Consider the following 43489-nt stretch of genomic DNA (forward strand, 5'->3'; position numbering starts at 1 on the left):
ACGAGGACGGGCTTCGAGTCCAGTTCATGGAATAACTTCGTCGGCCCCTTTTTCCCTTGGGCCTTGGAGAAGCGGCTGCCGGTTCCGCCGGCAGCCACGATGAGTGAAATGCGCATGACTACCTCGCGGGCGCCTGATCTCCGTTCGTGACGGGCTTCTTCATCTCGGGCGCGGCCGTCTGGGGAACGCGCGCGGGACGCGCGGCGCCGCGGCTGCGGTCGAAATCGCGTTCGGAATCCTCGGAAAGCTTGGCGAAGATCATGCGGCCGGCCTGGGTCTGGAGCACGCTGGTGATCGAGACGTTCAGCGTCTGGCCGATGCGGCGGCGGCCGTTGTCCACGACGACCATCGTTCCGTCGTCGAGATACGCCACGCCCTGGTCGTGTTCCTTGCCTTCCTTCAGAATTTTCACCTGCATGAGTTCGCCCGGCATCACGATGGGCTTCAGCGCGTTGGCCAGCTCGTTGATGTTGAGCACTTTCACGCCCTGCAGCTCGGCCACTTTGTTGAGGTTGAAGTCATTGGTGAAGACCTTCGCGTTCACGACCTGCGCCATTTTCACGAGCTTGGCATCGACGGTGTTGAATTCCGGGAAGTCCATCTCGTTGATCTGGACGCGCACGTTGGGGTTGCCCTTGATGCGGTTCAGGATGTCGAGCCCGCGGCGGCCGCGGTTGCGCTTCAGCGGGTCGGAGGAATCGGAAATGAGCTGCAGTTCTTTCAGGACAAAGCGCGGCAGGATGAGCTTGCCGGAAAGAAAGTGCGTTTCGCAGATGTCCGCGATGCGGCCGTCGATGATGACGCTGGTGTCGATCAGGATAAGCTCTTCGCCCGAGCCCTTGGTGTCCAGCTTCACGAACGGGATCATGAGCGTGAATTCGTCCTGGCCCCGGAGGATGGTGATGACGCCGAGGTAGGTGAAGACGATCGCGGTGGAAATCCCGAACTGGCGCATGGCTTCGGGCGTGAAGCCCATGTAGGCCACAACCATCATGGTAAGCCGGTGGACGAGCAGGCCGAGCGCGGCGCCGATCAGGACGGACAGGATGTTGCGGACGGTGAAGCGCTTGAAGAAGACGTCAATCGAGACGACGAGAAGGCCGGTAAGAAATCCGATGCCGGCTTTCACGAGAGGAAGGTCCGAGAGATGGAATGCCGCAAACCAGGAATTGTCCGCGTAGTACATGAAGAGGCTGCAAAGCAGAATGAAAAGAAAACGAATGAAGAGGATCATGCGGTGTGCTCCTTACGTTAGACAAACGGAAGAATGAAATGAGATGAAAAATCATGCTCCATACTGTATTGACTGTATTAACCGTAGCAGCTTTACGAAACAGACTCACGAAGTACCTCTAGTAAATTTAGTAAGGATCGAACAAGGAACGCCTCCGCACCTGGAAGCGCCGCCTTTTATTAAAAAATGCCTAAAAACTTACCGCCCCCGTCCTTTTTCATCAGCCTCCAGGGGTGGGTCTTGATTTCCTTCACGAAAGCGTCGAGCTCTTTGTACAGGTCGTCCTTCATCAGAAGCTGGCCGGCCGTGCCTTCGCCGTTCTTCATGTGTTCGAGAATCTGGCTGAGCGAATCCGCGGACGACTGGATGTTCTGAATGGTGGTCTTATTGTTCTGGCCCGTTCCGCTCATCAGGGTGTTCAAAGAGTCGGTCAGGTTGCCCAGGTTGATCACGATCTTCTTGAAGGACTCGCGGCCTTCGTCTGTCGCAAGCGCGCCCTCGAAGCTGGACAGGATGTTGTCGAGGCGCGTCGCGATGTCGTTGGCTTTTTGGACGAGGGTTTCCACGGCAACCGGGTTTTCCCCGTTCACGATGGCGCCGGGCTTGATCGCGGGCGCGTTGCCGGGTTTGGGCGTGACTTCGATGTGCGGCTCGCTGAGGACGTGCGTGCCGCGGATGAAGAAGCCGTAGTTCTCGCGGATCTCGGTTCCTTTTTCGATAAAGAGCTTCACGTGGACTTTCGTGTCCCCGGTCGCGGGATCGAGGACCAGCTTCACGCCGTCCACTTCGCCGATGCGCACGCCGGCCATGCGGACGGGCGCGCCTTTGTCGAGGATGCTCACGTACTCGTAAACCACGTCGAACTTGTAGCCCGGACGGAAGAGGTAAACGCCGCTGACGAAAAACACGAGGACGGTCAGGATGATGAATCCGATGATGACGAACATGCCGACGACGACTTCATTGCGGTTCTTTTTCATAAGTGCCTTTCGTTATTCAACATAACACCTTAGGAAGCCATTTTCATCCATCCGGGGCTTTGTTTCAAGAACTTTTATCCTGCGTGATCGGGCCTTTGGCCGAACCGCTGATAAACTGCCGGATGACCGGATCCTGCGTATTCTTGAATTCCTCGGGCGTCCCGAGGCCGATGATCTGGCCCTTGTAAAGCATGGCCATCCGGTCTCCGACCTTGAACGCGCTCGTCATGTCGTGGGTGACCACAATCGACGTGACCTTGAGCTTGTCCGACATCCGCAGGATGAGATCATTGATCACGTCCGAATTGATCGGGTCCAGGCCCGTCGTGGGCTCGTCGTACATGATGATTTTCGGGTCGTTGCAGATGGCGCGCGCAAGGCCTACGCGCTTTTTCATGCCGCCCGACAGCGCGGCCGGCATGTATTCCTCGATGTCGTGCAGTCCCACCAGTTCCAGCTTTTCGCGGACTCTCTCGCGGATCACGTCCTCGGTGAGATGGGTATGCTCGTAAAGCGAGAAGCCGACGTTTTCACGCACGTTCAGGGAATCGAAGAGCGCCGCGCCCTGGAACAGCATCGAGAGCTTCGGACGGAATTCGTCCAGCTCGGCCGGTGACAGCGTGAAGATGTCTACGCCGTCGATCAGCACGGTCCCCTGATCCGGTTCGAGAAGCGCCAGGATGTGCTTGATGAGCACGCTTTTCCCGCAGCCCGACTGCCCCATGATCACCATGGTTTCGCCGTCTTTGATCGTGAGGTTCACGCCTTTCAAAACGTGATGGCTGCCGAACCACTTGTGCAAATTTTTGATCTCGATCATCGCGAATCCTAGAAAAAGTAAAAAACGGCGGTGAAAAGGGCGTCGGAGGCAATGATCAGCACGAGCGCGCAGACGACGGCCATGGTCGTGGCGCGTCCCACGCCTTCGGCGCCGCCCGAAGCCCGGAACCCGAAATAGCAGCCGACCGTCGAAATAATGCCGCCGAAAAAGAACGCTTTAAGAAGCCCGGTCATCACGTCTTTGACGACCATGACGTCCACGCTGCGCTTCAGGTACTGGTGCGAGCTGATGCCGAGCTTGAAGACGGCGATGAGATAGCCGCCCATCATGCCGACAATGTCCGAATAAATCGCCAGCATGAACAGCATGAAGAACGCGGCGATGAAGCGCGGGACCACGAGGTAGCGCACCGGGTCCACCGCGAGCGCTTTCAGCGCATCGATCTGTTCCGTGACTTTCATGGTGCCGAGTTCCGCGGCAATGGAAGCGCCGACGCGGCCGGCCACGACCATGGCCGTCAGCACGGGTCCCAGCTCGCGGCAGATGGAAAGCGCGACAAGGTCTGAGATGAACTGCTGCGCGGCAAAAAGTTTCAGCTGGTAAGCGGACTGCAGCGCGAGCACCATGCCGGTGAAAAGGGCCGTGAGAAAAACGAGCGGCAGCGAAGTCACGCCGATCTTCTGCATCTGGTTCACGGTCAGCTTCCACTTGATGGGCGTCTGCGTCATGGATTTGATCGTGTCGACGAAGAGAAGGCTGAGGCCGCCCGCGTGATAGGCGAGCTGCATGGACAGGACTCCCACCGTGCGGAAATAATGATGGATGGGCAAAAATTTGCGCAGCGTTTTCAGATTTTCGTTCACGTGCATAAGTCGCTTCTTTCCATTGCCCCCTCACCCTTCCCTCTCCCCTTAGGGGAGAGGATTAAGGAGAGGGGCGGTTAAAATTTGATCTTGGGCCCCACGGCCGCGTAATTTTCTTCCGTCAGCGGGTCCGACTCGCCGAGCCGCGTCCCCTTGTTTTCGTTTTTCAAATCCAGGTTGAGCGTGGACAGGCGCGAGAGCACGTCCAGCTCCAGATTGCTGTCCGCCTCGTTGGCGCTCAGCGACATTCCCTTCCACAAAATGAGCTTGTCCGCGGTCTCGACGCGCACGCCCGCGAGGATGTTGTCCAGCGAGAGATCGAACGCGCCGACCAGATGCAGCGTGGTCCTGCCCTTGAAGATGCGCGAGTCATCCAGCGCGAGATACGGCGGGAAGCCGCGGAACTGGATCATGGCGCGGTCGAATTCCAGCTTGCCGAGCGCGCCGTCTTTGATGCTGAAAACGCCGGAGACGTCGGGCTTGCGCGCCGCGCCTTCGATCTTGAGCTTGCCTTCGGCCACGCCGCGGAGCGGCGGCAGCGGGCGCGCCGCGAATTCCTTGGCGCCGGCCAGGTCGAGGCCGGAAACTTTCAACGCGAGATCGCATTCCGGCTCGCGGCGGTCCAGCATGACCTTGCCCGTCATTTCGAAAATGCTGCCCCACGCGCCGGAAAAATCCTTGATGCCGCGCGGGTCGAGACGGAACTTGCCGCGGAAATCATCGAACGGCTCCTGCTCGAGGATAAAATAGTCCGTGGAGAAATTCGCCTGGAATTCCCACGCGTCATTGCCCCAGCTCGGCTCCACGGGCGTAAGTTCCACACGCGAGGCCATGACGAGATCCATGCCGAAAAAATCCAGGTGATTCAGGTCGAGTCCGAGCGTGAAGTCCAGGCCGCTCAGATTGGACGTGACGCTCAGGCGCTGAAAGCCGTTTTCGAAAGCGAGAGAATAATCCCCGCTTTGGAAATCCAGCATGCCGCGCCCGGACTGTCCGCCGCTGGTCGTGAGGTTTTCGAGAAAAATTTTCGTGGCCTCGCGGCGGATTCCGCCCTCGAATTCGAAGCGGCGGCCCGCGAGAAAACCCGCGGAAGCATGAATTTTTTGTTTGGCCAGGTCCACGGACGCTTCAAGCCTGCCGAGCCTTTCGTTTTTACCCAGGTCCATGGCCAGGCGCAGCACAGGCGAATTTCCGCCGTCCATCGACGCCTCGAGAACGCTTTCCCATCCATGCGACTTCACTTTGAGAGGCCCGGCGCGGAAATTTCCGTTTTCCAGCGTGAGCGCGCCGCGGATGTCTTCGAGGTCCACGGGAAAATCACCGGACAGGCGCGCGCCTTCCAGCATCACTTTGATGCCGTACTGCTTTTTCAGCAGGTCGACGTAGGCCTTGAGATGAAACGGCCCGCTCAGCACGCCTTCGGCGCTGGCCTTGAAGTCCAGGTTGGCAATACCGTTGAAGCCGGGCCTGAAGCTGCCGCGGATTTCGCGCAGGATGACCGGCGTATTAATTCCCGGCACCCGGCACTTGATGCGCCCGTCCCGGAAATCGATTTTCGAAAAAAGCGAACGCAGCGCTTCGTTCTGGGAACCGGCCAGGACGTCGCGCAGGACAAGCGGATCTTCCACTTCCAGGCGCGGGGCTTCCAGGAAGATGCTGCTGGGAATCCTGAAATTGCGGCTGAGAAGCTGCGTCAGAGGATAGCGGAAAACCGCCCGCGGGATTTCGAGGCCCACGCGGGACGGAGCTTCGCCTTTTTCGATGACGATGCCGGTGAGAAGGACTTTGTTGAAGGAACGGACCTGGATGCTTCCGATGGCCACCCGGCCGCCGAACTTGGCCTCGAGGTGCTGCATGGCCGCGGCCTTGAAGGCGCCCGTCTGGACGTAGCGCTGCAAGAAACCATAGGCCGCGCCCATCGCGAGCAAAAAGCAAACCGACAGGCCGGCAAAGAAACGGCGGAAGCCTTGGGTCATGGCCGGGTGCCTTAGCTGCTTTTCTCGAACGCGATCACTTCCCCGCGAAGCTCCGCGCGGATCTTGTCCCCGTCCTGGAATTTGCCGGAGAGGATTTCTTCGGCCAGGACGTTTTCGATGTAGCGCTGCAGCGTCCTCTTGAGCGGACGCGCTCCGAAAACGGGATCGTATCCTTTGTCGATGAGGAATTTGAGCGCCTCGGGAGAAAGGCTCAGTTCCATCCTCTTGTCGCGCAGGCGAAGCTTGACCTCTTCGAGTTCCAGATCGATGATCTGCTCGAGGTCCTGGCGCGTGAGCGGGTGGAAAACGATGATGTCGTCGATCCTGTTCAAAAACTCGGGGCGGAAAACGCGCCGGGTTTCATCCAGGAGCTTTTTCTTCATCGTGTCGAAATTGACGGCCTCTTCCTTGGGGTTGCCGAAACCAAGGTTGGCCTTGCTTACGAGTTCCGCGCCCACGTTGGAGGTCATGATCACGATCGTGTTCCGGAAGTCGACCTTGCGGCCGAACGAGTCCGTGAGACGGCCTTCTTCCATGAGCTGGAGAAGGATGTTGAACACGTCGGGATGCGCTTTTTCGATTTCATCGAAGAGCACGACCGCGTAAGGCCGGCGGCGCACTTTCTCGGTGAGCTGTCCGCCTTCTTCGTAGCCCACGTAGCCCGGGGGCGCTCCGACGAGGCGCGACACGTTGAATTTTTCACCGTACTCCGAGCAGTCGACCACCGTGATCGCGTCCGCATCGCCGAACATGAATTCCGCGAGGCCGCGCGCGAGCAGCGTCTTGCCGACGCCGGTGGGCCCGAGGAAAATGAACGTTCCGATCGGGCGCTTCGGGTTGCGCAGGCCGGAGCGCGAACGGCGCACGGCGTGCGAAATGGCGCGGACGGCTTCGTGCTGGCCGATGACGCGCTTGTGCAGTTCTTCTTCCATGCGCAGGAGGCGGCTCGTCTCTTTTTCTTCGAGACGCGACACCGGAACGCCCGTCCACTTCGCCACGATCGTGGCGATGTCTTCGTCCGTCACCTGGACTTCGACTTCGGACTTGGATTCCTTCCAGCGCTTCTTCACGTTGAGGAGTTCTTCCTTGGCCTTGCGTTCGTCGTCGCGGAGTTTCGCGGCTTTCTCGAAATCCTGCGCCTTGATCGCGGCTTCTTTTTCGCGTTTGAACGCCTCGATGTCCTGTTCCAGCTTCTTTAAGTCCTTAGGCATCGTGGTCATCGAAAGACGCGCGCGGGAAGCGGCTTCGTCGATGAGGTCGATGGCCTTGTCCGGCAAAAACCGTCCGCTGATGTAGCGTTCGGAGAGCTTCACCGCAGCCTCGATCGAGGCGTCAAGGATCTTCACCCGGTGATGCGCTTCGTACTTGTCGCGCAGGCCTTTCAGGATCAGGATGGCCTCGTCGACGGACGGCGGGTCCACCATGATCGTCTGGAAACGGCGCGCGAGCGCGGCGTCTTTTTCAATGTACTTGCGGTATTCGTCAAGCGTCGTGGCGCCGATGCACTGGATTTCGCCGCGGGCCAGAGCGGGTTTCAGGATGTTCGAGGCATCGATCGCGCCTTCCGCGCCGCCGGCACCGACCAGCGTGTGGATTTCGTCGATGAACACCATGACATTGTCCGAACGGCGGATCTCGTCCATGACGGCCTTGATGCGCTCTTCGAACTGGCCGCGGTATTTCGTGCCGGCCACCATGAGAGCAAGGTCGAGGACGACGATGCGCTTGTCCGCGAGAATTTCCGGAACGTCGCCGGAGATGATGCGCTGGGCAAGGCCTTCGACAATGGCGGTCTTACCGACGCCGGCTTCTCCGAGAAGCACGGGATTGTTTTTCGTGCGTCGCGCGAGGATCTGGATGACGCGCTCGATTTCATCGTGACGGTTGACGACGGGGTCCAGCTTGCCTTCGCGCGCAAGCTGCGAAAGATCGCGGCCGAACGCGTCGAGCGCCGGCGTTTTCGCCTTCGTCTTTCCGGTCCCCATGGCGCCCTGAGAACCCTGGGCGGCATGTCCTCCGGCGGAAGCGCTGGGCGTGGAAGAACCGAGCAGTTTGATGACCTCGGCGCGGACTTTGTTCAGGTCGAGGCCGACATTCATGAGCACGTGGCTGGCCACGCCCTCGCCTTCTTTAATAAGGCCGAGCAGCAGGTGCTCGGTGCCGATGTAGTTGTGGCCGAGCCGGCGCGCCTCGTCCATGGCCAGCTCAATGACTTTCTTGGCCTTGGGCGTGAACGGGATGTCCCCGGAAACAATCGTGGCCGGGCCGAACTGGACCAGCTTCTCGACTTCCAGGCGAATCGTATCCAGGGAAAGGCCCAGGTTTTGAAGGACCGCGGCGGCAACGCTTTCCCCTTCCTTAATAAGTCCCAGGAGGATGTGCTCGGTTCCGATGTAATCGTGGTTGAAGCGCTTGGCTTCTTCCTTGGCTAAGATGATGACTTTTCTGGCGCGTTCCGTGAAACGGTCAAACATGACAACCTCCGACGTTATGATGCCTAAGTGCTTCTAATATATATCTTTTATGCATCTTCCAGCTCTATATTTTCGAACCTTTTGGCTAAAACCCGCAATTCTTTTTTCTGGGTCTCATTAAGATAAGTCTGGCTATAGGGTTACGTTCTTTAATTTTTCCCGGATCAGGTCGGCCCGGGCCTCGTCCCGCTCCCCGGAATTGAGGGCCTTGGCCTTGAGCTTCTGCAAATGCGCGGGCTGAATCAAAAGGAACAGCCCGTTCAAATCCTGCTGGGTCAGGTTGATCTTCAGCATCCCGGCCTGCACGCCGAGCTGGACCAGCGACAAATGCTGGGTCGCCTCGGTCGACGATATGATGCGGCCGCATTTGAGCGCCCCGAGCGCGCGCCAGATCTGGTCCTCGAACTTGCCGGATTTTTTGCTCAGCAGATGCGTCCGCGCCTCTTTCTCGTGCTCGACGACCTGGCGGATGACCCGCTCCAGGTTGTCGATGATCTCGTCTTCGCGCTGTCCCAGCGTCATCTGGTTCGAGAACTGGAAAAGATTTCCCGTCGCCTGCGTGCCTTCGCCGTAAAGCCCGCGCGCGGCCAGATTGAGTTTCGCCAGCGCCTGCAGGACTTTGTGCACCTGCTTGGTCAGGACAAGCCCGGGCAGGTGCAGCATGCAGGACGCGCGAAGCCCCGTGCCCACGTTCGTTGGGCAGGCGGTCAGATAACCGAGCCCGGGATTAAACGCGTATTCCATCGAGCCGTCGAATTCATTGTCGATCTTGTTGATGATCTGCCAGGCCTTTTGCAGGTCGAGCCCCGACTGGAAGGCCTGAAGCCGGAGATGGTCTTCTTCCAGCACCATGATGCTCACCACTTCGTCCGGGCTCATGGCCACGGCGCCGGCCTCTTTCTGTCCCGCGTGCTCGCGGCTGATCAGGTGCCGTTCGACCAGGAACTGCAAATCCACTTCCGTCAGGCCGTCGAAGCGCACGATCTCGAGATTTTTCAGGGCCTCGTTTTTTTTCAGAGACTCTTCCACCGCCTTCACGATCTGCGCCTTCTGCCCGTTCTTCAATTTTTCCAGGAACGGAAAGCCCAGGATGTTGCGTGCCAGGCGCAGCCGCGAGCTGACCACGACGTCGGACATGGGCCCCGAAGCGCGCAGCCATTCCGCCGGCTGTCTGACCAAATCGCTCATGCGGCTCATTCTTTTTTCTTTCCTTTTTTCAGGCGCTGCTCGATGGTCTTGATTTCGTCGCGGAGGCGGGCCGCGTCTTCGAAGTGTTCGTTCTCGACGCTCTTGCGCAGCCGGTCCTGGAGGACCCGCAGGTCGTAGGCGGCCGTTTCGGACTTGGGCATGTTCTTGGGCTGTTTGCCGGTATGCTGCGTCGAGCGCTGCACGCGCTTGATGAGCGGAAGCAGCATTTTCGTGAACGCCCCGTAGCAGCCCGGGCATCCGAGGCGGCCCGTGCGGCCGAAATCATCGTAGGTCAGGCCGCACTGCTCGCATTTGAGCGCGGGTTTTTCGACCCCGAGGAGGGACATGGCGTCCATGTGGGAAAGGCCGGTGAGCAGCTCGCCCACGTTGAAGTGCGTTTTGAAGTCCGAGCCTTTTTCCTGCGCGCAGTTCTCGCACAGGTGCACTTCGACCATGTGGTCGTTGACGATTTCCGTCAGGTGAAGCGTGGCTTCGTTGTTTCCGCAAATGTTGCAGTTCATGGAGTCTCTTTCTTCCTCTGATTCCGGTCCTTCATTATATCACGCAGGAACAGACCGCCCTCGGCTCAGAGCTTGTAACGGACGCCCCGCTTGGAAGTCAGCTGATGAAAGGCCTTGCGAAGGACGCCGGTCACTTTGCCGGGCTTGCCCGTCCCGATGACGCGCCCGTCGATCTTGACGACCGGGATGACTTCCGCGGCCGTGCCGGTCAGGAAAACCTCGTCGGCGTTGAACAGGTCGTGCCGCGTCAGGATCTCCTCGCGCGCCGGGATGCCTTTTTCCCCGGCAAGATCGAGAATGGCCTGGCGCGTGATGCCTTTCAGCGCGCCGAGATAAATCGGCGGCGTCAGAAGCTCCGCGCCCCCGCCCTTAAGGGATTTCACCATGAACACATTGTCGCCCGTGCACTCCGTGACGTAGCCCTGGTGGTTGAGCATGAGCGCTTCCACGCAGCCGGAATTCTTGGCCTCGATTTTCGCGAGGATGTTGTTCAGGTAATTCAGGCTCTTCACCGAAGGGCTCACGGCCTCCGGAAAATTGCGGACGGTCGGCACGGTGATGATGTCGAGGCCGTTTTTGTAAAGCGATTCCGGGTAGAGTGAAATCTTATCCGTGATGATGAAGACCGACGCGACTTTGCATTTGGCCGGATCGAGTCCGAGATCGCCGACACCGCGCGTCACCACCGCTCGGATGTAGCCATCCGTCAGCTTGTTTTTCCGCAGCGTCTCGATGATCGCCTTTTCCATTTCCTTTTTCGAAATGGGAATCTCGATCATGAGCGTGTGCGCGGATTCCCACAGCCGGTCGAGGTGCTCTTCCAGCATGAAGACGAGCCCCCCGTACGTGCGGATGCCTTCGAACACGCCGTCGCCGTAAAGCAGGCCGTGATCGAAGACCGAGATCTTCGCCTCGCTCTTGGGGTACCATTTGCCGTCGATGTAGATTTGGAGTTCCATTTTTTCTCCTATGCTTGGGATGAGTTCCGAAATAATTGCGGCGCCATTCAACCCCGGGCTGGGGCTTACGGCATCTTTTCGATGCTGACCGGACCGCGGTTTTGTTTCATCAGAACGCCGTCGACAAGACGGTAGACGTCGTGCTTGCGGGAGGCCATGGATTCATCGTGCGTTACGATGATGAAGGCCTGGCCTTCCTTGCGGTTCAAATCGTCCATGAGCGCGGATACCGCGGCGGCGGTTTCCTCGTCCAGGTTGCCCGTGGGCTCGTCGCACAAAACTACCGAGGGGCGGTTGATCAGCGCGCGGGCGATCGCGGCGCGCTGCTTTTCGCCGCCGGACAGCTCGAAGGGATAATGGTCGGCGCGGCTGAACAGCTTCACTTTGCGCAGGCACTCTTTGGCCCACTTGTGTTCGGGCCTTCCCGCGATCAGGCTGGGCAGGAGGACGTTTTCGTACAAGGTCAGTTCGGGCAGCAGATGATAGAACTGGAAAATAAACCCGATGCGCTTGTTGCGGACGCGCGCAAGCTGGCGCTCGTTCATCTGCGTGATGTCTTCACCTTCGAAAAGCACCTTGCCGGAGGTGGGATGGTCGAGACCTCCCAGGATATTGAGAAAAGTCGTTTTGCCCGAGCCCGAGCGCCCGAGGATGTAGACCATGTCCGCGGCGTTCAGGGTGAAGTTGACCCCTTTCAGGATCTGCAGCTCCCCGGCCGGGCTGTCGAAGTCTTTGGTCAGTTCGTACGTGCTGAAAAGCGGGCCGCGCTCATTCATAGTGCAGGGCCTCCACGGGATTCAGGCTCGCGGCGCGATGCGCGGGATAAATGCCGGCAAGCACCGCGGCAATCATGGCGAAGACCACGATCAGCGCAACGTCGGGCGCGTGCACTTCCGTCGGAATCTTGTCAAAATAATAGATGTCGCTCGGGAAAACCTCGAGCCCCGTCGTCTGCTTCAGGAAATCGGACACCGCATTCAGGTTGAACGCCAGCGCCAGGCCCGCAAGCGTGCCCGCGGCCACGCCCATGATCCCCACGCCGAAGCCTTCCAGCACGAAGATGCGGCGGATACTGGCCCGCGTCGCGCCGAGCGCGCGCAGGATGCCGATGTCTTTTGTCTTCTCCATCACGATCATGATGAGTGTCGACACGATGTTGAACGCCGCGACCAGGATGATCAGCGCGAGCAGGATCGTCATCACGGATTTTTCGACTTTCAGGGCCTGGAAAAAATTGTGGTTCATGTCGTACCAGGAGCGCAGGAAATAATCCGCGTTGAATTCCCCGCGCAGCAGGTATTTCCACCGCTGGGCCTCGTCCACGTCGTGGAAGCGGAGGCTGATGCCGGTCACGCGGTTGTCGAGATGATAAAGCTTCTGCGCCTGGTGGATGTCGACCAGGACGAGCGCGGTATCGAAATCATTCATGCCCACGCGGAAAATGCCTTTCACGACGAACGGCGTGCTCTGCGCCCGCTGCGGCAGGAGCGATTCGGGATTTTCCTGGAAGGGCGAGATCAGGTTGACGCGGTCGCCCACGTGCACGCGAAGAATCGCGGCCAGCTCTTCGCCCAGGAGGATGCCGCCGATTTCTTCGTGGATCTTCCTGTGGAAAAACAGCAGGCGGCGCTTGGTCGTGTCGCGCGCTTCGGAAGACAGATCCAGGTTTCCGTAGAGGATGTGCCGCTCGAAAATCCCCATGTCTTCCCGCGCCGTGTCCATGCCCTTGACGATGACGCCGGTCGCGCTGTCGTTGGAACGGATGATGCCCTGCCCTTCCACGAACGGCGCCACGGTCTTGAGGTGCGTGCCGCCGGCCGCGCGGATCTTGGCGATGTCCGACTCGGCCGTATCGATGCCGCCCAGCTTTTCGATGCGCAGGTGCGGCTGCACGTTCACGATCTTGTTTTTGAGCTCGCGGTCGAAGCCGGACATGACGGCCAGCACCACGATGAGCGCCATGACGCCCACGCCGACGCCGGCGATGGAAATGAACGTGATGAGGGAGATGAAACCGGACTTGTGGCGGTTTTTCAGGTGCCTTGCAGCAATAAACGTTTCAAAACGCATACGTTCTCCGGATTACGGTTGGGCTTCCTGCGTTTCGCCTTCTTCTTCTTTTTTCTTGGCTTCGGGCTTGAGCTGCGGGAACAGGATCACGTCGCGGATGGAGGCCTGTCCCGTCAAAAGCATCACGAGCCGGTCGATGCCGATGCCGAGCCCGCCCGCGGGAGGCATCGCGTATTCGAGCGCCATGAGGAAGTCTTCGTCCACTTCCTTGTGCTCGCCGATCATTTTTTTCTGCTCTTCAAGACGCTCGCGCTGGATGCCCGGATCGTTCAATTCGGAAAACGCGTTGGCCAGCTCCATCTTCGCAATGAAAAGTTCGAAGCGGTAAACCAGTTCCGGGTCCTCGGCCTTGGCTTTGGCGAGCGGCGTCATCACCGTCGGATAATCGATCACGAACGTCGGGTCCCAGAGGTCTTCTTCGACTTTCTCGCCGAAAATTTCGTTAAGGACGTCGATGTCTTCGAAATCGTCGCCAAATTTCACGTGGAGTTTGTTCGCCGCGTCGCGCACGTTGGCCTTGCGGAAATCGATGCCGGTTTTTTCACGCAGCGCGTCGTAGAAGCTCACGCGCTTCCAGGGCGTTTTGAAATTGATCGTGCGCTCGCCGTACGGGATTTCGTACTTGCCGTGGAGCGCGAACACAAGGCCCGAGATCAGCTCTTCGGTAATCGCCATCATGTCGTTGTAATCGGCCCACGCCTGGTAAAGTTCCAGCATCGTGAACTCGGGATTGTGGCGGACCGAGATGCCTTCGTTGCGGAAGTTGCGGTTGATCTCGTAGACCTTTTCGAAACCGCCGACAAGAAGGCGCTTGAGGTAAAGCTCCGGCGCCACGCGCAGGTACAGGTCGAGTTTCAGCGTGTTGTGATGCGTGATGAAGGGCTTCGCGCGCGCGCCGCCGGGAATCGGCTGCATCATGGGCGTTTCGACTTCCATGAAGCCGCGGCCGTCGAGGAACGAACGGATGTCTCGGATGATGCGGCTGCGGGCCTTGAACGTCTGGCGCACGTCGTCGTTGACGATGAGGTCCACGTAGCGGTGGCGGTAACGCGTCTCCACGTCTTTCAGGCCATGCCACTTCTCCGGAAGCGTGCGCACGATCTTGGAAAGAAGCTCGAGCTTGTCCACGCGGATCGTCTGCTCGCCGGTCTTGGACAGGAAGAGTTCGCCGTCCACGCCCGCGATGTCGCCGAGTGAAAGGGTCGTGATGAAATCAAAGGCCGCGTCGCCGACCACGTCCTTTTTCACGTAGAGCTGGATACGCGCCTCTTCATCCTTCAGGTCGAAAAAAACGCTTTTGCCCATGATGCGCTTGGCCATGAGACGGCCCGCGGTGCGGACCTTCACGCCGGCCTCGAAGCGGGCGCGGATCGCCGCGATGTCTTCCTTGGGAAGGAATCGCGTGCCGTATTTGGAAATCGTGTGCTCCATTTGTGCGTTAGCCCTTGATTTTTAAAGACTTAGATTGAACGGGGATTATAGTACAGCGGTCTCTCGCCTGTCAATGCGCGCCCGGAGGGCTCATGGCGTTCTCGGATTCTCCTAAAACCCTTTTGGTACGCCGCTTACGGCGGAAAAGATTGCTGCGGCCGAAAGGCTTGGTAATCACGGCGCAGACCGGAAGGACGAGAAGCGTGGACGTCATGGACAGGAAAATGGCGAGGCTGGTCAGAATGCCGAACTGGATCGTCGGCCGGAAGCCGGCAAAGACGCTGGTGGAAAATCCCGAGATCAGAATAAGCGTGGAAAGGACAAGCGACTGCCCCATGCTGCGGTAGGTGTGATGCAGGGCCTGCAGGTAATTTTCCCTTTGCTCGTATTCCCGCCGCAGCCGGTAGAGAAAATGGATCGACGAGTCCACGATGATGCCCAGCACGATGCTCGCGATCATGGCCGTGGAGCTGGAAAGCTCGATGCCCATGAATCCCATCATGCCATAGACCATGCCAATAGGCAAAAGGTTGGGAATGGCCGCGAGCAGGCCCATGTGGAGCGACCCGAAAATCAAGGCAACCAGCGTGAGCGTGGCAAGGAACGCGAAGCTGAAACCCTGGATCTGCGACTCGACGAGGTCTTTGGACATGCGGCCGAGCAGCACGACGTTGCCGGTCATGTGGCAGTCGAAATAAGGCGAAAGCACTTCCTTCATGTAACGCCGCGACGCTTCTTCCACGGTCGCGCCGTCGCGCGTGCCCACCGCGTGCATCTGGGCCTGGACGTTCACTTCACGCAGGTCGCGGGATATCATGGACCAGAGTTCGTCGTCCGCGTTTTCAATAATGCCCTTGAAGTAGAGCTTCACCATTTGCGGGTCGCGCGGGATCTTGTAATCTTCCGGACTGCCGCCCCGCACTTCATGGATTCTTTTGACGAGCGGCGTGATGCAGTTGACCTTCGCGATGGCGGGCATGCTTTCCAGAAAGCTCTTGAAGGCGTCGATGCGCTCGAGCACCTGGGGATCGTCGATGGTCTCGCCGTTGCGCGTCCGGAGCACGAAGCCCAGCGTGTACACGCCCGTGATGTTTTTATCGATGAAATGCGTGGCCACGGCGAGCGGCGAATTCGGCTTCATCTGTTTGACGATGTTCGTGTCCACGTTCAGCTTGCGGATGCCCATGTAGGAAAAAATCACGCATCCGATCACCGAAACGAGAATCAGCCATTTCCCCTGGAATTCCAGGCGCTCCACGAAGTGGATCACGAACTTGTTGAAGAAGTGGCCCTCTTCCGACAGCGTGCGCTTAATGCGGTACGGCAGGATGGGCAGCATGACGGGCGTCAGCAGGATCGTGATGATGTAGGAAAACGCGATGCCGCAGGCCGCGAAGAGCCCGAATTCCTGGATGGCCGGAACCTTGCTGAACGAAAGCGACACAAACCCCAGGCACGCGGTCATGTGCGTGAGAAAACACGGCAGGACAAGCTGCTCCATGGTCAGGATGACGGATTGGCGCACGCTCGCGTGGTGGGCCCGGATGTTCAGGAAAAACCCGATGAAGTAAATCACATCGACGACGGAAACGATCATGATGACCGGCGCGAGCAGCGACGTCACGAGGTTGAGCTCTTTGCCCAGCGACGAGATCAGGCCGAACGTCCAGATCAGCGTCATGAACACCGCGGTCATGGCGAGCACCACGCACGCAAAACTGCGGTAGATCAGCCACGTGGTCAGGACGAGCAGGACCGTGATCATGGGCACGAACGTGAACTGGTCTTTGCGGATCAGGCGCACGAAATCGTATTGCTCGACGGGCGCGCCCGCCACGTAAAATTTCACGCCGGGAATCTCTTCCTCCGCCAGGAAACCGCGCAGGTCCTTGATGAAATCCGCGCCCTTGCCGCGCGAGGAGCTGGCCTTCAGCTTCAGGACGATGTTCGCGTGCTTGCCGTCTTTGGAAACCAGGTTGTTGACGTAGAGTTCGTTGGACAGGATGGCATTCCGGGCGTCTTCCAGGGTCCGGGTGCCCTCGAATACGCCGGCCAGCGCGGGCACGATTTTCACCCCAAGGAATTTGGAATGGATATCCATGACGCGCGCCAGGCTGAGGACGTTCTCGACCTGCGGAGCGGCGGCGATGTGGTCGCTGACTTTCTTGAGAAGCTTCAGGTTCCTCTGAGTGAAGAGGTCGGTCGTTTCCATGGCCACGGCGACAAGCTGGTCGCTGCCGTAACGGTCGCGGTATTCACGGTAGTAGCGGTATTCGTCGGACTTCTTGATGAAGAGGGATTCCACGGTGGGGTCGATCGCGAGGTGCGTGGCGGCAAAGCCCGCCATGAGCGTGGCCAGCATGAGCCCCTGGAACAAAGGCCACTTGATCAGCAAAACAAATTCCGCGCATTTTCGAATCATGAGATGAATCCGGTTTGATTTCGGGTCCGGGGAATAATTCCTTGTCCGAACACACAATGTGTTATCATATCGGCCTCAAAAACAGTATGGCCAACCTTTTTTTTGTGTATTTCCTCGCCGTTTTCTTAGTCTGGAGCGCCCGCGCCGCGCACGCCCTGCGCATGCTCGCCACGGCCCCGCGCGTGTCTTTACTAAAGTCCGGCGCTTCCGGGCGGGAGCTCGTCACCATCATCGTGCCTGCCAAGAACGAAGAGAAAAACATCCGCGCCTGCATCGAAGGCCTCCTGGCGCAGGATTATCCCCATTTCGAAATCATCGTGGTGAACGATAATTCCACGGACCGCACCGAAGAAATCCTCTTGTCCCTCGGCGCGGCGGCCCTTTCCGGAAACGCGCCGAACGCATCCACAGGCCGGCTCAAATACCTGAACGGAAAAAAAACGCCGGAAGGCTGGACGGGTAAAAATCATGCCCTGCACCAGGCCATCCCGCATGCGCGGGGCGCCTGGTACCTTTTCACGGACGCGGACACGCGCCACGAACCTTCCTGCCTGTCCTCCGCGCTGGCCCATGCCCTGAGCAACGGGCTTAACCTGCTGAGCCTGCTTCCCCGCTGCCTCGCCGAAAGCCCCTGGGAGCACCTGCTTCAGCCTCCGGCCATGGGCTACCTGGGGCTGTGGTTTCCTCTGGATAAAATCAACGATCCCGAGTCGCCGGTTTTTTTCGGCAACGGGCAATACCTTTTGATCCATTCGGAGCTGTATGGAAAAACCGGAGGACACGAGGCGGTGCGGCACGCGTTTCTGGAAGACTTCGCGCTGGTGGAAAAAACCAAGGCGCTGGGGCAGCGCGCGGGCGTGGCCATGGGCATGGACGTCTACGGCACGCGCATGTACTCGTCTTTCGACGAAATCTGGCGGGGCTGGCGGCGCATCTACCTTCACGCCTTCCAGAGCAAATTAGGCGCGCTGGTTTTGAAGGCGCTGGATATCCTCTTCTTTTCCGTCCTGCCGTTCGCGATTTTTCCCACCCTGGCCTTCCTGGTTTCGCAGGATGTCCGCTACATGACGGCCGTCATTCTGGCCGTCGTCACCGTCCTTCTGGTCCTCGGGACGGCCTACAAAACCCACCAGATCGTGCGCGCGAGAAAAAGATTCTGCCTGGCGCATCCGCTGGCCGCGGCTGTGCTTTTCGGCGTGCTCATGGATGCGTGCGGGATGGCGGCCTTCAAAACAAAAACCGTCTGGCGGTAAGTCTAGCTCTTCTGCAGGGCGAGATATCCGGAATCCACCGCGTAGTCCAGCAGCGTGCGGAGGAATTTCTTGTCCGTGCTGGGAAACTCGATCCCGGTCCCCTTTAACGCCTCGTCCGTATTCTTCGTGTCGAACGTCAGGTTGTCGTTCAGGTATCCCAGGTACGGCTCCAGCATCTGGTAGACGAACTGCTCGTTCGTGTCCAGACTTTCCTTGTCGAAGCCTTCCGGATCCAGGATCTGGATCGCGGGCAGCTCGCGGTATTCTTCCCGGCCGATCTCGAGCAAAGAGCCGACCGCAGGCGGATTCTTGGTGACGAGGTGAAACGCCTTGCCGATGGATTCTTTCTGCTGCGAAATCGCGAGCGACGCGCGGATCACGAAATCGATCGGGACGATGTTGAAGGAATTGTCCAGCCGCGTGGGCAGCTTCGTCAGGATGCCGTGCGCGTAGAGTTTCAGGAAAGGATAGATGACGTTGAATTCGGAGACGGCGCCCGTGCGCGAGTCGCCCACCACGATGCTCGGGCGGAAGATCGTGACGTTCAGGCCGTCTTTCATGGCCTGGCGCACGGCCGTCTCGGCCTCGTACTTGCTCGATTCGTAAAAATTCGCGTGCGCGGGATGCCCGGGCAATTCGTCTTCGCTCGAGCAGTAGGTCTGGCGGCTGCCTGCCACGAACGCCGTGCTGAAATAAAAAAACCGTTCCAGCTTCCCTTCCCTTTTCAGCAGCCAGGCGAGTTTCAGGGCTTCCTGAGTTCCCCCGATGTTGATCTTGCGGCATTCCTCTTCGGTGCCGTTCAGCGACGTGAGCGCGGCCACGTGGAAGAAATGGTCCACGTTGTGCAGGAGCAGGTGCAGGTCATGCGCCTGGAGCCCGAACTGCGGCTGGCAGATATCGCCTTCGACGACCTGCACGCGCGTGCCGAGCAGCGTCTCGAGGCCGAGCGGCGCGAGGATCTTCCGGACGCGGGCCCAATGGGAAAGCTGGCTTTTGCGGCGGATCAGGAGAAACAGGCGGTCCTCGGTCGTGAGCAGAAGTTCCTGGAGCATTTCCTTGCCGAGCGTTCCCGTGATTCCCGTGATCAGAATATTCCGCTTAGATTTCATAATGTTTCACCGCCAGGCATATGTTTTGTCCGCCGAAGCCGAACGAGTTTGACAAGGCCGCGCGGACCCTATGGGCCCGTGCTTCGTTAGGAACGTAATCCAAATCGCATTTCGGGTCCGGCGTCTCGTAATTGATCGTCGGAGGCACCACCGAATCCCGGATCGAGAAAAGACACGCCGCGAGCTCCAGGGCGCCGGCTCCCGCGATCATGTGGCCGACCATGGACTTGATGGAGCTCACCGGAATCTTGTAAGCACGCTCGCCGAGCGCTTTCTTGATGACGAGCGTTTCGATCGCGTCGTTGATCTGCGTCGCGGTGCCGTGCGCGTTCACGTAATCGACGCCTTCCGGCGTCAGTCCCGCTTTCTTCATCGCGATTTCCACTGCGCGGCAGGCCCCCGCGCCTTCCGGGTCCATGTCGGTCATGCGGTAGGCATCGGACGTCGCGCCATAGCCCACGATCTCGCCGTAGATGCGCGCGCCGCGCTTTACGGCATGGGACAATTCTTCGACGATCAGCACACAAGCGCCCTCCGCGAGAACAAATCCGTCGCGGTTTTTATCGAAAGGACGTGAAGCCCGCGCCGGATCGTCGTTGCGGGTCGAGAGCGCCGTCAACAGGCTGAAGCCCGCGATCCCGAGGGGATAAACCATGGAATGCGAGCCGCCGGTCATCATGATATCAGCATCGCCGCGCCGAATCCATTCAAAAGCTTCGCCGATGGCCTGCGACGACGCGGCGCATGCGGTCAGGCTGTTGCAAACCGGCCCGCGCAGGCGAAACCAGCTCGCCAGATGCGAGAGCGTCATGAAAGGCTGGGCCTCGAGCTCGGCCACGGCGCTCATGTTGCGCACGGCGGCCGTAATATATTCCCCCGGATGAATCTCGGGAGTGCCGGGCACGAAAGAATCGGTCATGGTCTGCGCGAACGCGTTGAAATCGAAACCGCTGTCCGCGGCGCCGAAATAAAGCCCGAAGCGGCGAGAATCGTAAGCGCCTTCTTTCAGGCCGGAATCCCGGACCGCCTCTTGGGCGGCGCGGAATGCGAAGAAGGTCCCCCGCCCGGCTTCGCTAAGGCGCGGGTTATCGCGGACGGCCGCGCCGAAATCGAAATTTTTCACTTCGCCCGCGATGCGCGTGGGAAAATCCGAGGCGTCAAAAAGCGAGATCGCGGCGATGCCGGATTTCGCGGCCTTCATGTTCTCCCAGTTTTCCGCCGCCGAATTTCCGAGCGGCGTGACCGCGCCGATGCCCGTGACCACGATGCGGCGATTTTTGCAATCCGTTGCTGCCATGTGTGCCTTTTTCCCCTCTCCTTTATCCTCTCCCCTGAGGGGAGAGGGAAGGGTGAGGGGTTAACATTTTTGAAATACGAGCGAGGCGTTCTGCCCCGCGAAGCCGAAAGAATTCAGAAGAAAACGGTTCCACGTGCCCTGCCGAGGCGCCGCGCGCACGAAATCAAGGCCGCCCTCGGGATTTTCGAGATTCATGAGCGGCGGAAGCAGCCCTTCCTTTAAAGAAAGCAAGCCGCCCGCGGCTTCGACCGCGCCGGCGCCGTACACCAAATGGCCGGTCACGGGCTTGAACCCGGTCACCGGCACTTTGCCGCCGCGGCCGTTGAAGACGGAATGGATCGCGGCCGCTTCCTCCAGGTCCTGACGCGGCAGGCCGCTGCCGTTGGCCACGATAAAATCCACATCCGAGGCGCTGAGGCCCGCGTCCTTGAGCGCCGACGCCATGGCCTGGGCCTTGCCTTCGCCGTCGCGCGTGTCGCGCGGGTCGGTATCGAAATCCGAAGACGAGCCGTAGCCGGTGATCTCCGCATAAATCCGCGCGCCGCGCGCTTTCGCGTGCTCGTAAGCTTCGAGGACGAGCAGGCCCGCGCCTTCCCCGATCACGATGCCGTCGCGGGATTTGTCGAAGGGCCGGTAAGCCGTGAGCGCGTTTCCGTTCCGCACCGACAAAAGCCCGAGCAGGTGCAGGCGCGAAAGGCCCATGGGATTGACTTCCGATTCCGTGCCGCCGGCCAGCATGCAGTCCGCGTCGCCGCGCTCGATGATGCGGAAGGCCTCGCCGACCGCCTGCGCCGCCGCGGCCGCGGAAGTCGTGATCGTGTTGCTTGGGCCTTTGATGCCATGCGCGATGGAGACGTGGCAGGCGGGCATGTTCGGAACGTACTTCAAAAACCAGAGCGGGAAAAGAGAGCGGATGCCTTCGCGCCCGAATTTGGAAATGCCGAAGCGGCCTTCCGCGTCCAGGCCGTTGCGGATCCCAACCCCCATTTCATCGAGCTCGGTGTTGATGGGCGCGCTGACGCCGAGCGCCACGCCGAAACGAAACACGTCCGTCTGCTTCGGATCGAGCCCCGAATCCTGGACGGCAAGCTCGCTGGCCGCGACCGCGAGCTGGATGTCGCGCGACATGACTTTGAGGGACTTTCGGTTGCGGACCATTTCTTTCGGGTCCGCGTTCAGGACCTGCGCGGCAAAACGCGATGGAAAACCATTGAGAGAAAGGCCCTGCATCGGATGGATGGCGGAACGCGACTGGCAGGCGGCTTCCCAAAAAGGCTGCCAGCCTTTGCCGCAGGCGGTCATGAGCCCAAGGCCCGTGACGACCACTCTCCGACGCTGGCCCATCAGGCTTCCTCCCCGAGATAGAGCCGCACGGAAAAATGGTCCATGAAGGCCTTGTGAAAGGTGACGGGCTCGGCGCGGCCGGGCACCAGATGCCCGACGTTCATGAGCAGAATTTTACCGCCCGCGATTTTCCCGGACGGGCCGGAGACCGAGCATTCGAACCAGGCGCCTTCTTCGCGGAGCTGGTCGGAGAAAGCCGTGATCTCGAGGAAATCGCCGGCCGCAAAATCGCCGGTGAAGGCAAGCTCCTGGATCTTGGCGAAAATGAGGTCATCCGCGTAATCTTTTTCCGCGCCGAGGACAAGGGCCGCGGTTTGGGCCATCATTTCCGTCATGAGGGTTTCGGGGCTGACCGTCCCGGACGGGACGCGCGAGCGGGTGCGGGCCTCTCGGCCGCGGCAAATTTCGAGGATTTCTTCCAACACTAGCCAGCGCATGCTTTTTCCTGTGGGGCGGGGATTTAATCCCAAAGAATAATTTGAGCTCCGATAAGGGAAGGAGTCCGGAAAAAACAGCCATAGGCCGGCGCAGCCGACCGGAGACCGTGCAACGATTTTACCTGAAAACGGTCCCGAGGCAAGAGTTTAACGTCCATGCGCTCAAAAACAGGAATTCCCCCTCCGGCCGCCTTGAAATAGGCTTCCTTGGCGGAGAAAAGCTTGGCGAAAACAACAGGGCTGAGGTTCTTGGCGAGATACCGCTTTTGCTCGGCAGGAGTCAAAAGACGGCGGATCTGGGACTTGGGATGGCGCAGGAATTTGCGGACACGCTTCAGGCTGATCAGGTCGATCCCGACGCCCAAAACGTTCATTACGTCGTGCGGACGTTCTTGGCCAGCCTGTCGCCGAGGTAATCCAGCACCATCTGGACCGTGAAGAACTCGGCCAGGCGGCTGATCTGCGGATCGCGGGAAAAGCCGTCCACGTCGAGATAAGGCAGCTTGGTGCGGAGTTCCTGCAGACCCGCGGCCGTGACGGTCCCGCTCTGGACGAAACGGGGATCGTTGAGAATGTTTCCGGGAAAAAGATCGCCGCTGGGAATTTTGATGTCGAAGGTCTTTTCGAGACGGAACATGATGTCGATGAAATCGATGGATTCGGCGCCCAGATCGCGCGTGAGAGAAGATTCGGGCTTGATGTCGCTTTTTTCGACGCCCAGCGCATTGGCCAAAGTTTCCTGGACTTTCTCAAAGATGATAGGTTCCATTATCCGTCCAACCTCCTAATTAGGCTGTCGTGTTTTGATGCATTCGAAAACGAGTGACGCGGAAACCGCCGCGCGTCCTTCGTGAACCAGCTTGCCGTGGCATGGAATGCGTTCCAGGCCTTCCGGTGAAAAAACGAGCTTCACTTCCCAGGCGTCGCCGGGCTTGAGATACGCCGCGAACTTCGCCGACTCCACTTCTCTCAGGCGGAGCGCCGTGCCCGCGGTGCCGGGCAGAGAGTGCCAAAAAATGTCCGCCGCCTTCTTCATCAGTTCCAGGGAAAGCACCCCGGGGACCACCGGAAAATCCGGAAAGTGATCTCGGAAAAGTTCGAGGTCCGCGGGAATCACGCCGGAAACGTGGATGCTGTCATGCTCCGGAGCCGACAGGACTCGGGCTTCTCCCAGCATTCCCAGATCGATCGTACCCGTTCCGTTCATTCGTCCCTTCCGGCTCAGGCCCCACTTCGAAAACAAAAACTCCGTTCAGGATGCGCAGTCCCGACAGCCAGGTGTAAACCTGGGTTTCTTTCACAAGCTTGAAGCCTTGGCTTTCGAAGAGCTCGATCCATTCCGCCTTCTTCCGGAACTGCTGCGGATGGCCGAAAAATTCAAAATTATAAAGCTGGTCTCGCAGGACCGTCCACTGACGGCCCCAAAAATGATGATAAAGGTCTTCGACCACGACCACGCGCCTGCGGGTGACACGCCGGCATTCGCGGAGGATGTCTTCGACGTCCGCGATGTGATGCAGCACCGTGATGAAGAGGCTTACGTCGAAGCTCTTGTCCGGAAACGGCATCACGTCCCCGTCGTAGATCACGACAGGGCATTTCTGCAGCGTGGGCCGGACAACATCCAGCACCAGGCATTCGTGCCCGCGGGAAACGAGCGGCTGCCGGTAAAATCCCCACCCCCCGCCGATGTCCAGAACACGGCTTTGGCGGGGAAGATCGTTTTCAAAAAGCGCGACAAAGTCTTCCGCCCGGCGATCCAGGCCGAGCTTTGGATGGCGGCTCACGACAAAGTCGAGAATCGTGCGCTGCCACCTGCGGATGAGCTTGAGCATCGGTCTCCGGTTCTTTGAGACGGTCCGGCCTGCCGAGGCCGATTTGAGTTGGAGATTATAACACAACCCCTTCGGCCATAAAAACATAAATTTGTTTGATTTTTGGGCTTCCCACGCTTATCCTGCGGGCTATGGCAAGACCTTTTGAGCACAAAACAGCCTTGATCACGGGCGCTTCCCGGGGCATCGGACGCGCCACGGCGCTTCGCCTCGCTTCCCAGGGGGCCGACATTGTCCTCAATTACGTGCGAAACGAGGAAGCGGCCAAGAAGACCGCAAATGAAATCCAGGCGCATGGGGTGGCCGTCACCCTTTTCCAGGCCAATGTCGGGGAAGAATCCGAAAGCAAGGCGCTTACCGAGCACGCGATCAAGGAATTCGGCGGCATCGACATCCTGGTCCACGCGGCCGCCATGGGCGCCTTCAAGCCCGCGCACAAGCTCCGCGCCAATCAGTGGGACCTTTCGCTGGACATCAACGCCAAGGCCTTTCTTCTGCTTGCTCAGGGCGTTATCGAGTCGATGGCCAAACGCGGCGGCGGCAGCATGATCGCGCTTTCCAGCCTGGGTTCGCGGCAATTCATTCCCAATTACGGCGCCATCGGTATCTCCAAAGCCGCGCTCGAAGCGCTGGTGCGCTCCCTCGCGGTCGAGCTGGCGCCGAAAAAAATCCGCGTCAACGCGGTCTCCGGAGGCCTCGTCAAAACCGACGCCATCCAGTTTTTTCCGGAGCACGAGAAATTCGAGAAGGAAGTACTGGAACGGACGCCCGCGGGAAGAATCGCGGAACCGGACGACCTGGCGCGCATTGTCGCCTTTCTCGCCTCTTCCGATTCCGCCTGGATCACGGGGCAGACGATCGTGGCCGACGGCGGCCTGTCGCTGATTTGAAACGCCTGGAGTGGCCAAGCCGCTGAGGCTGCTTGCAATCGAAGTTGATCCTGCACGCAACACTTTGGGGACAGGTCTAAAGACCTGTCCCCGTCCATTATCACGTTCCCTGATCCAAAGGCGCGAAGCCGTGCCGGGCGACATTTTCCGTGACGGTCTGAGGGATGCAGAATTCCCGGAGATAATCAGCCGAGCCCGCTTTGGTTCCCCCGCCTGAGAGCTTGAAGCCCCCGAACGGCTGGCGCCCGACCACGGCGCCGGTGACGCCCCTGTTAAGGTAAAGATTTCCCGCCTGGAACGCGTCTTTGGCGAGCGCCAGATGCGACGGCGTGCGGCTGAAAACGCCGCCGGTCAGCGCGAATTCCGAGCGGTTGGCGATTTCGAGCGCGGTCTTGAAATCCGGCGCGCGGATCACGCAGAGGACAGGCCCGAAAATTTCTTCCAAAAGCAGCGCGGAATTTTCCGGGAGCTCCGAAAAAATAACGGGCGGCACGTAAAAGCCTTTCAGGTCCGGCGGCAGCTTGCCTTCGAACAGGAGCCGGCCTTCGGCTTTTCCTTTTTCCACGTAGCCCTGGATTTTCTGCAGCGCCGCGGCATCGATGACCGGCCCGCACATCGTTCCCGGGTCCCAGGGATAGCCGGCCGGAAAACTTTCCGCGGCCTCGGCCAGGCGCTTCACGAAAGCCTCGTAGACATCGTCCACCACGATGAGCCGCGACAGTGCCGAGCATTTCTGCCCCGCGTACCCGAACGCCGAATAAAGCACGGCGGGAAGTGCCTGGTCAAAATCCGCGCTGCTGTCCACGATCACCGCGTTCTTGCCGCCCATTTCCGCGATGACTTTTTTCACCAGGCGCGGGCCTTTCGTTTTGTCGTTCGCATTCTGCAAGAGCGCAAGCCCGGTTTCCTTTGACCCCGTAAACGCGATGACGGCCGTGTCCGGATGCCCCACGAGCGCGGACCCCACGATTTCGCCGAAGCCGGGAAGGAATTGCACGACACCCGCGGGAATGCCCGCGGCTTCGTAAGCCTGGAACACTTTCCATGCGCAGAAAACCGACTGCTCCGCGGGTTTCAGGATGGCGGTATTGCCCGTGACCAGCGCGGCCGCGCTCATTCCCGTCAAAATGGCCATGGGAAAATTCCAAGGCGCGATCACCGCGGCCACGCCGCGCGGCATGAGGCGCAGCGCGTTCTTCTCATGGTCCAGATAATCCGTGGCTTCCGTTTTCATGAGGCGCGGGGCATGAAAGGCGTAAAAATTCAGGTAATCGACGGCTTCCACCACATCCGCGTCCGCCTCACGCCAGGTCTTGCCCGCTTCATAAACCTGCAGCGCGGCGAGCGACAAGCGGTTTTCCAGCATCCACAGCGCGGCCTTGCGCAGGTACCCCGCGCGGACGTGCGCCGGGACGCGCTTCCAGGATTCGAAATGATGGCGTGACGACGCCACGGCCTCTTGCGCGTCTTCCGCGGACGCCATGGCAACGGACGCAACCCGCGTCCTGCCGTCGGCCGGCGAAACCGTCTCCATGCGTGACTTGGTCGGACGGCGCTTGCCGTCGATCATGACCGGAATCGATTCGCCCAATGCCATGGGGATTTTTTTGAGCGCTTCCCGGAACGCGTGATGAATGCCCTCGCGGTGGAATTCCAGGACCGGCGTGGCGCGGTAGTCCTGAAGTTCGCCGGTTTCGGCCGGCGCGGTTTCAGGCAAAGGCTCGGGCGGCGGGGCCAGCAGCGTCTTCGACTGCGCGGGATCGTGAATGCCGCGCCGGACAAAGGACTGCGACGAAACGTTTTCGAGAAGCCGGCGTACCAGATACGCCATGCCCACGACGGGATCGCCGATGGGCATGTACACGCGCGGCGCATAGCCCGCGGCCTTGATCGCGGGGATGAGCGGCGCGCCCATGCCGTACAGCACCTGAAACTCGAGGTCCGGCGCATGCCGCGATTTTTCTTCCGCGAGCGCCATGGCGTAAGCGATCGAGCGCACGTTGTGCGTGGCGACCGCCAGACGCACGCGCGGTTCGTCCATGAGACGACGGATCAGTTTCTCGAACATCCAGTCCGTGTCGCTTTTGCGCGTGAAGACCGGAACCGGCCAGCCCAGCTCCCGCGCCTTCATGATCTCGCTGTCCCAGTAGGCGCCGCGGACAAGGCGGATCGTAAGCGGTGCCGGCAGCTTCCGCGCCCAGGCCAGGATTTCCTCACAGCAGGCGTCTGCGTCTTTCAGGTAAGCCTGCAGGACGATGCCGGCATGCACGCCGCCGCGGAACGCTTCCTCGTTCAGCAGCTCGCGCACGATGCGCAGCGTCAGGCCGCGGCTTTCGTAATCCTCCATGTCCGTATGCAGGAAGACCTCGCTCTTGCGGGCGATCTCGAAAAGGCCGCGCAGGCGCTCGCGCACGCGGCGGCTCGTGCCTTCGGGATCCGCGGGATGAAAAAGCGGGTCAAGCGCCGACAGCTTCACGGAAACGTTCTGCTTTTCCGGGCCCAGATGCTCGCGGCCCAGCGTTTCGATCAGCCGGGCGTAGCGGGCCTCGTATTCGAAGGCCTCCTGCGGGCTGGACGTTTTTTCGCCGAGCAAATCAATGGAGGCTCGCACGCCCTGAGCATCGAGTTCCCGCACGCGGCGAATGGCCTGCCCCTCGTCCGCGGCGGCAATGAAAAGCGAAGCCATGTCGCGGTACATCCGTTCGGTGACTTTGCGGAAGGCAAACTTCGTGAGCAGCGCGGGTTTTCCGAGCAGCATGCCGGCGCGCAGGGCCGCGGGCAGACGGTGCTCGGACGCGGGAAAATATTCCTGGATGTGGCGGAGCACCGCATCGGCGGTCTTGAGGGACGGGAAAACGTCGATGAAGCGGAACGTGCGCGTGCGCAGCTCGTCGTTTTTCATGCACCAGTCCAGCAGCGCGGATTCGAGCCGGTGCTTTTTCTGCAGGGCAAGCTCCTCCTGCCTGGCGGCGGCCAGGAGCTTCTGGCCCAATTCGGCGGTGCGTTTCTCGAGGTCGGACATGGGGCCCCCTTCCTTATATAAGGAAACGTCCTTTTCGGTCCCCTTCTATAATAACACTTCGGGGGAAGCCTATTGGGGGGCGCTGGAGAACATCACGATCAGCTGGTCTTCGGAGAGCGGCTCGACCCGGGCGACTTCGAGGTTTTCACGCACGTGCGCGGCCGACTTCATGCCGACGAGCGCGGTGGTGATGCCCGGCACGGAACGTACGAACTGAAGGCAGCGCTGAGCAGGCGTCTCGAGGCCCTGAAAATGGCGTCCCAAAAAATCCGGGAGAGACGTGAGGAGTTTCGCCTGAAGAAGCGACGCGCTTGCGATAACGGTCATGCCCGTGCGCGAGGCCGAATTGAGGAGCGACACTTCCGTGGGGCCGAGCCGCTGATTGGGAAGGATCCAGGCTTCAGGCATCGCGAAATTAAAAGGAAGCTGGACGACCTTGAAATGATTTTCCATGCCTCCGGCTTCACGGCCGAGCACCTGCAGCTCCTGGAGGTTCAGGTACTGGCGCGTGGTGGCCGCGGCGCGGTACCCGCCCCAGGTGGCCGTGCCGTACCAGCGGATCTTGCCTTCCTTCACTTTTTCTTCGAGCCACCCCAAAGCGGCCTGCATCCTTTTTTTGAATTCGAGAAACGGCACGGCCGCGAGCTGCGTTTCGGGATTGTGCAGGTAATAAACGTCGATCGTTTCGACGCCGAGGTTGGCCAGGCTTTGATTCAGCTGGTTCTCGAGATAGGCCGGCGTCATGCCGTGGCAGTCCTGGGCGATGTCTTCCGGCTTCAGCAGGCCGGTATCGATGAACGTCTTCTGCACGTAGGCGCGGGGATCTTTGGGATAGCCGCCGTCGAAAGGAAAGTAGCCGCCCTTCGTGCACAGGATCACTTCTTCCCGCTTCAAGCTGCCCTCTTCAATCTTCGCGCGCAGCACCCTGCCGAAGCTGCGCTCGCTTCTCTGGCAGCGGTAATTGGCGGCGGTGTCGAGCACGTTGATGCCGGAATCCAGCGCCTCGGCCGCGGCCTCTTCATAGAGCCTGTCAGTCGCGTCATCGGGTTCCCCGAGATAGCTGCCGAGGCCGATCGAAGAAAACAAAATCCCGAGTGATTCGCGGAAATGAGAGTCGCGCAGCTCGCCTTCGAACCGGCTGCGGTAGGCTTTCGTCCCCTCGGCGGTGGCATGTCCCTTGATGCTCATAAAGTCTCCGTCACTCGTTCGTGATATTGGGCTGGTAAGGGTCGCGGTTCACGATCTTGGTCGTGTCGAGCGCCACTTCATGCACGCTCGCGGTTTCGTCTTTGGCGCCCTTGTGCCAGGCGGACGCGGAAAGCCGGAGGCAGCCCGGCTGGAGGCACGCGGCTCCGAGCGCGGCGGCTAAAAGGAGGGGGAAGGCTTTCTGGCCCACGGCGCGGGCGCGCGCCGCCGGACTTTCCCTTTTATAAAGCGAAGGCAGCACGATCATCATCACGAAAATGCCCAGGACCACGGTCGTAAACAGCCAGCCGATGCGGCGGTAAAAAGTATTTTTTTTCGTGAGCGCGAGCGCGAGAGTCTTGTGGCCCGCCACGAAAGTATCCTTGCCGTCGCGCGACACGCGGTCGAGCACGCGGCCCGAAGAATCGATGAACCCTGAGACGCCGGTATTGGCGGCGCGCACGACAGGGATGCCGTTTTCCACGGCACGGAAAACAGAAGCCTGCAGGTGCTGGTAAGGCATTCCCGTCGGCCCGAACCACGCGTCGTTGGTGATGACCGCAAAAAAATTGACGTCTTTTTCCGCGAATTCGCGCGCGAGCAGCGGGAACGTGTCCTCGAAGCAGATCAGCACGGCGAAGTGCTGGCGCGTGCCGTCCAGCAAAAAAATCGTGCGGTCCAGGCCCGCGTAAAAATCGCTGACCCCCAGCGAATGCGCAAGCGGCTGCAGCCATCCCAGCACCGGGCCCATCGGCAGGTATTCCCCGAAAGGCACGAGCTTGATTTTATCGTAACGTGATTTGATCTGGCCGTCGCCGTCGATGAGAAACGCGCTGTTGTAAGCGGCTTCGAGGCTCTCGAAATAAGGCGCGCCCACGATCATGGGAACGTTCATGGAGCTGGCAAGATCGAAGACGGCTTCGGCCATGGGATCGCGGTTGAGGTAGCCGGGAAAAGAAGCCTCGGGCCAGATGACAAGGTCCGGCCTGTCGAATTCGGCAAGCCGCGAAAGCTTGACGTGAATTTCCATGATCTTGTCGCGCGCCATGGTTTCCCACTTGAGCGACTGCGGGATGTTTCCCTGCACCACGCTGATGCGCACGACCGGCGCCGCGGGCTCAGGCCGGCGCAGCTCATGGCGGCCGTACGCCGCGGCCGCCCCCAGCAGGACGAGGGCGAGCAAGGCATGGACAGCCGCCGTCCGGAAGGCGTCGATTTGCCGGTAAAATTCCCGTGAAGAAAAAAGCGGCAGGCTGAGGATGCTTTCGGCGACCGCCAGGTTGAAAAAGGCCATGAGAAAGCCGAGCCCCGTGGCGCCGATGAGGTTGGCGATCTGGATGAGTGCCACGTGCGAGGCCTGGGAATACGCAAGCAGGTTCCAGCCGAATCCGAACACCGGAAAGTGCATACGCAGGAATTCCATGGACGTCCAGCCGAGCGCGCCCATGAGCGGCCGCAGCACCGGCATGGGCATGCGCCGGCAATCGGAGCTGAAAAAACCGAAAAGCGAAAAGATCAGCCCGTGGAACACGCACACGAAGATCCATCCGAAAATCGTCACGTAGCGCAGGCCCGAAACGGAAAGGAACAGGAACACGAAGCCCGTGATCCAGGCGAGCAGCGCGGCGCGGCCCCGCGTCCCGCAAGAGGCAAGGGCGATCCACAGCGGCACGAGCGCGATCCAGGCAAGAAAGCTGAGCGAGATTTTAGGGAAAGCGGCGGTGAGCAGGATGCCGGAAAGGAGCGCGAGCAGCAGGCCGGTCCGGCGCGTCATGAAAAAAACGCTCCCGGGCCTGCGTTATTCATCGGTCCCATGGCATTTTTTGTACTTCTTGCCGCTGCCGCAGGGACACGGATCGTTGCGGCCGACTTTCGGCTCGCCGCGCTTGGCGGGTTCGGCCGGTTCCTGGGTCATGATGTCCGCCCCGGGAGCCACGACGCGGGGCGCCTGCCGCGGCGCCGCGGGCTTGGCGGCCTGGGCTTCGGGCATTCCCCCGCTCTCGGGATGAAGGAACTGCGCGCGGGAAGTCATGGAGCTTTCCATTTTTTCCTCGCGCACGGCCTGGATGCGGAAAAGGAATTCCACGGCCTCGTCCTTGATCGTGTCGACCATGGCCTGGAAAAGGTCGAAGGCCTCTTTCTTGTATTCGATCTTGGGATCGCGCTGGCCGTAAGCGCGCAGCCCAATGCCCTCTTTCAGGTCGTCCAGGCTGTGCAGGTGCTCCTTCCATTTGGAATCGATCATCTGGAGAAGGATGTAGGACTCGAGGAAACGCATGCGCTCGGGGCCGAATTCCCTTTCGCGGTGCTCGTAATGCTCGCAGATTTTTTTCAGCAGGTCCTCGCGCAGCCAGTCGATGTCCTTTTCCGATTCGTCCACGATCGCGGAAAGATCCGTGCCGAATTTCCCCTTGAGCGCTTCCTTCAGCCCGTCGGGATTGCGCTGGTCCATGCTCATGTCCGGATGCACGTAGCGGCCCAGCATCTCCTCCAGGATGTCCTCGATGAACTCGGTGATGTGCTCCTTGAGCTTGTCGCGGTAGAGCACGCGGTCGCGTTCCTTATAAATAAGCTCGCGCTGGCGGTTCATGACGTCATCGAATTCGAGCAGGTGTTTGCGGATCTCGAAGTTGCGGCTTTCCACGCGCTTTTGCGCGGTCTCGATGGCGCGGCTCACCATGGGATGCTGGATGTCCTCGCCCTCCTCCATGCCCATCTTCTGCATGAACGAGGAAATGCGGTCCGAACCGAAAATGCGCATGAGGTCGTCTTCCAGCGAAATAAAAAACTTGGAGGAGCCGGGATCGCCCTGGCGTCCGCAGCGGCCGCGCAGCTGGTTGTCGATGCGGCGAGCCTCGTGGCGCTCGGTGCCGATGACGGCCAGGCCGCCCTTGGCCGCGACGCCCGGGCCCAGCACGATGTCCGTGCCGCGGCCGGCCATGTTGGTCGCGATCGTGACCACGCTGTCCTGCCCGGCGGAAGCGACGATCTCGGCTTCGCGTTCGTGGTATTTGGCGTTCAGGACCGTATGCGGGACATTGTACTTTTCGAGCATGCGGCTGACGCGCTCGGATTTTTCGATGGAGATCGTGCCGACAAGGACGGGCCTTCCTTTTTTGTGCTCTTCGACCACTTCCTTCACGACCGCCTCGAACTTTTCCTTCGCCGTTCGGTAGATGACGTCGTTCGCGTCCTTGCGGATATTGGGCTTGTTGGTGGGCATAACGACGACGTCGAGCTTGTAGATCTTGTCGAATTCCACGGCCTCAGTGGAGGCGGTTCCGGTCATGCCTCCGATTTTTTTGTACATGCGGAAATAATTCTGGAACGTGACGGTCGCAAGAGTCTGGTTCTCGCGCTCGATCTTCACGCCTTCCTTGGCTTCCAGAGCCTGGTGAAGGCCGTCCGAAAAACGGCGGCCCGGCATGAGGCGGCCCGTGAATTCGTCCACAATAATGACCTGGCCGTCTTTGACCACGTAGTCCTCGTCTTTTTTGAAGAGGACGTGCGCGCGCAGGGCCTGGTTCACGTGATGGATAATGTCGATCTGCGTGTTTTCATAAAGGTTCTCGATGCCGAGCAGCTCTTCGCAGTGCTTGATGCCGTCTTCGGTAAGCGCGACCGTACGCGCCTTTTCGTCCTGCTTGTAGTCGTCCTCGGCTTTGAGGCGCGGCATGATGCGGTCGATGCGGTAATACTTGTCGGTCGATTCTTCCGCGGGGCCGGAAATGATGAGCGGCGTGCGCGCTTCGTCGATCAGGATGGAGTCCACTTCGTCGACGATCGCGAAATTCAGCTCGCGCTGCACGCGGTGCTCGAGCGAGACCACCATATTGTCGCGCAGGTAATCGAAGCCGTATTCGTTGTTGGTGCCGTAGGTGATGTCGCAGGCGTAGGACTTGCGGCGGTCTTCGGGCTTCATGTCGTGCTGGATCACGCCGACGGTCAGGCCCATAAATTCGTAAATCGGCCCCATCCACTCGCGGTCGCGGCGCGCGAGATAATCGTTCACGGTCACAAGGTGCACGCCCTTGCCCGAAAGCGCGTTCAGGTATACGGGCAGCGTGGCGACGAGCGTCTTACCTTCACCGGTTCCCATTTCCGCGATTTTACCGCCGTGCAGCACGATGCCTCCGAGCACCTGCACGTCGAAGTGGCGCATCTTGGTCGTGCGCCGCGACGCCTCGCGGACCGCGGCGTAAGCTTCGGGAAGGATCTGATCGAGCGTCTCGCCCTTGGCCAGCCGCTCGCGGAATTCCACGGTTTTATTGCGGAGCGCCTCGTCGGAAAGCTGCTGCATCTGCGGTTCAAGGGCATTGACCTGGTGGACAATCGGCCAGAGTTTGGAAAGCGTACGGGTGTTCTGAGTGCCGAAGATTTTTTCAAGGATAGGTTTGATCATTTATTTTTTAGAGCCGTCTCCGTCCGAGACGACTTCCCTTTTTACGAATTTTTTGAGGTAGGCCTGGATGAAGGCATCCAGGTCGCCGTCCATCACGGCCTGGACATTGGAAGTTTCGTGAGTGGTCCGGTGGTCTTTGACCATGCTGTACGGATGGAAAACGTAAGAGCGTATCTGCGAACCCCAGGCAATGTCTTTTTTTTCGCCGTACTGGTTGAGCATCTCCTTCTCGCGGTCCTTGCGGTACCGCTCGTAAAGCCGAGCCTTCAAGACTTTCATCGCCACCATCTTGTTCTGATGCTGCGACCTTTCGTTCTGGCACTGCACGACGATGCCGGTGGCCAGGTGCGTGAGGCGCACGGCGCTCGCCGTCTTGTTCACGTGCTGGCCGCCCGCGCCGCCGGCCCGGTAGGTGTCGATCCGGATCTCGCTTTCTTTCACTTCGACTTCCGGAATGTCGTCGACTTCGGCGATGATGTCCACCGAAGCGAACGATGTGTGCCGTCTCTTGTTCGCATCAAACGGCGAAATGCGCACCAGGCGATGCACGCCCGACTCGGCCTTCAGGTAACCGTACGCGTACGGGCCTTCGATCATGAGCGTCGTGTTCTTGATGCCCGCTTCTTCGCCCTGCAGAAAATCGATCGTCTGCACTTTGTAGCCGTGCTGCTCAGACCACCGCAGGTACATGCGTAACAGCATCTCCGCCCAGTCGCACGACTCCGTGCCGCCCGCGCCCGCGTTGATGCTCAGGATCGCGTTGTGGCTGTCGAACTTGTCCGACAAGAGGCGCTGAAACTCGAGGCTTTCAACATCGCGCTCGAGCTTCTGGACCTCTTCTTCCATCTCGCGGACCGAATCTTCCTGGTTCTCGTCGAGAAGTTCGAGGAGCTCCTTCAAATCGGAAGCCGACTTGAAGGCCGCATGCCACGGGTCCACCACTTTTTTCAGCGCTTTCAGATTCTCGACTGTCGTCTGCGATTCCTGGGGCTTGTCCCAGAAATCCGGCCGGGACATCTTTTCGTTCAGCAGCTGGACTTCTTTTTCGCGGCGAGGGAGGTCAAAGATACCCCCTTATCTCCTGGAGCTTTTCCAGAAGATCGCTGACTTTCTTTTGCATGGCCTGAATCTGTTCTTTCATAAGTCCGGACAGTGTATCAATCTTTTGGGTGTTATTCAATGCCGCAACGGCTGGCCTGCTTTCTCGAGAAGTCCTGCATTCCCGGCCGTGGGGACAGGACTAGTCCTGTCCCCGTCCACGCTGGCGGATCTATTAAATAATTCCGTGCAAGGGCCCGCCCTGGACGCCCAGGCGGTTGACCTTCTCGGTGATCTTCGGGTCTTCTTCGAGCGGGGGGGCATGATGGGGTTTCAGGCGGGCGTCCAGGATCAGAGGCCCGCGGCATCCCCAATGCTTGAACTCGGTGAAGCTCCCCACCCCATGAATGTCATGGGAGGGATTAGAACGGGTAAAGGCCGCCCAGAGAAAATTCTCCAGGTTCGCGGCCATGAAATCGCTGTCGTCGGCCAGGACAATCAGCGGGACTTCTTCCAAACCTTCGGCCTGCTCCAGCGCCTTGGCAAAGAGCTGCACTTCCACGTTGGAAGAAACGTAATCGCGGAAGGGAGGCGCCTTCACGGCCATCACGCCGGGCAGGACAAAGCGCGGCTTTTCAAAGCCGATCATGGACGGCATGTTCCGCGGAATGTTTCCGCCCAGGTTTCTTTTCTTGGGCCCGGCCGCGGCCATGACGACTTTGGAGCCGCGGTTCAGCCCGGTGCCGGAATAATCCAGCGTGTCGATCGTTGTGCGCGTCTGAAAATGCAGGTCGCGCGCCCAGTCGATGCGCTCCAGCACGTGGCGCAAAAATTTTTCGATGTCCTTCGCGTCGAGCTGCGGGTCGTCCTCCGCCGCCGCAATCATGAGGAATTTCGCGAGCGAGCACGGCCCGTAGCCGAGCAGCGCGTTCGCGTGCGTGAGCAGCTCCTGGGGCTCGCGCGCCGCGTAAGGCACATAGCGTTCCTTGCCCACGGCAAGGAGCAGCGGGTGCACACCCGACGCATCCACCGCGTGCACGGACGTGACGCCGGGAATTTCCACCGGGATCATAGGCCCCGCGACTTCATGCACGAGCTTTCCGAAAATAGAATCTTCCTGCGGCGGCCGGCCCACGACCGTGAACGGCCAGATCGCATCCTTGCGGTGATAGACCGCGTCGACGTTGAGCACGGGAAACTCGTGCTTCAGGCTGTAGTAGCCGAGATGGTCGCCGAAAGGCCCTTCGGGCTTGGTCACGCCGGGATTCACGGTCCCGGTAATGCAAAAGTCCGCGTCCATGGAAATGCCGTAGCCGTTTTTATACCCGTAGCGGAACCCACGCCCGGCCAGCGCGCCTGCAAAGGCGGCTTCGGGCAATCCTTCCGGAAGATACATGACGGCCGCGAACGCATGCGCGGGCGGTCCGCCCACGAAAACGCTGACACGCAGCGGCTCTCCCCGCTCAAGCGCCGCGTGATGGTGGATGCCGATGTCGCGCCGGATCTGATAATGAAGCCCGGCTTCGTAATTTTTCCGGTACTCGTTGCCCGACATCTGCACGCGGTACATGCCCATGTTGGATTTCATGATACCGGGCCTCGCCGGATGTTCCGTGTAGACTTGCCCGAGCAGGACAAAGCTGCCGCCGTCTTTGGGCCAGCAGCGGACCTGCGGGAGCTGGTCCAGGTGCGTGACGTTTTCCAGAACGGGCCCGGACGAAATCTTGCGCGGCAATGCGTGAAGCGCGGCGCGCGCGGCGCCCGCCAGATCGCCTGGATTTTTCAAGGCGCGCGACGGGTCGGCCTTCAGGCCCACCATTTTTTTGACGTCTTTCAGCGTGTCGTGGAAAAGATACTGCGCGCGCGCCCAAGTCCCGAAAAGATTGGACACCGCGGGAAACGGGCTCCCCTTCACCTTCTCGTACAGGATCGCGGGGCCGCCCGCGCGGAAAACGCGGCGGTGGATCTCCGCCATTTCCAGGTCCGGATCCACTTCCTCGCGCAGGCGCACGAGGTGCCCCTGCTTTTCCAGGTCGAGGACGCATTCTTTCAGGCTGCGGTAAGGCAAGGCGGGCTCGCTAATCTTTGAAGAAATAAAGGTACGTGACGCGGACGAGGGCGATGACGGCCACGATCAGAAAAGGATTTTTGTAGGCATGAAATGTTTCCGCATGACACGAGCCCAGGACGATCCCGAACAGGAAAAAGCTGACGATCAGCTCCCCGAGCTGCATGGGGTGCCACTTTTTGGTCGGCAGAAAATACATGGTTTCTCCTTCTCGTTTTTCTACGTTTTCTTCAGCTTGAGCGAAACGGAATTAATGCAGTAGCGCAGCCCCGTGGGCCTGGGTCCGTCGTCAAACACGTGGCCGAGATGCGCCTCGCAGCGCGAGCAAAGCACTTCGATGCGCCGCATGAAATGGCTGTTGTCCGCTTTTTTCTCCACGGCCTGTTCATTCGCGGCCTTCCAGAAACTCGGCCAGCCCGAGCCGGAATCGAATTTCGTGTCCGAAGAAAAAAGCTCCTGACCGCAGCCGGCGCACTGGTACACGCCTTTTTCCTTGGAATTGCAGTACTCGCCCGTGAACGGGCGCTCCGTTCCTTTTTGGCGCATGATCTCATACTGCTCGGGCGTCAGCTCTTTTTTCCATTCCGCGTCGGATTTTGTAATTTTGTCCATGGATCACTCCTTCCTTAATTGCCTGCATACGCTCACACGCACGCGATGGGCCTCTTGCATTCAACGTGTGGGGACAGGTCTTTAGACCTGTCCCCGTCCATGCAATGGGATTAATAGTTTGAAAATGCAATGGTCCTTTTCTTGCCCGGGTCGCGGATGAAAAGCTCGGCTTCGTCCGGGCGGTGATAATACGCCGCGATCCAGTGGTCTTTATAGGTCTCGCTGAAATCGATGCCGGAAAACGTCACGTCCGGCGTGTTGACCCTGTCATCGAAAAAACACACAGTGGTCATGGTTCCGGGCCCGTCCCACGCCTGCGCCTGCGCGAATTTTTTCATGCCGTCCCAGTCGAGCTCCGGCGCGTACACCGAAATCACGCGATCGTATTTGCCGCTCTCGATTCTTTTTTCGTTTTTTCCCACGATCTGGAAATCGGCGGCAAAGGCCGGCGCGGTCAAAAAAAGCGAGAGGACAAGGGCCGCGAGCGTTTTCATGCCGAAGGCTCCCCCACCGGGCCGGCCAGCTCGGTTTGCACGGCCGCCGCCGGTTTTTGCCGCGCCTTTTCGATCACTTCCAGGATGGCGTCCATAGGGACGACCACCGAATAGCCGGAATTTTCGATTTCCCTGATGTTGAAGGGCCTCTGGATGCCGTACCACTTGTCGTCGAAAGGAATGAACTCCGCGACCATGCCCACGATGGCATAAGACGTGCCGGAAAGTCCGATCGGTTCCGTTTCCACAACCGGCCCGCCGCTGTTGCCGTAAAAGACCGGGCAGTCCAGGATCATGGTTTTCTTCTCGTTGTTTTTTCCCGCGATCACGCCTTTGCGCAGAAGCGGCCGCGTGTAATCGATCTGCGGATAATTCTCGATGCCGAGCGAATTCGGGTAACCGAAGATGAACACGTCGTTGCCGATCGGCACTTCGTCGTACTTTTTGATCATGGCGCGGCTCGCGCCCACGATGCTGCCTTCGCTCGGCGTTGTCCCGGCCTTGACCACGCGGTCCACGCCGCCGTTAAACTGCAGCGACTTGCCCCGGGGCGTCAGAACCACGCTGCCCAGCTTGATGACGGCCACGTCGTTGGTCTCGTGAGAATAAATAAATCCCGCCACATTGAGGACCTTGAGATCGAGCTGAATCAGGATCGGCTCCTGGAACTGGTCTTCCTGAGGGTACGACGACAGAAGCGCCTTCTGCCCTTTCAGGTCCGAACGGCCTTCCTTGGCCTGATCGTAAAACAGCAGGTGTTTGGCCGTGACGAAATAGGCGTCCCCGTTGTCATCCATTATATAGAAGCCGCTCGCGGCCCGGCCGTCTTCCAGCGTGACCGAAACGGGATATTTAATGTAGTCCGCGGGCAGGGCCGCACCGGCATGAGCCGAGGGCGCCCAAATCAAGACAGCGATCAGAAGAAGGAAAAGTTTTCTCATTATTTTTTCAGGGAGCGTCCCAGCGTTTTTTCCACGGATTCGACTTTGGACTCGAGGCGTCCGGTCCTGCCTTTGCGGTAATCGGCCTTGATGGAAATCGTGATGCGCCCGCAGTCGCGGCCCATGGCCTCGTAGCAGCGCTTCACCACGTCCATGACTTCGTCCCATTCGCCTTCGATGCACGTGCCCATGGGCCCGAGGCGGTAAGGCAGCCCGGACTTGTCGATGATCTCGAGCGAGCGCGCTACGTAGGCGCTCACGCTCTGTCCTTTGTCCATCGGCGACATGGAAAGTTCGAGTAACAGGCTCATGGTTTCCTCCCGGCTATTTTATCCCGGCGCGCCGGGCCACGCTCGTTTTTTTTAGTCACCTGTCTTGATTCCCGGCCAGCTCTTCCTCCTCGCGAGACAAGCGACCCATTTCCGTGCCGAACGAATCGTCGGCGCGGAAGCCAAGTTCTTTGGGCCTGCCGAGTTTGTCTCCGAATGGGTCCGGCGGCTGGAAGCGCGGATCTTTCGGGATCAAATCATCGTCCGCATCCAGGTCATAATCGAGGACCGAGCCGTCCTCTTTCTCGCGGTGATAGTGATGCTTCCAGGTCCCGTCCGGCTGCCGCGTCGAAGTGATCGTGCCACCGCTCGGTGTTTTCGTCACGACCGGCTCCTCCGGCTTGACCGTCGGCGCGGAAGATTTCGGTTCTGCCGGCTTCGGCGGATCGTAAACCGGATGGCCCTTGGGATAAAGGTCGTCGTCGGGCTTCAAGTCGTAATCCACAACGTTGCCGTCTTTGTCCTCGCGGCGGTAATGATGGCTCCACGAGCCATCCGGATTTTGCGTATGCGTTACGGTGGCGCCGCTTGGCAAGGTGTCCGTTTGAGTCACCGGAGGGAGCGCGGGAGGCGGCGCAGGAGCTCCTGCCTTTCCCCCGTCTGCCGGCGGGACCGCGGGGTCCCCTGAATTTTTTTCTCCGCCGGCCGGCACGGTTTCGACGAGTTTTCCGTCTTTGTCGACAATGTCATAGCCGCCGTCCCCGCGGGGACGCAGCCCGCCTCCCGGCGGCACGCGGTCCCAGACCGTGCCCCTCATGTCTTCGGGACCCCAGGGTTTTTGCGGCGCGGCGGGCGCAGGCGCCGGAGAATCCCCGGCCGGTTTTCCCTCCCGCGTCACAGTCTTGATCACCTTGCCTCCCTTGTCGACGACGTCGTAATTTCCATCCTGCCGCGGCCGGATCCCTCCGCCCTCAGGCGCGTGGTCCCACGGCGTGCCCGCGGCGGCAAGGCCGCAATGGAAAGCAAGCCCCGCGGCCAAAAGAAAATATCTAAGACTTGCACGCACGGCGGTCTCCTTTCATGACGGACGTTTCATCCAGGATTGGTTGAGAAAGACCCGCATCTTTTTATAATGTGATCCCGGCCAATAAATTCGGCAGCATTGGCAGCATTGGAAAAAACGGTTGAAATGCCGGCGCGTGTTCGGAAGCAGGCGGTCCAGCACCGCGGCTTTGCTGACCCGCCTTAACCTTCCGTTGCATGCCAGGCACAAACGAAACGGCCGCGGCCGGAGCCCCGGCATACGCGCGAGAACCTCTTTTAATTGAAGCGCCGGCGCATCGTTCCTGAGCCAAAACCCGCGCGCCCGGCGCCGCTTCAAAAGCCCGACGTCGCGCGTCAGCACAAGCCGTCTTTCTCTACGAGCCTTCTCGACAAGCGCAGCGTCATCATAATCGTTGCGGTAGGCCGCGTCAAAACCCAGAAGCCTCAGATGCCGCGCAAGTTTGCCGAGCGGAACGTCCAGCGCAAACCGCGCGCTGCGCCGCGCGCCGAAATCCGCGGGCCAGGCCTCCACTTTCCCGCTCCCCGCGCGCCGCGAAAGCCGCGCCGCCCTGCCGTCCAGCGTCACGCGCCCGATCTCCGCCTGCGGCACGCCCAGCGCCTGCAGCGTATCCAGAAGCGCCGGGATTCCCCGTACGTCCAGTTCGAGCCAATGGTTCCTAGACGCAGGCCTCAGAAAATCATTCAAACAGCCGTGAAAGCGTACCCGGATCTTCAAGACCGCCTCCGGTTTCAGCCTTGATGGAAATAACTCCAAACTTTTTGAGCGAGGGCCTCGTTCATGCCCGGCAGGCCCGCGAGCTGGTCGACGCCGGCGCGCTTGAGTTCTTCCACCGAATCGAAATGGCGGAGCAGCGCGAGTTTTCTTTTGGTGCCGATGCCTTCGATGGCGTCGAGCACGGATTCTTCCAGGCCCTTTTCCTTTAATAAGCGGTGGTACGTGATCGCGAAACGGTGCGCCTCGTCGCGGACTTTCTGCAAGAGGTACAGCGCGGGCGAGTCTTTCGGGAGGCCGAGGTCTTCCCCGCTTTCGGCCGTGCCCGCGAGCATTTGCTTGGCGGAATAAATCGTCTCGAAACGCTTGGCAATGGAGATGAGCTCTGTCGTTTCAAAACCCTGCTCTTTCAGGACGGCCGCGGCCGCGCTGAGATGGCCCTTGCCGCCGTCGATCATGATGACGTCCGGGATGAAATCCTCGCGGCCTTCCTTCAGGCCGACCAGCATACGGCGCAAGGCCTCCTGGATCATGGCGAAGTCGTTGATGCCTTCCACGGTCTTGATCTTGTAGCGGCGGTAGCCGAGCTTGTCCGGCAGCTCGCGGTGGAACGCGACTTTGGAAGCCACGGCCTCGTCGCCCTGGATGTTGGAGACGTCGAAGCATACGATGCGTTCGGGCAATTTTTCCATGCCGAGGATGCGCTTGAGTTCCAGCGTGGCCGAAAGCCCGATGCCGGCCTCGGGCTTGCCGGGCGTGAAGCGCTTCTTTTTCAATTTTCCCAGCGCCTCGATCTGTTCCTTGTAGAACTGCGCGTCCTCGAAGCGCAGTTCTTCCGCGGCCTGCAGCATGCGGTCGCTCAGATATTCGACGAACGTTTTTTTGCCGCCGCCCAGGAAATCGCGCACTTCCTGCACGCATTTGCCGTACGCGTCCTTGACCTCGGGCTTGATGCACGGCGCCAGGCATTGGCCGATGTGGTAATAAAGGCAGGCGGTTTTCGGAAGCTTGCGGCATTTGCGCAGCGGGAAAAGGCTGTTCATGAGCGAGATGGCCTCGCGCAAAAGCTTCGCATCCGTGTACGGGCCGTAATAAAGCGCTTTTTTCTCCGACTTGTTGCGTGTGAGGACAAGGCGCGGGTATTCGTCGCCCGTGATCTTGAGCAGCGGGTAGCTCTTGTCGTCCTTCAACTCGATGTTGTAATGCGGCCGGTGCTTGCGGACAAGCTGGGCTTCCAGGAGAAGCGCATCGACTTCGGTGGAGGTTTCGACGTACTCGATGTCGCGGACTTTGGTCATGAGCATCGCGACTTTGGGGAGCTGCATCTTGTTGATCAGGTAGGAACGCACGCGGTTGCGCAGGATGCGCGCTTTTCCGATGTAGAGGATCTCGCCGCGTTCGTCCTTCATGAAATACACACCGGGCCTCAGGGGGATTTCGGCGACAACGCTTCGCAGGTGCTCGAAAGGGTCTGTCTTCGATGCGGTCATGTCGAACTCAGGCGGTTTTTTTACGATTCCCGAAAAACGCGAGCGCTTCCTGCAGTTCCGGCACGCGGAAGAGGAAGCAGTAAACCGGATAGGAAAGCGTGGCCAGCGTGATGGCGCCGAACACGCGCAAGGCCTGGACGGATGCGGATACGCCCGGGAGGCGGCCTGCGAGAATATGATAACAAAAGACGGCCGTGACGGCCATGGCCGCGGTGGCCATGAGGATGCGCAGGAACGAAGTCATGATTTCCTTGATGGGCAGCGGGCTGACGCGGCGGTGAAAAATGACGATGAGCGCGACGAAATTGAAAATGCCCGAGATCGACGTGGCCATGGCAAGCCCGGCCTCCCCCATGGGCCGGAGAAGCGTCGCGTTGAAAAACACGTTCACCAGCAGCGCCGCGATCGAGACTTTCATGGGCGTGCGCGTGTTTTGCAGCGCATAAAATCCGGAGATGATCACCTTTTGCCCGGCATAACCGAGCAGGCCCACCGAATAGCACCAGAGCACGGCGGCGGTGCGGCGCGTGGACTCCGCGTCGAACTGGCCGCGCTCGAACAGGAACCTCACGATCGGCGTCGCCAGCACGATGAGCCCGGCCGCGCACGGAAGAACGATCAGGCATACGGCCCGCATCGAAAACGAAAGATTTTTCTTGGCGATGTCCGGGCGTCCGGCCGCGAACTGCTGGGAAATCGTGGGGAGCAGCGCGGAGCTGATGGCGATGGCGAAAACGCCGAGCGGAAATTGCATCAGGCGGTTGCCGTACCACAGCGCGGAATTGGCGCCCGGCCCGGCCCAGTAGGCGAACGCCGAGTCCACGACGAGGTTGATCTGCATGACGGAAAATCCGATCAGCACCGGCATGATGAGCTTCTTGCACTTTTGAATGCCGGGGTGATGCGGGTTCCATGACCAGCGGAAATGGAAGCCGATGCGCTTCAGCGCGGGAACCTGGAAAAAAACCTGGCCGATGCCGGAAGCCACCGTGACGAGCGACTGCCACCGCAGCTGCAGCACGAGGTCCCGCGGTCCGTAAGTCGTGATCAGGATAATGCCCGCGATCCAGCCCACGTTCATGATCACCGGACCGAAAGAAGATGTGAGAAACTCCTTGTGGCTGTTC

At 59.8% G+C, this 43489-nt stretch carries 38 protein-coding genes; 2 read left to right on the forward strand and 36 right to left on the reverse strand.

Annotation, left to right across the window (positions count from 1 at the left end; translation table 11 throughout):
• Positions 1–118: 118 nt before the first annotated feature.
• From VL688_01635 to VL688_01695, 13 genes are all read right to left on the reverse strand, one after another.
• Positions 119–1234 (reverse strand): PIN domain-containing protein, encoded by a 1116-nt coding sequence (locus VL688_01635; protein ID HTL46743.1) that lies wholly within the window; start codon positions 1232–1234, stop codon positions 119–121.
• A 179-nt stretch (positions 1235–1413) separates the two neighbouring features.
• Positions 1414–2214: an MlaD family protein gene (locus VL688_01640; protein HTL46744.1), complete on the reverse strand. Its 801-nt coding sequence runs from the start codon at positions 2212–2214 to the stop codon at positions 1414–1416.
• A 64-nt stretch (positions 2215–2278) separates the two neighbouring features.
• Positions 2279–3034 (reverse strand): ABC transporter ATP-binding protein, encoded by a 756-nt coding sequence (locus VL688_01645; protein HTL46745.1) that lies wholly within the window; start codon positions 3032–3034, stop codon positions 2279–2281.
• Positions 3035–3042: 8 nt separating this feature from the next.
• Complete coding sequence (locus tag VL688_01650) at positions 3043–3864, reverse strand: ABC transporter permease (GenBank protein HTL46746.1); 822 nt, start codon at positions 3862–3864, stop codon at positions 3043–3045.
• Positions 3865–3935: 71 nt separating this feature from the next.
• A complete protein-coding gene (locus VL688_01655; protein HTL46747.1) occupies positions 3936–5834 on the reverse strand; it encodes a hypothetical protein in 1899 nt (632 codons plus the stop codon).
• 11 nt (positions 5835–5845) lie between these two features.
• Positions 5846–8308, reverse strand: coding sequence for an ATP-dependent Clp protease ATP-binding subunit (locus tag VL688_01660; GenBank protein HTL46748.1), 2463 nt, complete (start codon positions 8306–8308; stop codon positions 5846–5848).
• A 132-nt stretch (positions 8309–8440) separates the two neighbouring features.
• Positions 8441–9496, reverse strand: a complete 1056-nt coding sequence (locus VL688_01665) for a protein arginine kinase (GenBank protein HTL46749.1) — start codon at positions 9494–9496, stop codon at positions 8441–8443.
• 5 nt (positions 9497–9501) lie between these two features.
• Positions 9502–10017, reverse strand: a complete 516-nt coding sequence (locus VL688_01670; GenBank protein ID HTL46750.1) for a UvrB/UvrC motif-containing protein — start codon at positions 10015–10017, stop codon at positions 9502–9504.
• A 65-nt stretch (positions 10018–10082) separates the two neighbouring features.
• Entirely contained in the window at positions 10083–10976 is an 894-nt protein-coding gene (ilvE, locus tag VL688_01675) for a branched-chain-amino-acid transaminase (GenBank protein HTL46751.1), read from the reverse strand.
• 65 nt (positions 10977–11041) lie between these two features.
• Entirely contained in the window at positions 11042–11752 is a 711-nt protein-coding gene (locus VL688_01680) for an ABC transporter ATP-binding protein (GenBank protein HTL46752.1), read from the reverse strand.
• Entirely contained in the window at positions 11745–13046 is a 1302-nt protein-coding gene (locus VL688_01685) for an FtsX-like permease family protein (protein ID HTL46753.1), read from the reverse strand. Before VL688_01685 ends, VL688_01680 begins: the two co-directional genes overlap by 8 nt.
• A 12-nt stretch (positions 13047–13058) precedes the next feature.
• Positions 13059–14477: a lysine--tRNA ligase gene (gene lysS, locus VL688_01690; protein ID HTL46754.1), complete on the reverse strand. Its 1419-nt coding sequence runs from the start codon at positions 14475–14477 to the stop codon at positions 13059–13061.
• 70 nt (positions 14478–14547) lie between these two features.
• Positions 14548–16899, reverse strand: coding sequence for an MMPL family transporter (locus VL688_01695; GenBank protein HTL46755.1), 2352 nt, complete (start codon positions 16897–16899; stop codon positions 14548–14550).
• Positions 16900–16985: 86 nt separating this feature from the next.
• Here VL688_01695 and VL688_01700 point away from each other — a divergent pair, with 86 nt between their 5' ends.
• Positions 16986–18152, forward strand: coding sequence for a glycosyltransferase (locus VL688_01700; GenBank protein HTL46756.1), 1167 nt, complete (start codon positions 16986–16988; stop codon positions 18150–18152).
• A 2-nt stretch (positions 18153–18154) separates the two neighbouring features.
• Here VL688_01700 and VL688_01705 read toward each other — a convergent pair whose 3' ends face one another.
• From VL688_01705 to VL688_01740, 8 genes are read right to left on the reverse strand one after another with little or no spacing between them, the layout of a single operon-like run.
• Complete coding sequence (locus tag VL688_01705) at positions 18155–19261, reverse strand: SDR family oxidoreductase (GenBank protein ID HTL46757.1); 1107 nt, start codon at positions 19259–19261, stop codon at positions 18155–18157.
• The gene (locus VL688_01710; GenBank protein HTL46758.1) at positions 19251–20558 is read right to left on the reverse strand and encodes a beta-ketoacyl-ACP synthase II; all 1308 of its coding nucleotides are present in this window, start codon (positions 20556–20558) and stop codon (positions 19251–19253) included. The genes VL688_01705 and VL688_01710 overlap by 11 nt, the downstream gene beginning before the upstream one ends.
• A gap of 60 nt (positions 20559–20618) precedes the next feature.
• Entirely contained in the window at positions 20619–21902 is a 1284-nt protein-coding gene (locus VL688_01715) for a beta-ketoacyl-[acyl-carrier-protein] synthase family protein (protein ID HTL46759.1), read from the reverse strand.
• Positions 21902–22339, reverse strand: a complete 438-nt coding sequence (locus tag VL688_01720; GenBank protein ID HTL46760.1) for a hypothetical protein — start codon at positions 22337–22339, stop codon at positions 21902–21904. Before VL688_01720 ends, VL688_01715 begins: the two co-directional genes overlap by 1 nt.
• A 23-nt stretch (positions 22340–22362) precedes the next feature.
• Positions 22363–22713 (reverse strand): 4'-phosphopantetheinyl transferase superfamily protein, encoded by a 351-nt coding sequence (locus VL688_01725; GenBank protein ID HTL46761.1) that lies wholly within the window; start codon positions 22711–22713, stop codon positions 22363–22365.
• The gene (locus tag VL688_01730; GenBank protein ID HTL46762.1) at positions 22713–23108 is read right to left on the reverse strand and encodes a phosphopantetheine-binding protein; all 396 of its coding nucleotides are present in this window, start codon (positions 23106–23108) and stop codon (positions 22713–22715) included. The genes VL688_01725 and VL688_01730 overlap by 1 nt, the downstream gene beginning before the upstream one ends.
• Positions 23109–23123: 15 nt before the next feature.
• Positions 23124–23546, reverse strand: coding sequence for a hypothetical protein (locus VL688_01735; protein HTL46763.1), 423 nt, complete (start codon positions 23544–23546; stop codon positions 23124–23126).
• Entirely contained in the window at positions 23476–24174 is a 699-nt protein-coding gene (locus VL688_01740; GenBank protein HTL46764.1) for a class I SAM-dependent methyltransferase, read from the reverse strand. The genes VL688_01735 and VL688_01740 overlap by 71 nt, the downstream gene beginning before the upstream one ends.
• A gap of 131 nt (positions 24175–24305) precedes the next feature.
• On the opposite strand from VL688_01740, the gene VL688_01745 reads away from it, so the two are divergent.
• A complete protein-coding gene (locus VL688_01745; protein HTL46765.1) occupies positions 24306–25064 on the forward strand; it encodes an SDR family oxidoreductase in 759 nt (252 codons plus the stop codon).
• A 100-nt stretch (positions 25065–25164) separates the two neighbouring features.
• Here VL688_01745 and VL688_01750 read toward each other — a convergent pair whose 3' ends face one another.
• The 15 genes from VL688_01750 to murJ all read right to left on the reverse strand — a co-directional run.
• Positions 25165–28086, reverse strand: coding sequence for a proline dehydrogenase family protein (locus VL688_01750; GenBank protein ID HTL46766.1), 2922 nt, complete (start codon positions 28084–28086; stop codon positions 25165–25167).
• A 69-nt stretch (positions 28087–28155) separates the two neighbouring features.
• Positions 28156–29274, reverse strand: coding sequence for an aldo/keto reductase (locus VL688_01755; GenBank protein ID HTL46767.1), 1119 nt, complete (start codon positions 29272–29274; stop codon positions 28156–28158).
• Positions 29275–29284: 10 nt separating this feature from the next.
• The gene (lnt, locus tag VL688_01760) at positions 29285–31045 is read right to left on the reverse strand and encodes an apolipoprotein N-acyltransferase (GenBank protein ID HTL46768.1); all 1761 of its coding nucleotides are present in this window, start codon (positions 31043–31045) and stop codon (positions 29285–29287) included.
• 24 nt (positions 31046–31069) lie between these two features.
• Positions 31070–33673 carry a preprotein translocase subunit SecA gene (gene secA / locus VL688_01765; GenBank protein HTL46769.1) on the reverse strand — a complete coding sequence of 868 codons (2604 nt, stop codon included), beginning with the start codon at positions 33671–33673 and terminating at the stop codon, positions 31070–31072.
• Positions 33674–34814, reverse strand: a protein-coding gene (gene prfB / locus VL688_01770) for a peptide chain release factor 2 (GenBank protein ID HTL46770.1) whose coding sequence is annotated in 2 segments (ribosomal slippage) — positions 33674–34735 and positions 34737–34814 — 1140 coding nt in all. Because the reading frame shifts where the segments join, the coding sequence is not laid out codon by codon here.
• A 132-nt stretch (positions 34815–34946) separates the two neighbouring features.
• Positions 34947–36779 carry a UbiD family decarboxylase gene (locus VL688_01775; GenBank protein ID HTL46771.1) on the reverse strand — a complete coding sequence of 611 codons (1833 nt, stop codon included), beginning with the start codon at positions 36777–36779 and terminating at the stop codon, positions 34947–34949.
• A 10-nt stretch (positions 36780–36789) separates the two neighbouring features.
• Positions 36790–36978 carry a hypothetical protein gene (locus tag VL688_01780; GenBank protein HTL46772.1) on the reverse strand — a complete coding sequence of 63 codons (189 nt, stop codon included), beginning with the start codon at positions 36976–36978 and terminating at the stop codon, positions 36790–36792.
• Between the two features lie 20 nt (positions 36979–36998).
• A complete protein-coding gene (gene msrB, locus VL688_01785) occupies positions 36999–37391 on the reverse strand; it encodes a peptide-methionine (R)-S-oxide reductase MsrB (protein HTL46773.1) in 393 nt (130 codons plus the stop codon).
• Between the two features lie 110 nt (positions 37392–37501).
• Positions 37502–37885 (reverse strand): hypothetical protein, encoded by a 384-nt coding sequence (locus tag VL688_01790; GenBank protein ID HTL46774.1) that lies wholly within the window; start codon positions 37883–37885, stop codon positions 37502–37504.
• Positions 37882–38826 (reverse strand): trypsin-like peptidase domain-containing protein, encoded by a 945-nt coding sequence (locus tag VL688_01795; protein HTL46775.1) that lies wholly within the window; start codon positions 38824–38826, stop codon positions 37882–37884. The genes VL688_01790 and VL688_01795 overlap by 4 nt, the downstream gene beginning before the upstream one ends.
• Positions 38826–39137 (reverse strand): MTH1187 family thiamine-binding protein, encoded by a 312-nt coding sequence (locus VL688_01800; GenBank protein HTL46776.1) that lies wholly within the window; start codon positions 39135–39137, stop codon positions 38826–38828. The genes VL688_01795 and VL688_01800 overlap by 1 nt, the downstream gene beginning before the upstream one ends.
• Before the next feature lie 55 nt (positions 39138–39192).
• The gene (locus VL688_01805; GenBank protein ID HTL46777.1) at positions 39193–40161 is read right to left on the reverse strand and encodes a hypothetical protein; all 969 of its coding nucleotides are present in this window, start codon (positions 40159–40161) and stop codon (positions 39193–39195) included.
• Between the two features lie 12 nt (positions 40162–40173).
• Positions 40174–40875 carry a Mut7-C RNAse domain-containing protein gene (locus VL688_01810; GenBank protein HTL46778.1) on the reverse strand — a complete coding sequence of 234 codons (702 nt, stop codon included), beginning with the start codon at positions 40873–40875 and terminating at the stop codon, positions 40174–40176.
• Between the two features lie 14 nt (positions 40876–40889).
• Positions 40890–42362 (reverse strand): excinuclease ABC subunit UvrC, encoded by a 1473-nt coding sequence (locus VL688_01815; protein HTL46779.1) that lies wholly within the window; start codon positions 42360–42362, stop codon positions 40890–40892.
• Between the two features lie 7 nt (positions 42363–42369).
• Positions 42370–43489, reverse strand: a 1120-nt coding sequence (murJ, locus tag VL688_01820) for a murein biosynthesis integral membrane protein MurJ (GenBank protein ID HTL46780.1), incomplete at its 5' end; no start/stop codon positions are given.

The sequence above is a fragment of the Verrucomicrobiia bacterium genome, assembly GCA_035495615.1.
Classification (GTDB): domain Bacteria; phylum Omnitrophota; class Omnitrophia; order Omnitrophales; family Aquincolibacteriaceae; genus DATJFP01.

Coding starts and splice junctions, on each gene's coding strand:
- VL688_01635 (HTL46743.1), bottom strand. CDS start 1,234: ATGATCCTCTTCATTCGTTTTCTTTTCATTCTGCTTTGCAGCCTCTTC.
- VL688_01640 (HTL46744.1), bottom strand. CDS start 2,214: ATGAAAAAGAACCGCAATGAAGTCGTCGTCGGCATGTTCGTCATCATC.
- VL688_01645 (HTL46745.1), bottom strand. CDS start 3,034: ATGATCGAGATCAAAAATTTGCACAAGTGGTTCGGCAGCCATCACGTT.
- VL688_01650 (HTL46746.1), bottom strand. CDS start 3,864: ATGCACGTGAACGAAAATCTGAAAACGCTGCGCAAATTTTTGCCCATC.
- VL688_01655 (HTL46747.1), bottom strand. CDS start 5,834: ATGACCCAAGGCTTCCGCCGTTTCTTTGCCGGCCTGTCGGTTTGCTTT.
- VL688_01660 (HTL46748.1), bottom strand. CDS start 8,308: ATGTTTGACCGTTTCACGGAACGCGCCAGAAAAGTCATCATCTTAGCC.
- VL688_01665 (HTL46749.1), bottom strand. CDS start 9,496: ATGAGCGATTTGGTCAGACAGCCGGCGGAATGGCTGCGCGCTTCGGGG.
- VL688_01670 (HTL46750.1), bottom strand. CDS start 10,017: ATGAACTGCAACATTTGCGGAAACAACGAAGCCACGCTTCACCTGACG.
- ilvE (HTL46751.1), bottom strand. CDS start 10,976: ATGGAACTCCAAATCTACATCGACGGCAAATGGTACCCCAAGAGCGAG.
- VL688_01680 (HTL46752.1), bottom strand. CDS start 11,752: ATGAATGAGCGCGGCCCGCTTTTCAGCACGTACGAACTGACCAAAGAC.
- VL688_01685 (HTL46753.1), bottom strand. CDS start 13,046: ATGCGTTTTGAAACGTTTATTGCTGCAAGGCACCTGAAAAACCGCCAC.
- lysS (HTL46754.1), bottom strand. CDS start 14,477: ATGGAGCACACGATTTCCAAATACGGCACGCGATTCCTTCCCAAGGAA.
- VL688_01695 (HTL46755.1), bottom strand. CDS start 16,899: ATGATTCGAAAATGCGCGGAATTTGTTTTGCTGATCAAGTGGCCTTTG.
- VL688_01700 (HTL46756.1), top strand. CDS start 16,986: ATGGCCAACCTTTTTTTTGTGTATTTCCTCGCCGTTTTCTTAGTCTGG.
- VL688_01705 (HTL46757.1), bottom strand. CDS start 19,261: ATGAAATCTAAGCGGAATATTCTGATCACGGGAATCACGGGAACGCTC.
- VL688_01710 (HTL46758.1), bottom strand. CDS start 20,558: ATGGCAGCAACGGATTGCAAAAATCGCCGCATCGTGGTCACGGGCATC.
- VL688_01715 (HTL46759.1), bottom strand. CDS start 21,902: ATGGGCCAGCGTCGGAGAGTGGTCGTCACGGGCCTTGGGCTCATGACC.
- VL688_01720 (HTL46760.1), bottom strand. CDS start 22,339: ATGCGCTGGCTAGTGTTGGAAGAAATCCTCGAAATTTGCCGCGGCCGA.
- VL688_01725 (HTL46761.1), bottom strand. CDS start 22,713: ATGAACGTTTTGGGCGTCGGGATCGACCTGATCAGCCTGAAGCGTGTC.
- VL688_01730 (HTL46762.1), bottom strand. CDS start 23,108: ATGGAACCTATCATCTTTGAGAAAGTCCAGGAAACTTTGGCCAATGCG.
- VL688_01735 (HTL46763.1), bottom strand. CDS start 23,546: ATGAACGGAACGGGTACGATCGATCTGGGAATGCTGGGAGAAGCCCGA.
- VL688_01740 (HTL46764.1), bottom strand. CDS start 24,174: ATGCTCAAGCTCATCCGCAGGTGGCAGCGCACGATTCTCGACTTTGTC.
- VL688_01745 (HTL46765.1), top strand. CDS start 24,306: ATGGCAAGACCTTTTGAGCACAAAACAGCCTTGATCACGGGCGCTTCC.
- VL688_01750 (HTL46766.1), bottom strand. CDS start 28,086: ATGTCCGACCTCGAGAAACGCACCGCCGAATTGGGCCAGAAGCTCCTG.
- VL688_01755 (HTL46767.1), bottom strand. CDS start 29,274: ATGAGCATCAAGGGACATGCCACCGCCGAGGGGACGAAAGCCTACCGC.
- lnt (HTL46768.1), bottom strand. CDS start 31,045: ATGACGCGCCGGACCGGCCTGCTGCTCGCGCTCCTTTCCGGCATCCTG.
- secA (HTL46769.1), bottom strand. CDS start 33,673: ATGATCAAACCTATCCTTGAAAAAATCTTCGGCACTCAGAACACCCGT.
- VL688_01780 (HTL46772.1), bottom strand. CDS start 36,978: ATGTATTTTCTGCCGACCAAAAAGTGGCACCCCATGCAGCTCGGGGAG.
- msrB (HTL46773.1), bottom strand. CDS start 37,391: ATGGACAAAATTACAAAATCCGACGCGGAATGGAAAAAAGAGCTGACG.
- VL688_01790 (HTL46774.1), bottom strand. CDS start 37,885: ATGAAAACGCTCGCGGCCCTTGTCCTCTCGCTTTTTTTGACCGCGCCG.
- VL688_01795 (HTL46775.1), bottom strand. CDS start 38,826: ATGAGAAAACTTTTCCTTCTTCTGATCGCTGTCTTGATTTGGGCGCCC.
- VL688_01800 (HTL46776.1), bottom strand. CDS start 39,137: ATGAGCCTGTTACTCGAACTTTCCATGTCGCCGATGGACAAAGGACAG.
- VL688_01815 (HTL46779.1), bottom strand. CDS start 42,362: ATGACCGCATCGAAGACAGACCCTTTCGAGCACCTGCGAAGCGTTGTC.